This is a genomic window from Paraburkholderia sp. USG1 (assembly GCF_031570135.1).
Taxonomy (GTDB): domain Bacteria; phylum Pseudomonadota; class Gammaproteobacteria; order Burkholderiales; family Burkholderiaceae; genus Paraburkholderia; species Paraburkholderia dioscoreae.
The window spans coordinates 1-57,671 of the sequence record NZ_JAMWXW010000044.1 but is presented as its reverse complement, the minus strand read 5'-3'; the positions used below and the strand labels follow the sequence as shown (position 1 = coordinate 57,671).

Genomic DNA, 57,671 nt, shown 5'->3' with positions numbered 1-57,671 from the left:
CATCGAATGTCCATAATGAATATCTCCGATGCTCGCATGCGGCTACCTATTCGCGACCAGACATTCCGGTGCTCACACCTGATAAGGCCATGGAGGCCATCATGGAGCACTGAGGCAACCTGCGCAAGGCGGCTCGCGCGCTGGGGACCACGACACATTCCGTATGTGAGGCCCTCAGAGAGGGTCGTCCACAAGACAGGCAGCTTGTTCCGGGGCTCACGATTCTGACCTGACGCTTGACTTCTTCTGGCACTCGATACGCTGGTTTCACCTACGTCAATAAAGGAGAAACCAGCATGCTGATTCAAACAGTCTTCGGGCTGATGGTCGCGTTGTTCTACGCGTATGTAAGCTTCAACGATAAGCTTTTGCCCGATGCAGACCCTTCGAAAGGGCGGACGCCCTCTTCCCGGGACCGCGGGGAGGAGGGCGAGAGGCAGGTGTCGGCCGAGTTGCGGTGGCACCTCGCGCGCCTGTGTGGCGACGACTGGTTGGTACTGGACGGTCTTATCCTGATTCACGCGCCGGGAAGCACGTTTCCGACCGCTGAAATAGATCATCTGGCGATCACGCCCTTCGGAATTTTCGTGATCGAAACGAAGCATTGGACCGGTGTCGTGACACGTGGCGAAACCGATGAGACGCTGACGCTGACGACGGTTGATGGTCAGCGGCTCGTGCGCACGTCGCCACTCCGGCAGAACGCGGCAAAGGTGCGGTTTCTGCGCGACTTGCTCCCACCTCGCCTGTGGATCGTTGAAGGACTAGGTGTCTTTTCGCATGAAGCGGCAATGGTAGCTCCCACGCTTCCAGCGGCGCTGCTCGAGCGTAGCGAACTTTACCGGCATCTGAGGGTACGTCAACAGCAGTTTGCGCGCACCGGGACGGGGCGCCTGCCCATTCGCACGATCGCCAACGTGATCCTGCAACATGCAGACACGCGTCCGGAAGCTCTAGCTGAGCACCGGGAACGCATACAGGAGGCCCGCGCCCGCGGACAAGGCTGAGCCGGACCTAACGCTGCTGACATGGGGAGGGATAAGCCGCGCTCGCCGCTTCTCCTTCCCCACCATCATCCATTTAGGCGACCTGAACCGTACAATACTCACATACGGCCAGACATTCGCGACCGCAAACACCCCCATTAAACAATTGCGAGCGTATTTCGCCAGAACGACGTCGCCGGCACAATCGCAATCAGACACAGTAACCAGAGATTGGCCGACGTCAGCGAGCCCCGCCGGGTCTCACGCGCAGTCCGCGTGCCCACGCCTAGCGCATCAGCCGCATACAACCAGCATATGCAGATGACGCTGTCAGGAATCCCTGACGACATCTGGCAAATAAACTTCTTCCAGTCGATCGAGAAGCACGTCTCGACGACACCGGACACACGAAGAACAGCACCGGATGCCACGCGGACATGCCGCGATTGCGCGCGACCGGCATGATCGACAGTTCGGTACTCCTGAGCGATGCCGCCACACCGGGCAGTCGCTCACGCGACTGCTGGAGGAACTCGCGTGGACGACTCCGCTGCCATCTTTGCGCAAGCCTTTGCGCCGTAGGTCAACGTCCGTCCAGTCCCCTCCACGATGGCCGCAGCAGCGCTCACGCACTTTCTGCGGCATACGGCGCGCCTCGCCCTCAATCTGACCGCTTTGACAAGACTCACTGCCGCCGGCATTTTTTCAGACGGTCGGGACGCGTGTTACGGGCGCCCGGCCATGGACACCCGGTAGGTGGCGACGTCGAGATTCGTTGCTTACTGTGGCTGCACGCTCGACCGGGCTACGGTTTTCCGGGCTCGATGCCAAATTGCAGTTCTTCATATTCCGTGCGACGGTCTAACGACCGAGCTGTCTTGATTTCTCATTGATCTCGGCAAGATGAAATCACCGAAAGCGATTTCATTGATCCATGCACTCCAAAACACTGTATTGCCGCGGTCCCGGCGTGAGCGAGGGTTGCGCGGAACGCAGAGGCGGTCATAAGGACGTTCGCAACAACCCTCCCGATGGCGTTCGCCACAACATCCGCAATTCTGGGCGCGTCGCAGCTTTACCGGCTGGCCGGGTTTTCACTCGAGATCGTGGTGCGTCAGGCTGTGGGTTGCTTTATCCGGCTTCGAGCCAGTCGGAGGGCGCCCTCCGATGAAGCCGAAAGCAGCGATTGCGCATGAACAACATCGATTGAAGCGGCCCGCGGCGCTCGCTGACGTGGAAATAGCGCATCTCGAAACGGTGGTCCGTTACTTCGTCAACACTCGCGCGGACGATGCTTCGGAATACTTCGGCCCAGGATATTGGCTCGCTCGCATCGCAGACATCGGTGAGCAGTTTTATCTCGTTCCTGCTCAGCAGCGACGTCTCACCGCGTTGCGGACAATGCTTGTGGGTGCAGCACCGTCAAAACCGGCCGCGTGTCCGCATAAGTGCCGCGTATGCAGCCATTGACATCCGATAGCCCCCTCAGGTGTCCGATTCGCAACTTCGGCAATCACGCGGGGCAAGATCATCGCAGATCTTGCAGATATCAGCCTTGAATCTGTCGGAGGTGATCGACGCGGTCCCCAACCGCACCCGCTCTCCACGGCTACCGGTACATGATTGCCTGCGACCGGCTGCAACATGAATTCCGGAGGGAATTCTGCCGGCTTGTCCAGGCTGCGGTTACCAGGACTTATGATTGGCTTACTCTGGAAGGATCCCGTGCCGCCCTAAACTCAATGTCTCCGTGTGGCGGACATATCGGTGGGTTTGAGAGGTGGATACGCTCCGCAAACACGTGGAACTTAGACAGCAAGCATTTGCCGGTGGTCATCAATCGCTGGTCCACGCAGCAGCGGACATGTGAAGATGTGGCCGACAGAATCGAGCATTGTTCTTGGTGGTTGAAACGAAGCATTGGACTGGTGTGGTCCCACACGGTGAGTCCGGCGATGCGGTCACGCTTACGCCGGTTTTCGGGCAGCGGTTCATACACGCCTCGCCAATAAAGCGGAGCGCGGCGAAGCTTCGGTTTCTGCGCAATCTCCTTTCGCCGGGGCTGTGGGCCGTCGAAGGGCTTGGTCCCTTTTCCATGAAGCGGTAGCGTTGGCTACCATGCTTGCAGCGGCATTACCTGAGCGTAGCGAACTGTATCGACACCTGCGGGTGCGCCAGCAATAGTTTATGCGCATCGGGATGGGGCGCCCGCTTATTCGCACGATCGCCGACGTGGTCCTGCAACACGCAGGCACGCGCCCCGAAGCCCTCGTTGATTACCGGCGACTCATACAGGAAGCTCGCGCGCGCAGACAAGGCTGAGCCGACCTAATGCTGCCGATATGGGGAGGAGTGGGCGGCGCTCACCGCCGCCCCTTCCTCACCACCATCCACTTAGGCGACTTGAACCGCACAATGCTCACATACAGCCAGACATACGCCACCGCAAACACCACCACAAAACAAAACAAATGCAGCGTATGCCGCCAGAACAAAGTCGCCGGCACAACCGCAATCAGACACAGTAACCAGAGATAAGGCGATGTCAGCGAGTTCCGCCGGGTCAACTCCCGCGCAGTCCGCGCACCCACCGCCCAGCGCATCAGCCGCTTATAAACCAGCATATGCAGATGCACGCCGTCGGGAATCCCTGGCGACATCCCGCGAATAAACTTCTTCCGGTAGATCGAGAAGCAGGTCTCGAAGATCGGGTACATGAAAAGCAGCACCGGATACCATGCCGACACATCGCGATTGCGCATCACCAGCATGATCGACAGTTCGGCCAGCATGAAGCCGATGAAATAAGCGCCGCCGTCGCCGAGAAAGATCAGCCCCGCCGGGAAATTCCAGATGAAGAAGCCGAGCACCGCACCCATCATCATGAACGAAGCGGACAGCACGATCGGATCGGACACCTGGAACGCCACGTAGGCGAGCGAGGCGAACATCATGAACGCGACCATCGAGGCGAGGCCATTGAAGCCGTCGATGATATTGATCGCGTTGGCGAGCGCGGCAACCGCCAGCACCGTCACCGCGCAGGAGATCACTGCATACGAGAGCAGGAAGTCGAGCGGCGGCACGCTGATGCGCGTCACGGCGATATTCAGGAGGAAATAGGCGAGCGCGGCGGCCGCCATCGTGCAGACGAGCCTCGCGAGCGGCGACACGCGCTTGGTCAGATCTTCGACCAGCCCCGAGCCGAAGGCCGGCATGCCGCACGCAATCAGCCCGAGAATGCCGCCTGACACGGCCGGGTAGGCGTGATGCAACTGCACGGCGGAGACGATCAGTCCGAGCAGAATCCCGGCCCCGCCGATGCGCGGAACCGGATGCGCATGGAATTTCTGCACGCCGGACAGATCGGTGTCGGTGGAGAATTTTTCATGCAGATGCGCATAGCGCACGATCAACAATGTGATCAGCAGTGAAACGAGGAAGCCGAGCGCAAAACTGAGCATGAAAGTGGGCCTGAGCGAAGACGCCGAATTATACAAACGAAACGCCCGGGGTCCGGAAAAGCGGCGGCCCAGCGCGACTGCGCGAAGATCCCAGATAGTGAGGCGCAAAATGCCCGCAAACGCCCGCCAGTCATGGATTCCACCTATTTAGCAGGCGCCGCGCGACCTCGTTAACCTGGATGCGGCGAAGTGTAAGTCACGCGCAAGAAAGACGGCACGCGCACCTGCCAACCCGTTTTTCGCCGCCGATCGGCAAGACGTTCCGGAGACCCAATGCTAAACAACATCACAATTCGTGGCGGCCTGACGCTGGTGGTCAGCGTATTTGTCGTCTTGCTGCTGACAGTGATCGGTGTCGGCTATGGCGCGCTCAAGCTCGCCAACAGCAGTCTCGACGACACGCAGCGTAGCGCGGCCGCGCTGGCTCATCTGAAGGCGAGCTCGGAGAAGCTGCTGCAGGTTCAACTGGCGCTAGGTTCGTATCAGACGCTCTTTAGCGTCGGCACGCAGACCGACGACCTGTTGCCGGCCGCGAACAAGGTGCTGGTCGAATCGAACAAGGACTTCGGCAATTACATGACCGGCCCGTTTGCCAACGAGAGCGAGCAGAAACTCGCGCAGAGCGTGGAGCAGGCGCGCAGCGCGCTGCTCGACAAGGCCATCGAACCGGAATTCAAGGCGCTCGCCGATTTCGATTTCAATACCTTCCGCAACATTCAGGGCGAGACGGCCAACGGCTTTTACGCCGTCTATTCGAAAGCGATCGACGCGCTCCAGCGGTCGCAGGTGGACAGCCAGCATCGGCAAGCCGAAACAGCGGCGCAGCGTTTCCAGATCGCGACACTGCTGTTTGCGGCCATCGGCGCGGTTGCGATCGTGATCGGCGTGGCGGCGCGCATCGGTTTGTCGGCGGCGCTGATCAAACCCGTCAACGCGACAGTCAAGCACTTCGAGCGGATCGCCGCTGGCGACCTGACGGGTGCCATCAAGATCAGATCGCGGAACGAGATGGGCCAGTTGCTGACAGCGTTGACCCGGATGCGCGAAGGCCTCGTCGAGACCGTCTCTAAAGTGCGCGGCAGCACGACGGCGATCACGCAGGGAGCGAACGAGATCGCCTCCGGCAATGCGGATTTTTCTTCGCGCACGGAGCAGCAGGCGGCCGCGCTTCAGCAGACCGCCGCGAGCATGGAGCAATTGTCCGCGACGGTGAAGCAGAATGCGGACAATGCCAAGCAGGCCAACCGGCTCGCTCACGGCGCGCTCGACACGGTTACGCGCGGCGGCACGGTGGTCTCGCGGGTTACCGAAACGATGGATGGGATCAGCGAGTCGTCGCGCAAGGTAACGGAAATCATCGGCATGATCGAAGGCATTGCGTTTCAGACCAACATCCTGGCGTTGAACGCGGCGGTCGAAGCAGCTCGCGCCGAGGAGCAGGGACGAGGCTTTGCCGTTGTCGCCTCGGAAGTGCGAAGCCTGGCGCAACGCTCCGGTTGGGCGGCGAAGGAGATCAAGGATTTGATCGGCGACTCGGCCGCTAAAGTAGAACAGGGGTCGACGCTCGTCTCAGACGCACAGAAGACGATTCACGAAGCGATGGATGCGGTCCAACGCGTCACGGGTGTGATGAATGAGATCGAGGCGTCAGCGCTCGAACAGAGCGACGGGATCGAACAGGTGAACAAGGCCGTCTCGCAGATCGATGAAGTCACGCAACACAATGCGGTTCTCGTTGAGGAGGCCGCTGCGGCGGCCAAATCGCTGGAAGAGCATGCGGTTGCGTTGCGGGATGCCGTCGCTGTGTTTCAGGTGGACGATTAGCTTGCCGGCGATATCAGCCCTCGCGCGCATGAGAAGCTCAAACCGCTGCGCGCAGAAGGGCCGATATCCTTGTGGCTTAAGTCTGAGCGGGTGCGGTCATGATAAAAAAACCCGGCCGAGCTTGCCGGGTATTCAATTTTGCGACCGGCGCGCCTGAGAACGAAGATAAGTCTCGTGACAGCCTCACGCGAGGCATCCCTCGGCTGACCTCGAATTCTGCCGCTCTCCGCTACAAAAAAGTACGCATGCTCCGCCCGGCAACGAACGTCCGCCGCAAATAAGCCCTCTCAATTCCGCCGATCGTGCGGGCTATTCCGCCAGTGTCATCGAGGCAACATTCTTTGCCGGATATGCTGCACTGCGAGATCGGAGGCAGCACGATGATTCGTGCAAACTTCGAGCGTGTCCATTGACGCTTCTTTTGGCCGACCGCGCGCGAGAGGGAAACACTCTGTCATTTCCTCCTCGATTCGAGTGGTGGCTTGCCCTACGCAAGCCAGCGACACTGAGGTAATTGAAATGATGACGACATGTCAGCCATACCGCCGTGGTAATCGTCTGTTAGAGGCTCTGCCAACGGATGAGCTGGAGGCGCTGATTCCTCAGCTTGAACTCGTCGAGTTAAGTCCGGGTCAATTGCTATCGAAATCGGGAGAATTGATTCGAACTGTCTATTTTCCTGTCACTGCGATTGTCTCTCTTCTCCAGACCATGGAAAACGGCAGTTCGGTTGAAATCGCCGCGATCGGCAGGGACGGAACGACTGGCGTACCGATCCTGACGGGGGGAGACACCATGGCAGCAAGCGTTCAGGCTCAATGTGGCGGGTTTGCCTACCGAATAAGTGCAAATGCTCTGCGTGAAGCATTGCGTCATTCTTCGACTTTGCGCTCTTTGTTGTTGCTGTATATGCAGGCTCTTTTGACACAGGTCGCGCAAACCGCGGCGTGCAACAGGCTGCATCGACTGGACGAGCAACTGTGCCGCTGGCTGTTGGTCGACATCGACCGCTCGGGCACAAGCGATTTGCATGTCACGCATCAACTGATTGCCGACATGCTTGGTGTGCGCCGTGAAGGTGTGACCGAGGCGACTGGCAAGCTTTGCGACGCCGACCTGATCCATCACAGTCGTGGCCGGGTCAGAATTCTCGATCGGATTGGACTCGAAGCTCGGGCGTGCGAGTGCTACGCGATCGTCAAACGTGAATTCGATCGCCTCTTGCCGCGTATGAGCGCAATGGAGGCCAAGCGTTAAGCGGCGCAATATCAACGTGCTGCGCCAAGTTCACCCGTCAATCAGTGTTGCGCGCCGCCATCGTCGCGGTTATTCCAGGAGGCACGATTCAAGTACGGGCCACCCGGTAAGTCTGCGTGCAGCAGCAGGATCGAGTCCTTACCTCTTGCCGCCTTCCCTTCTCGTGGGGTTCGGCGCGAAACGAGAACATGCGTTACGAGACAAATGTCAGTTCGCGCCGTCGACGTCGATTTTCCTTTCCGGCACTGGCCCTTAGACCAGGCGGAGAGGGCAATGGGTGGCTAGTTGTGCGCGCTCTGCTTGCGCGCATACTCGTATGCCCGTCTGGCTTCTTGCGTTGATCTTCGGCACCCTCTGTCTTCCGGTCGGCGTCGCCATAGTGAACCGCCCCGGATTCTGAACTGACCCCCGAGAGTTGGACACAACCTTGGAGTTTCCGTGAGGAAATTCGATGTAAAGTTTAAGGGGAAGGTGGTTCGCGAGTATTTCGCTGGCAAAGGGGGCTATAAGCTCCTTGCAGCGAAATTCGGTATTGCTGAAAGCATGGTGAGGCGATGGGTGGCGGCATATCGTCACCATGGTAACGCTGGGCTCATCCGGCAGCGTGGTGCTTACACCCTTGAGTTCAAGCTTGAGGTGATGCACCGGGGCGTGGCTGAGAACCTTTCCTGTCGAGAGCTGGCTGCCATTTACAATATCGGCAATCCGCACAGCATCACGATGTGGCAACAACAGAAAGCACGGGGAGAGCTCCGTTCGCTAAAGGGCATGCGCCCGTCGGGACAGGATGTTTCGGTGCCAGCAAAGAAAAAGACCTCGAACCAGTCGTTGGAAGCTCCGCGATCTGAGGAGTCAGACCAACTGCTTCGTGAGAATCAGCAGTTACGCGCGGAGGTCGCGTACCTAAAAAAATTCAATGCCTTGGTTCTAGCAAAGAAGTTGGCGCGGCAGAAAGAGCCAAAATAGTGCTTGAACTGAGGCAGGAATTTCCCTTGACCGATCTTCTCCAGGCTGCGGGGTTGCCACGCAGTACGTACTACTATCGGGCCAAGACGTTGGCCGCCCCAGACCGGCATGGTGGGCTCAAGGCGAAGATTCAGGCTGTCTATGCTGCACATCGCGGCTTGTATGGCTATCGTCGCATCACCTTAACTATCCGCAGTGATGGCGAGCTAGTCAATCACAAGAAGGTGCAGCGCCTCATGAACGAATTGGGAATCAGGTCGAGGGTGCGCCGGAAGAAGTTCCGGTCATACCAAGGCGAGGTCGGCGAGGCCGCTCCGAACCTGCTCAATCGTGAATTCACCGCATCGAGCCCAAACGAGAAGTGGGTTACCGATGTGACCGAGTTCCGGGTCGCGGGGAAAAAGCTGTACCTTTCTCCGGTCATGGACCTCTACAATGGGGAAATTGTTGCCTACGAGTCGAGCCATCGCCCCGACTTCCCGATGGTCATGGGCATGCTCAGGAAAGCTGTCAAGAAATGCAGGAATGCGGCTACACCGATGCTTCATTCAGACCAGGGTTGGCACTATCGCATGCAACCGTACCGAACGGCACTGGCGCGCTACGGAATGAAGCAAAGTATGTCGAGAAAAGGAAATTGCTTCGATACGCGGCCATGGAGAGCTTCTTTGGCACTCTGAAGGCCGAGTACTTCCATCTCACGGACTTCGAAGACGTCGACGCATTAAGGGCAGGCCTGAAGGGCTACATCAACTACTACAACCGGCACCGCATCAAATCGAAACTTGGTGGACTGAGTCCCGTGGAATATCGAATGCGAGGGGGAAAAAATTAACGTTTCAACGTCCAACTCTCGGGGGTCAGTTCAATTCCCGGGGCGGTTCATAGCGTCCGATGCCTAACCCCTAAGCCAGCGATTCATCCGTCCCCAAATTTTCGTGTTGGTCGCGAATCCAGTAAAGTATGATGTTTGGCGACAATGCGCGTCACATCTTCGCGCCTGCGTGTGTGTTCACATGTTGAATCTCGCGCCCGACTGCGTGCGGCGGTCTTTTCGTAAATCGCGAACGAGGTGAATCGTTATTCATTCAATCTCGCCTCAATTGCAAGGGCCAGTTAAATGCTAAGCGTGCTGACACATTTCTTATGCTTTATATTGGGTTTATTCGTCGGCGTTTTTGTATGCGCACTATGTGTCGCACGTTCCAGGACGCCGCGAGACCATCAATAATTCCTTCCTTTGGTCGCGCACCGAGGCTGATCCGGGATCGTGCTGAACACCGAACACCGTATCGTCTCGCCGCTCTGGCGCGGAGCCAGCATTCGAGGTCTGTTGTCTATCCAGGAAATGGCGGCTCTACCATGCCGCTTCAAGGGATTCTCCGTCGCACACAGTATCTGACTCGAACATCGCAGTACGACAGAGAAACCGAATTCGCACTGGGTTTGCGTTTGTGAACTGTTCCAACCACGTTGCGCTTTTGTCAGTCCAGTGCCTCTATCACTGACTGTCAGTCCAGCGTCGACAATCTGATTCTCTGCTGGCCCGGCCATGCTTGGCATACCGTGCGTTCGCGCACAGTATCGCTGGGCGCGGGTGGGTATCGTCGTGGAGATGCGTGAAGAAGGCGAGCGCGCGACTCGTATTGCAACACCCTTCAATTTATTTTCAGCAGGCAGATTGAGCCGCTCTCCGCCAAGCGTTAGAGCTTGGTACGACGCGCCGCGACTGCTTGTTGTCGAGAAACAGTCGGTCGAATGCGTTTGGTGGTGGGGCTTGTGTCATTGGCCGGCAAACCACCGTCAAGTTCAGGGATATAGCAAAGACTGTTTTCTTTCAGTTTCATTGCAGTTTAATCGGTGCCGACCTCAGGTTCTGTTTGTTTGCGAGATTTCGTAAGTGATGTGCGGTCACCAGGGGTTTGCGGTCGTACTGTGTTGATGGTTGTGCGCGCAAGCATCTACGTCTTTATCAACGCAATGTGTAGGTCTGACGCGCTCATCCGCGGGGATACGCCCAACCTCAGCCACTTGGGAACTATCACCGCTGGATAGGCAAGGCCTGCGCCGACTCCATCTTGTCCATGAGATAGCAGCAATGCAAACCCGTTCGGTTGCGGAGCCAGTCAGTCAGCGCTCAGATCACCACATACCGCCTACATCCCGGTCGCTGCCGGCTCTGCGTGCAATTGCGCATATTTATGACCGATGCCGGCACCGGCCGCATGCAAGCAGCGGCTTCTTCAGCCCAATGGAAAATCGCCCGGCTGTCGAGGGACGCAAAGGTGAAATACATCGATCAGGGCAATATCCGCAAGGCGCATGTAGAACGCTTACCCTTCATATTGGCTTCGTACAATCAGTGCCTCGTCCCCTGCTTGCCCCAGTTGAGCTAAGTGGTTCGCCTCGGTTCGAACCCGTTTACTCGCAGTCGCAGCAGTGCTCGCTAATGCATGCCTGGAGACTCACAGGGGCTTGAGAAAAACCGCTATGGAAAGGACGGATAATACTCGCGTGCTGGTGTTCGTATACGCCGGATACATCATGAGGTATCTATACCTCATCGTGGTGATTCCCTTCTACGGGCGCGTACTCGGTTTGACGGAGTACGGTCGCGTGCTGGCGGCAATGTCGTTGATGAACGTCATCTGGATGCTCGTCGCCTACGGTTTTGCCGTGGTCGGTATGCGGGATGTATCGAGAGCCCAGGAACGCTCCGAACACAATGCAATATTTTCGTTGCATGTGAGTGCCCGTGCGCTTCTGGGGGTGCTCGGCGGGGTAGTTGGCGTGGTCGCAACGTTCTGTTCGCCAGTCCTTTCAGAACGCCCGATCATCGGTATTCTCGCGACCTTATTGGGCATCGTGAACGGGTCGAATCCCGCTTGGCTATTTCAGGGGCGCCACCGGTTCCGCACGCCCATCATGCTAGAGGTCATTGGATTCGCGATGAGTCTGGTACTGGTGCTTTCGCTCGTCCACGCCCCTGCGGATTCGTCTTGGGTGTTGGGAAGTTTGCTGATCTCAGGCGTTACATGCTCGGCAATTGCCTATGGACTGACGATTGTCGACATTGGACGACCGCGACTCAGTCTGAGCGGCGTGAATCAGTTGATCCGCGGGTCGACCATGCTGTTCTGTTACTCCACAGGATCGGTCATCCTGGTCTCTCTTTCCACCTATCTTCTAACGCTGCTTTCCACGCCGGCAGAAGTCGGCTATTTCGGCGCGGCAGAGCGGTTTGCCGCGATCGGACTGAGTCTCATGGGGCCGGCCGCGCAGGTTTTCATCCCGACCATTTCACGACAGCTTGCGCAAGGCGACCATGATGGCGCGTCGGCGACAACTCGTCGTGGGGGGGCATTACTGATCGGCTACGGACTCCTCGCCTTGTGTGGCGCGCTGGTGCTATCTCCATTGCTGCTGCCACTGATTCTCGGCGAGGCGTTCGTGCCCAGTGCTCATGTCCTACAGTGCTTTGCATGGATGTTTCCCTTTGCCGCATTCAATCAATTCATTAGCTTTTATGTATTCGTTCCGTTAGAGAAGGATCGCTCGCTTGCGTTTGCAGGGGTGGCCTCCGGGCTCGCCAATCTCGCCGCAGCGCTCTATCTCGGGCCTCGGTATGGCGCGATGGGTATGGCGGTGGCGCGAGTGATCAGTGAGGGGACTTTATCTTTGACGCTGCTCTTTCTTGCCGCCCGATATGGCCTGCTGCTCGACCTGAGTCGAGACTTTGCCCGCGCATTTGGCAAGCTGCGTTTCGCATCTGGGGTCGGCGTGGGGGCCAGAAAAACCGATGAGGAAAGCTGAGGAAGACATACGACGTGCGGCTTGATACCGCGCGGAGCCCATAAAAAATGACGCCACACTCGTGGGTGTGGCGTTGTACATGTATAAGCCTCATCAGAGCAAAGGCAAGCCAGGAGCAGCAGCAACCTGACTAGGGCCCCGGCTGCGGGGCGGCACGCTTCGAGAGATTCAGGGTGAACTTGTACGCAAACCGGCAGGACATACCTCGGTAACGTCCTCAGCATCGAGAATTCTATCGTGGAGGAATTGCTCGAACTGGTTGATGACGGTCTCACGCGCCGTGCGCGAAAAGAGTGCGTGATCGACCCTGTCTAGCACTTTTGTCGTGACGTTGGTCAGCGCGCCAAGTTCGCTGCCGGTGGCCCCGAAATGAATCGTTAACTCTTCGAGTCCGGTGTCGAGCGAGCCATAGATCAGTGACGTCTGAACGCCCTTGTGCTCGAGGCCCGCCATGAGCCGACGGATGGAACCCGTCGAAGTGGCAAAGCCGATACGGCGCTCAAATGGCCCGCTAAGGCGTGCAAGTACGCGCGCACACCGGCGGCGGACGAGTTCGGCGAAGATCGTCATCCCATTGGCCCGGCCCGTGAGCAGCCGTATCCACTTGCGCAGGTCACGGATCGCGCGCCAGTAGACGAGGGTCGATTCGACAGACTGGGCTCCTGGCCGCATAAGCGAGCGGCGCCACATAAAGAACGGCAAATTGACCGACATGCAGCCCACTACGCCGGGATGCGCCAAGGCCGTATGAATGCTGACGTATGCACCCGAGCAAACGCCGAACATGACGACTTTCGGATGCCCGGCCTTCAGCAACCAATCGACACCGGCCTTTGCATCGTTCACGCCGTGACGGGCGTACACAGCGCCGAGCGTCAACGAATCGTCGCGGCGCTGACTATCGCCCAGCCCACCGAGGTCCATGCGCAACGAGGCGATGCCTTGCGCAGCCAATCGACGCGCCATCAGCACAGCCACACGAGCTTCGCCCACCCGATGAGCCCCGCCCGTGTTGACGAACAACACGGCCGGAGCACCTCGGATTGGGCTGCGCGGCCGGCAGTACATACCGACGTAGCGCGCGCTGCCGAATACCACGGGTGTCTCATAGCCCGCCGCGAAATCGATACGCGCGCCGGACGCCGGTGCAAGCGTGTCGGGCGCAGCATGTTTTTGCATCCCATGCGGCAAGCCAAGCCATGTGAGTAACCTGTCAAAAGCTTCCCTGGGAGGCTGGCTGTACCAGGCATCGACCAGGAACTTGTCGTACTGGGGAAAGATCTGCAAGTCCGCGTCGATGCCATCACGGCGAAACCTTTCGAGCAATCGGCTTGTATAAGCGTTGTCGAAGGAATCGTGGATCAGCACGCGCCGCGCGACGGGACCGGACCGTTTTTCGAGGTTTACCGCGGTCAGTTGTTCGAGTGTGTCGGGATAGAGCGTAAAGCCATAAGCGCCCGTGGTGCGTCCGTCGTCATCGGATGGAGCAACCCGCAAGCCATCAGCCGTGCTAAGCCAGCTGTTGTGCTGCATGGCCAGTTCCCGCACGTAGCGCCTGCCACTTATGACGGGTGCAATCATGACCAGGATATCGACGCCGCCCATTTCTTCCGCTGCAATGGCTGCTAGCGTCGCACCCAAGCGCATGCCGCAAAAGATCAGGCGTTCGACACCGGTAGTAGCGCGCAGATACGCAGCCGCCGCCTTGATGCTGTCGATCCATGCCCGAAATATGTCCGGATCTTCTTCATTGCCGCTTGAATCGCCCGTGCCGGGATAGTCGAAGCGTAGCGTGGGAATGCCCGCTCCGGCTGACAGCGAGTCAGCCAGTTCGCGCCAGCCTCGAAAGACGCACAACGCCTCGTAGCCGAAAGGATTGCACAACACCGCGCCTATATTTGCCTGAGAGCTGGCCGGCCGATGAAGCCAGCCCAAGCAACCGTCGAAAGTAACCGGCGTCGTAGTTGGATTACTTGTCATGGTAGTTTGTGGGCGCACGCGGGCGTGACTGACTGTGCGCTGCACTCTTCTCGGGCGCGCACCAAGCCAATCGTATTGACGAGGGAATTGATACTCCGAAACAGGTCGTAGGTAATCAAATCACCCGGCGTATCGATGTCGAATGCATCTTCAATTGCCATCATGACGCGGACCGAGCCAAGCGATGACAAGCCGGCAGCATAGAGATCGTCGTTATCGCCGAGGGTTTCGACTGGGACGTTCAGGCAGCCCGTTTCTGAGAGAATGCGGCGCAAGTCGGCTTTCATCTTTATTTCCAAAGATCGAAACACTGTTCGTAGACTATTCGATGTGCTAATGCTCTTTGCTGCGGTTCGCGTGGATTCTGGAGATTTTTCGACCCTAACCGACGGTCTGGCCGCGCATGTACTCTGCCGCGAGCGCCTTCCTGTCGATTTTGCCATTCACGTTGAGCGGCAGCGTGTCCACGATAACGATCTTTTCAGGCACGGCATAAACGGGCAACTGCTGCCTGCACGACTGCAGAATCTGCGCAGCATCGATAGAAGTATTCGTGACAAACGCAGTGAGACCGATGGCGCGGCCGACCTCGTCCAGCGGCCATGGAACAACGGCGCACAGCGCACCGTGGCTGCAGCCCTGGACGACATGTTCGACTTCTTCCAGTTCGACACGGTTACCGCAAATCTTGACCTGTGTGTCGAGCCGTCCCTGAAACACGATTCCGTGCCGCGCTGACTCGCGCGCGGCGTCCGAGCTCCGATACCAGCGTTGTGCGCGCTGGCCCGGAAACGTCTTCACGACAAATCGACTGTTGCCGGCCTCGCTGGATAGCAGATAGCCGCCTGCAAGTTGCGGGCCGCCGATCAGTAATTCGCCCGTTTGTCCAGGGGCAACGGGTTCGAGGTCGGGATCCACGATCAACAGCTCCATACCCGGTGTCGCCCAACCGAGCGGCACGGAAACTTGTTGCGGATCGTCGAGAAACTCGGCGGTTACCTCGAAGGAAGTGCATGATACGGTGGCTTCAGTCGGCCCGTAGATGTTCCTCAGGCGGCTGTTTGGTGCGGCCCGCATCCATGCCTGTGCCAGCGAACAGGATAGAGGCTCGCCTCCGAACAGGGTGAGGCGTAGACTTGGGAACTCATCGGGCCTCAATTTGCGCAGCTGACGCATGAAGCCTGCGACGGACGGCACGCTATTCCAGTGAGTGATCTCGTGAGTCTTGATGAACCCTGCGTTGTAAACAGGATCCGCCGTTTTGGGCACATACAGGCAGCCGCCGTTGGCCCAGCACACGAACATGTCGTGTATCGACGGATCGAAGCTTAGCTCGCAGAATTGAACGTAGCGTGCATCGGACAATTTCTCGCATTTTTCTTCTAGCTGCAATTGGCTTCGCACATACGCCACGGTGTTCGCGTGTGAGATTGGCACGCCTTTGGGAATACCGGTGGATCCGGAAGTAAAGAGTATGCAGGTCAGGCTGTCCGGTGTGGCGGCCGGTTGCACATATGGCGCGTCCTTCAGCCGTGGCAGCCCATCGGGAACGCCCGGCAGGAGCGAATCTTCGGCGTTCCCGTCGATCAGGAAAATCTGCGGGAACTCGTCGAGCAAAGACCGCAATTCATCGAGCAAGGGTGCGCAGCGGCGATCGACCAGCATCAGAGTTGCACCGGATTGCTCGATGATTGCCGCGACCCGCGCCGCCGGCCACTTCGGTATAAGCGGAATATAGGCCATACCGGCGTCCAGGATACCCAACAAGCCGACGTAGCCGTCGAGACTGCGCGAAGCGAATAGCAAGCAGCGACTGGTGCCTCCGGCCGGTGCCGCCGCGTTGAGTCCTGCCGATACGCGACGCGCGCGCGATGCAATTTCGCCATAGTCGTAGAGGCGCTCGTCGACCCATAGCGCCGGTTTATCGGGCTGCCTGACTGCGGTATCAATGAAGAAGCTATGCAACATTTGAATGCCTCGATCTATCAAAAGTTACGTTGGCTAACCTTCCGACTCTGCGGCTTCCGAACCATGACGGTATCTGGCAGCATTGAAACGGGAGTCAGCCCTAGCATTTCGTTACTTTCGGACGCTATGTGCAGACGATTAACGCGTTTACGTAACATGATTCCACTACGTTGCACTTCTCGCATTGGACTCGTCGCTGCGTTGCCCTTGGCTTCCAGAGGATTGTTAAACAGACAAAATGATGGGCGAATGATGTTCGCGCGACACCCGGCAACACCGGATTTTCAGGAAGCTTAAGTTTCAAAGAGGCGGCCCTCTGTGCGATACCGCCCACAGACTTTGATTTTAGGAGCATGCGCACCGCGCAAAACCTGGAAAACTTGCTGCAGCTTCGATCTAGTGTGTGTTCTAGAAGAAAGCTGGCGAATTTATTTTTCCAAATTCTCCCTCATTTACAACAATTCGCCCGATTTTTCACACGAACTTTCCAACGTTCGGCTCCGCACAGACGCCGGAATTTACTGCAGGGAACATGCAACACATCTATCGCAGACCGTTGGCACCATTGTGGCCTCGAGGCTGTCGTTGTGGCGTATGGATCGTCTTCTTGAGGGCGCTCAGAATTCATTGACGAAAACAGCCGGGAATGCCACTCGTCGAAAGTAACGACCAGCTGACTGAACCCACCCCCGCTGCATAAGTCGACGGAGGAAGCGAACAACGGTATAGCGGCAACGCAGGCAGGCCGGGTGACTGATCCCGCGCGGTGCCCGTCAGATTATCCAGCGAACAATGGGGTCACTATTGCCGACGTTGCTGGAACTGTACGCGAACGTGAAGACACCTGGCGAAAAACGTGCGGCGGCAAGCGACGGCTTTCTGCTCGAGCACAGGGTCGTCACGACGGTTGGAATCGGTCGATTCCTGGGTTGAAACGTGGTTGGATCTGAAATGAAAAATGAACGTGGACAGAACCTGCTGAAACGCGTCGACCTGATATTGGGCGGTGCCTTGTTATACCTGCTGGGGGCGCTTCGGAAAAAGCGACGCCCGCCGATCCAGTGCAAGACGGTAGGGATCTTTGCCTTCGCTGCGATCGGCGACTCAATTCTGTCGTCAATAATTATTTCCGAGTTCCGGAAAGCAGAAAATATCTCCAGAGTGGTTGTATTCGCGTCGCGAAGCAATGCACGCATCTATGACTTATTCGATGGCATCGACGAAGTCGTGATAGTGCCTTTGACCAGCCCTTTGAAGGCGCTCCAGACAATCAGAGAGTACGAAGTGGATGTCTTGATCGATACTTCGCAATGGCCAAGGATTTCAGCGCTATTAGCGGCCTTCGCGAGGGCAAAGTTCACAATTGGATTTAAAACAGCCCATCAATTCCGGCACTACGCATACGACATCAGCGTTGAGCATGGCGACACTCTTCACGAGTTGGAAAATTTCAGACGATTATTGCGTCCGTGTGGAATCGATTCGACGGAATTTCCCAAAGTAACTAAAGAGCTCCGACCCACGGGAGCGCCACTGGTCATGGGTGAAAAATATTTTGTCTTTCACCCTTGGGCCTCCGGGACCCATTTTGAAATGCGCGAATGGCCTTTGGAAAACTGGTGCGATCTTGCCCGGATATTGATAGATAACGGCTACGCCATTGCCATAACAGGTGGTCCGGAAGACGCCACGCGGGCCCAGCGCCTCGTGGACCTGATTGGCAGCCCGAAAGTTGTCAACCTGGCAGCCAAAGTGAGTTGGACAGAGGTGGTTGGAACAGTCAGGCGGGCGCAGTGCATCGTCTGTGTCAATACCGGCGTCATGCATTTGTCTGCCATGCTGGACACCCCTGTCGTCAGTCTGCACGGTCCAACCAATCCGTTTCGCTGGGGACCGGTCAACAAAGATCGTGGAGTCATTGCGGTGTCCAGGGAGGAGGGTGGAATGTTCCTCAACCTCGGATTCGAATATCCAAGAAACGCAAAGAACGTGATGGGAAAAATAAGTGTTGCTACTGTCGCGAATGTTTTGAGTGAAGTCTATTCGATCAACCTAGGCCGCCATGACAAAAAACCCACCGGTGAAGCTCTCGCCTCCTGATTTCGGCTGCGCTCGATTACTTGTCGTGGGCGATGTCATGCTCGACTGGTACTGGCACGGCTCGACCTCCCGCATCTCGCCCGAGGCGCCGGTCCCGGTCGTCCATGTGCAAACTGAAGAGACGCGTGTCGGTGGCGCGGGGAACGTCGCACTGAACGCGGCAGCGCTTGGGGCCCGCGTACGTTTTATCGGCGTGGCCGGACACGACTCGCACGCCGATCGAATAGAAGAGTTGCTGAGCATGGGCGGCGTCGACTGCTTCCTTCAACGTGTCGTGGGCAGCAAGACGATCACCAAGCTCCGCATTCTTTCCCGTCATCAACAGATGATCCGGGCGGACTTCGAAGACCATTTCCCCGAGCGTAACGGTGAGGAGCTGATTGCCGCCTTAGAGCAACGATTGCGCGAGGTTGATGCCGTCGTGCTGTCCGATTACGCCAAAGGGTCACTGCACGATTCAAAGAAGCTGATTTCCGCCGCTCGGCAGGCGGGGAAAGTCGTGGTCGTCGATCCGAAAGGAACGGACTTCGAGCGTTACCGTGGCGCCACCCTCATTACGCCGAACCTGTCCGAATTCGAGGCGGTTGTCGGGTATTGCGAGAGCGACGCCGCCATCGAACGGAAAGCGGCCGCTCTCTGCGATGCGTATGACCTCGAAGCCGTGCTCATCACCCGTAGCGAGAAGGGCATGACTTTGATCGGGCGCAATCGTGCTCCATTGCATTTGACGACGCGCGCTCGCGAGGTATTCGATGTGACGGGGGCTGGGGACACCGTCGTTGCCACAGTGAGCGCCGCGCTAGGTGCCGGCCTGTCGCTGGAGGAGGCAGTCGTGCTTTCCAATGTCGCAGCGGGCATCGTCGTCGCGAAGTTGGGAACAGCAACGGTTCGTCATTCTGAGCTTGAGGAGGCACTGCGGCACGAATTGCATTCTTCGCGACGAAGAAACCTTCTCACGCGAATCTCTTTGCTGCCTTGGCGAACGAAACGTCGTGCGGATAAGCAGAGTGCCGTGAGTACCTGATTCGGCGACTCCGTGTGCGCGGCACGTCAAAAACTGCGCAGCGTGTGCGGGCGCATCGTGCCGTTTGTCAGCCCCTTTTCGACGGTCGATTGATCAGCGTAGTGGAGCAATACCCGATGAAACAGTTTGTTGGAAAGATCGACGAGGAGTGCATAGATACGGCAGTGGAGGGTGCGCGGCCGGCAGACGCAAGCCCGGCACAGTGCTGCCAGTGGCCGGGCCCGTCCGGTGGATTTGCAATCAATGGCAAGTTCGTGTCGCAACGCATCACGGGAGTGCAACGTGTCGGCTATGAACTTGCGACGGCGTTCCAACGCCTATTTTCGGAAAATGCGGAACCCCCTTTGTTGATTCCCGTCAACTCACGGACTGACGTGATCCTGCGAAAGACAAAGAGAGTCGGGCGCTGGTTCAAAGGATCTCTATGGGAGCAACTGGCGCTGCCATTCGCGGTTGGCGATCGAACGCTTCTCAGCCTTTGCAATATGGGCCCATTGTTTGGTCGTCGACAACTCGTGATGATGCATGACGTGGCGATCTACGATCTGCCGGGAAACTACTCCTGGAAATATCGTCTTTGGTACCGCTTCGCATTTTCTATCCTGAAGCGGACCGCCGTACACATCGTGACTGTGTCGGAATTCTCCAAAATGCGGATCATGGAGCGTCTTGGCGTTGATGCATCACGTGTCTCGGTCATCTGGAATGGCGTTGACCATTTTGAAAAAATCATACCCGAGACCGCAATTCTCTCTCGGTTGAGTCTACGGAACGACGGCTACGTACTCGCTGTCGGCAACCTGTCTCTAGGGAAGAACCTTCCGCGCATACTCGCCGCAATGGAGCGTCTTAGCGATCGACCTGACTGGAAATTTGTGGTGGTTGGCGGACGCGATGTGCGCGTCTTCAGTTCACAAGCAAAGCCCAACGATAACTTGTCGAAAAACATCATCGCAACGGGATTTATATCGGACGGTGAGTTGAAGGCGCTGTACGAAAATGCAGCGTGTTTTCTGTTTCCGTCACTATACGAGGGATTTGGATTGCCGCCGCTTGAAGCGATGTCTTGCGGGTGTCCTGTCATCGTATCGCGCGAAGCTTCACTTCCGGAGGTGTGCGGCAATGCCGCAATGTACTGCGATGCTCATTCGCTCGACGACATCGTCGATAAAGTGCGGCAGATGATGGACGACGCGGCGTTGCGCGAAACCTGGCGTGAACGTGGAAGGGCGCATGCCAGGAACTTCCGGTGGGACCGGTCCGCGCGTCAGTTGCTTGATGTCCTTGAGCGTGAGCTCGCAGGCGGTGTGGAGCGCTTGAATGAAACGGAGTCTGCACCATCGCGCGTTTAGGTGTTGCACATCAATGCGAATTCGACGAAAAAAAGCGGCCGTGAAGCCCTGCCGATCCAGTTGATGCCTGTGCGTCCGGGGTTCTACTTACGTGTCGCGAAACGCACCGTGGCCCGGCTCCACTAGATGATTATGCTGGAACGCAGAGGCGTGCTTGCAATCGATTAGCTGGCGCGAGAGTCGCCCAGATCTCGGAGTTAGTTTGGATTCCAGATCTAAGCGGAAGTCCGGAAAAACCCTCGGCTTATTCCTTCCAGCAGTAATCCAATCCATTCTCAATCCAGTTCGACAAGATGACACTGCACGTGTCCGTCGCGGTTACGTCCATTCCCGAACTCTATATGTGTCGGGACGGCTTGATTGAACCGGGCACACCCCCGTGTGGATCGGCTCACCTCCCTCCCTTGTGTAGAATCCGCCGCGCGACACCGTCGCTTCGCTTTCGGATGATTCACACTTCCATCAAGCATCTCTCGCGATAGCAGATCGCGCGGTGAAGATGTCGCCCACAGAGCCCAGTCACTTTCCTCACTTTCAGACTGTGAGACCACCACGGAGGTCGTGATCGTGCGTCACCAAAAAATATGCTGCCGCGAAGTCGTTATTAAGTAAGCATCCCAAATGGTCGGGTTAACCCGCGCTGCTTAGTTTCGCCGTTGGGCGGGAGAGTACTCGCCAAAAATGACGCGAAAGAGTGTACAAATTTCATTACTCAGACAATTGAAAAGGGTCGTTTCTACACGTTTTGAGGGTGGGCTGGATATCTTCTGTCACCAATTGACATTGGGGAGAGGATAATTTCAATTTTCGTTCGAGAAAAGGATAGATTGTCTTCTGACAATTGGATGCAGGGAGCTCTCGCTTTTTTCGGCAATTTCTGGCGTGTTTCAAGAGTGCAACGTTTTTTTGCGAATATAATTCGTGCACATGGAAGCTTATGCGGAAAGATCTGCCGACCGCATCGACGCCGGTCCATGAAGGATGTAACGCGAGCGCCTGCGCTTCTCTCCGTTAGATGGGACGCGAAGCGCATGAAATGTGTGTGTGCGTCCTGCACGTGTCTTACATGTGTAGGTCGACGAACCGTATCGATGCGACCCCGTATGATCGGGGCGGCTGGAGTACCGTTGTGTGACCGGTGAAGGTGGGGCGCGCAGTGGTTAGAGTTGGTCTCCAAACAAATCGCAGTCATCAATGACTGTGATTGAGTATACACGCGCGCCATTCCTGTACTTCCGGTAATTTTTTGTTGCAGGGTCAAGATTCAAGTGAATTTTTGTATTGTTCATTAGTAGTGCGATTAAATTCACGGATCATTTCGGGGAATCACTTCCGCGTGGATGCGATTTGAAGAGGCACGCTGAGGATTGCGGTCGCTGAATCAGATGGCGTGCGGACATCAACTCATCCCGTACTGGGGCGAAGCGCTTGACGTGCCATGCGTGCAGCTATTGGCATGCGTCAGCACGCCACGGGTGTCGATCGAGATGATGCGGAGCCACGGCGCTGTCGTGTCAATGCAGGATTAACCGGAATTAAAAGAGGGTTCTCTCAGCATGTATATCGACAAGAACAATCGGTTATTCAAGTGGGTCTTCTCGCCGACCATTATCGAAAAGCCTGATCAAGATCGTCCTTAGTACACCGGCGTTTCCAATGTTTGCCAGCGCGTCCTGGCAAATGCGTGCTTCAGCTCGAGTTCGGCAGCCTGAAGACGTTTAGCGAAACGCCTGCCGCAGACTTGCCGCCTACGCGGCGGCAGGAATGCTCAATCCACGCGGGACAAGAGCAGGTCCTGTATCGAATCACTCGATAGCGAGAGCTATGGAGCGTGGCGTCACGCCTGTTGTCGACGGCGACGCCTGATTCATTCGCCACATGCACACGTTCACGCCCATTAACCATAAGGGCCTGCGGGCCACTCTTTTTCTATTTTTGAGAATTTTAAGATGCTGAAGTCTAATCTACCGGCCAAGACATTGGCCGCCCTTCTCGTTTCTTCCGCTTTCCTCGCCGCATGCGGCGGTGGTGGTGGTTCCGATGGCGCCGACGCCACTGCTACGGCGAATAGAATGCGCAGGCCGACTGCGACGTCGTCGACGCCGGCTGCATCGTCACCGGCGGCTGCTTCATCAGCAACCCCGGCATCCAATGTGATCTCGATCACCCAGTCACCGTACAACGCGGACCCTACGGGCAAAACGGACAGCACGAACGCTATCCAAAACGCGCTAACCGTTGCGGCGCAGAATGGAAGCAGCGTGACCATCCCGGCAGGGACGTTTGTCTATTCGAACGTGATCAATGTCAACGGCATTGCTCTTTCGGGCGTCGGCAAGACCTCAATTCTGAAGGCGACTAACGTCAATGGCGAGGCTATCCATCTGACTGGCACCGGTGGGTCGCTGTCCAACTTTGCGGTTACGACTGCCGCCAATAGCCGTTTGAGCGCGTGGGAAACCGCTATGGTCTGGATCGACGCTGCCAAGAACTTCACTGTTCAGGGCCTTACGGTAACTGGCTCGGCCAGCGCCGGCATTTTCAACTCGGGTGGCCAGGGCGGCACGATCCAGAACAACACCGTGCAGAACACGTTGGCCGACGGCATCACGAATACGAACGGGGCCAACGGTACCGTCATTTCCGGCAATCTGGTGAAAGGCACGGGCGACGATGGGATCTCGATCGTCAGCTATGCGAATGCACCTATCGTTCAGAACATCACGGTCAAGAACAATACGGTCGCCGGACAGGTCGGCGGCCGCGGTCTGACAACGGTGGGCGGTAGCAATATCACGTATACCGGCAACGTCGTGGACAACGCCGATTCCTATGCCTCACTGTACATTGCGGCAGAATCGGAATACAACACCTTTGGCGTGAGCAACGTGACCGCCACCGGCAATACGTTTATCCACGGTGGTCCTTCGCAGGGCACCGTCACGGTCTACAATTCTCAGGGTTCGACGTATAACATCACCGGCGTGAACCTGAGTGGCAACCAGATCGTCAGCCCTCCCTTCGTTGCGTTCCAGTTCGTAGGCAACGGCAGCGGCAGCGGTGCGATCCAGAACAGCACCGTGTATTCGGCGCAAGGCTCATCGGCTCTGCAGAACGTAGGTAATTCGAAAGAGAACATTCCTGTCACTGGCACGACCTTCGCTCCGGTTGCGGCTTATACCGCCTCGATCGCGGCTGGCGGCGCCGGCGCAACGCAGTAAGCTGGTTAGTTGACCAACCCCGCCTCGGCGGGGTTTTTTGTTTGTACTGAGTTCGACGCGAAGTTCGTCCTCGATTTATAGATTGCAATCCGAACTGGCTTTTGGCGAAATGGTCGAGCCGCTGAGGTGCGATGAACACCTCGCTGGTTCCAGGCGATCATTTACCCTGGCAATGTAACGACAGCAATCGTAATCAGGCGTTTCGAGTGCCTGATTTTGCAGTCTCATCGTCTCGGTCGTGGCTGCGGATCAATCGTCGGGAGAAGTTCGCGACGGCTGTCGCCGCCGGAAACGATCCTGGAAGCGAGGTCAATCGCGTTTGGTTGCTTCTCGAGCACTCGCGTTGATGTGGGGTAGGAGCGATTCATCGGCGCCGGTTACCCTGAACTCGCCGCTCATGGATGCGCTGACCGGTTGCGCGATCACGCCGCCGTCAAGTTTGTTGGCGCTCGAAACGATCTGGCCCGATGCGCAGTTTCTGCTCTGCAGTGAAATCGGTGAACCCGTTATCGAAGCGAACGCGCTATTGGCGACGCGCAATCGGCAGACGTTCCCTAGCGCACGAAATCCGCCGTAGTTGGCACGCGACACTTTGTTTTCTTCTACCTGCACTCCCGAAACCGAACCCTTCCCAGTATTGATGTCGATGCCGGCGTGCCCCGCGGCTGGCCAGAACTTGCCGGGGTTCGCTGCATTCTCGATGTCGGAAATGGTGTTGTTGCGGATGACGATATTCGTCGCGTTATAGGTACGGTAGCCATCTTCCTGCGCGACCAGGATGCCGGCGGCTTTTTGCACACCCTGCACCGTGTTATCCGATAGCGTCACGTCGGTTCCGCCGACCACCGACAGGCCTCTGCCCCAATAATTGCCGGACAGCTTGTTCCCGTTGACAAGGATGTTCCTGCTCGAGACGCCATCTTTTTCGTAGCTGACGATTGCTATCATGTCGTCGCCGGTGCCGGTCACTGTATTGCCTGACACCAGCACATTCTGCGATCCGCCGGTGATGTGAATCCCGTCGGCGAGCGTCGAGCTGACGGTATTCCCGGCGAGCACGACACCAGTCGCGCCAGACACAAAGATCCCCGCGCTTGCGCCCCCCTCGATTCGGGTGTCGAGAATCTGGATCCCAGTGCCGTGCACTACGACTTTCGCGGATCCCTCGCTTTCGAGTCTTTTATCGCCCGTCCCACGCAGCGTTAGGCCCGCGATTATCGCATTCGCCCCAGTCACATTGAGTGATTGTTCGTCAGGGTTGGTTGCGACGAGTGTCGCGCCATATCCATACACGACCACGCCCTGCGTCCTGACCACGAGAGAGCGACTCACAACGTAAGTACCCGGCGCGATCACCAACCGCCCGCCGATACGAAGTGTGTCGAGCGCAGCCTGAAGTTTGTTGGCTTGATCTTTGCCGTCGGCGGGAGAATGGACTGTCGCGGGGCGGATCATGATCCCGTCTTCTTTCACCTTCGACGCCGGCGACGTAGCCGCTATCTGCGATTGTGCACATGCGAACGTTGGACAAGACGATGCGATCGCAAGAGCCGACAGCATGAGGGCAATTTTCCTGGTCATGCGAGCCTTCTTTTTCGCAACCTGAACGTGTCGGGCCGAAAGGCAATGAACAGACTGACCACAGCGCCTCCTCGGGCATGTCAGGATGGAGACGTTACCGCGGGAGAGGGCAGGGCAGACGTCTTTCTACAGAAACGGAATACAAAGAACAGTACTGCGAGCGCTACGAAGTTTCTGCCGCTGAACAGAATGGGAATACGCAGAATCTCGCACAACGACACCAGCAACACCGAATGTGCGCAGCACCAGAAGCCGTTGCCGCTACGCCAGCCCGAGTAGCTTCTGTTGAACACCCAGCCAATGAAAGCGGCGACGAACAGGGCAAACCAGCCCCATTCGTAGAAATGCACGAAAATGCCGGACGGGTTGTTGAATTCCGGGTCGGCGTTGTTGCTCAGAAAGGCCACGTAATCCGCGTTGAAGTCGCGCCCTGCCTGAAAGAAGTCTCCGAGCAGAGGAAATCTGAAGAACCAGTCGAGGGTGAACACCGGTTGGCCTAAGCCCCAGCCGAGAATCTTCAAAATGCCGGCGCCATTGTTGAGCGCAGTGGAGTAGTACAGCGCAAGGCGCTCGATCGCGAACTCGAAGATGTTGCTGTATATATTGATGTAGTAGCTCTCCCACGAGCGGTTGTATTCGTTCACGATAAAGAATGCGACCAACGGCACGATGGCGCCATAGGGCCCTAGCGCCAGAATTCTGGAAGGTCGTTGCGCGCGGCGGAACTTCAGATACATAACGGCGAGCGGGATTGCAAGCTCGATGAGAGCGAGTCGCTCGGCGAAAATAAAGCTTCTCAGCAACGCAAGTGTGAGGAGAACAAGCAGGTAAATCTTATAGCGGGTGATGCCTCGCTCCGGCTGCTTGAACACATAGAAGTACAGAGGAACGTAAGCGACGGCTACCTGTGTCAGAGTGCTGATGCCGGCGATTCGGCCTTTCACCTCGATCAGGTCGTAAGCGTTCGCGCCGCCGTTAAAGAACGACAGGATGAGCGCTGGCTGGGAGAGCACGCCGCTCATCATGGTCAGATAACCAACCAGTGCGAGCAGGAAGAGTACATCCAGCACCCGTCGCGGGATCTCGACCGGTGCCTGAGCGGCTACTGGGGCCGCCGTTCGACCAAAGTACGACGCCGCTGTGACGATAACGAGGAACAGCGCGCCCGCGAATGCATAGAAACCGTTGAAGTACAGTTGAGCGATGGCTTTCTGATCGCCCAACAAGTCCATCGAAATCAGCGCGTAGAGCGGCAAGATGAAAAACAGCATCAAGCGCGCGGGATCTTCCCACCAGTAACCATTGAATGCGAGTTGTCGACGCGTCGAGAGGCTGACATACTCGCGCGCGGGGCCTGTCCAGCTAAAGGGATCGACCGGATCGCCAATCTTGTTGCGCATCATGTTTCTCCTGAGACCGGCTATCCAATGCGGCACACCACCACCCCGCAAATCAGTTCAACTGGCATCCGGCTGCAATTTGCCGTTTCGGCCGCCTCGTGCCAGCGGATTGGCAATGTAGCGCACCGCGCGATCGCTCACCGAGGCCAACGGAATCAGACAGAGTGCCGTCAGGCAGAACACAGCCAGCTTCTTGCGTATGCTCCAGAATGGATTGGCAAGTACCGTGTGGAAATAGCTCCCGGATTCACGCACAAACCATCGCCATCTGCGTCCAAGCGGTGCGTGGTACAGCCGGGCGGCAAAGTGTGTCTTCTCGACTGAGAAGTCGAAAAATGCCACGGGAAGTGTTTCGCTGAGCCTTTGTTGCACCACATCGCGCAGCATCGACCAGCGGAATTCACCCTTTCTCGCGGCCGCCAACGGATCTTCGGAGTTGGCAAAAGCGAGCTCTGACGTGGATCCGCTCGCCGGGCTCGCGATGTTGGCAGCAGGCCTGTGAACCCGGTATCCGCCCATGGGCAGATCGAGCATCTGTACGTGGCCCAACAGCGCGATGCCGTAGATCGCATAGAAATCCGCGCCGTAGAGATTTTCGGCCGTGACGGGAATGGGAAATATGCGCTTCAGCGCCTCGACCCGATAAGCGTTACCGGAACCGGGGGGCGACGGATAGAGCCAACCTGCGCGGAGCAGCTTGCCGCAGTCGGCGACCGTCATGGATTGGGGCACAGTAACACCGGTCCTTGCGCCTTCGTGAGTCACCACATCCAGCGGAAACTGCACCTTGACGTAGTCTCCGGATTCGAATGCCGCGGTGACGCGCTTGACCGCGTCCGCATAAAGCAGGTCGTCGGCGTCGAGAAAAATCACGTAAGTGCTGTCGACCTGCGCCAGCGCGCGATTGTAGGCCGCCACCTGGCCGCCATTTTCCTGAAAGATCGCACTAATGCGCGCGCCATATGAGCGGATGATGTCGTGTGAATCGTCGGTCGACCCATCGTCGATCACCAGCACGTGAGGCGCGCCGACCGTCTGATCCAGTGCGGAATCGATCGCACTGCGTAGATACTCACCGTAGTTGTAGTTACAGATTACCACTGTCAAATCTGACATGGTCCCCTCGTGGCACTATGGTCCGTAGTCGCTTCACGCTCAGCGCTTTCGCAACAGGTAGTCAAAAACTGCAGGTCCACCCGACATATTTCCGATGAGCTGCTCTCAAGAGGCGCTGCGGCTGTCACCGGCCTGCCCGCCGTACGCGTAACCCGCATATCCCGGATAACCATATCTGCCCGGCAGCGCCTTGTAGTCATTGAGGATCACGCCGCGAATCGGCACGCCCGCCTGTGCCAGTCTGCGAGCGCTCTCCCGGATATCGGGCAGTGTGGTCACGCCGTGGCGAGCTACCATAAAGACCGCACCCGCTGCATGCCCCAGCACCATTGCATCGGAGACCATCAACAGCGGAGGCCCGTCGATCACCACCATGTCGTATTGCAAGCTGGCCTGTCGAATCAGGTCCGCCAATTCGGGGCGTAACAGCATCTCGCTCGGACCGGACTGCACTTCGCCCGTGGACACGAAGTCGAGTCCCGGCGACACGTTGCGCTGCACGACGGCGTCGAAGCTGGCGCTGCCCGCCACGACTTCTGCCAGCCCCTGACCGCGTTTGATCTTGAAGTATTGTTGCAAGCTGCCCTTGCGCAGATCGGCGTCGATCAGCAGCACGCGTTTGTTCGAGGCGCCGGCCAGCGTTGCCAGATTGGCGGAAACGAACGACTTGCCAATGCCGGCAGTTGGCCCGGTGATCAGCACGACCCGATTGCGCGCCTCGGGGAGCCTGAACTGCAGTATGGTGCAGAAACTGCGTAGGCTTTCGATGGTTGGACTGTTGCTGAAGCCGCCGGTGAGCATCAACGCTTCGGCCGGCTTGGTGGGCGCCTCGCGGCGCGAGAAGCCGGGCAGACGGCCGTGCGGTGGCACCGTTGCGTAGACGGGCAAACCGATCGACGCTTCGATTTCCTGAGGATCTTCCACTAGGGCGCTCACGCGCCGACGGAACAGCACGAGTCCCACCCCCACCAGCAAGCCAGAAAGGACCGAACCGCCAATCATGACGCCGACTCGTGGCTGAATCGGCTCTTCCGCTGGCATGGCATTGTCAATTAGCCGAACGTTGCTCGCCTTGCCCGCACCTACGAGCGCGAGTTGCTGACGCGTGTCGAGCATGATCTTGTACAGATCGCTGTCCACCTGCACATCGCGCTTCAGTTTCAGGACTTGCTGTTCGGTGTCCGGCAACTTCGCAGTGTCCTGCTCCACTGCCTTGAGTTCCGCCTGTGCCTCGACCAACTGGCGGTTGACCGCCTGCACCTCGGGATGTCCGTCGGCGTAGCGCGCCATGAGTTCGTCGCGACGCTGCTTCAGGTCAAACACTTTCACCTGAGCCGCCACCGACTGTTGCAGCAGGGCCGCGCCATACTGACTCGTGTCTATTGTGCCGTTCGCCGTGCGATACGCATTAAAATGGGTCTCGGCTTCATCCAGTTGCGACTTGAGCACCGGGAGTTGCGCGTCGAGAAAGTGGATCGACTTTGCCGCTTGCTCAGCTTTGCGCTGCGCGTTCTGGTCGATGTATGCGCGACCGATTTCATTCAGGATCCGACTGTCCTGCTTGGGATCGGTACCGTCGAGCGTTGCGCCGATGATGTTGGACTGTTTGCCTTTCTCCAGAATCGAGACGGTGTTCTGCAACCACTCGGTGGTGCCGCCTTCCGAGTAACGTTTCAGATTGAAGGTCGCTCCCGGCTCCCCGTCCGCGTGCTTGACCAGGAGTTCGATCAAGCCATAACTCGTCTGCTCGCGCAGCAACTGACCGATACGGCCGTGAAGCTGAATCTTCTCCCCGAACAGGGATCCCTTGCCCACCGCCGTATAGGTGCCCCCGGGCTCCAGCGTCAGAGTGAAGTTTTTTTCGAGCAGCCGCTCGGGGACGTTGAAAGTGTCGATGTCGATGCTTTCCGTGCCACTGACATAGCCGCCAACCAGTGGAGTCGAGAGCGCGTCCGAACGCGCAGCAAGCCACCAGCCAATGATTGGAATATAGCGTGGGCCGGCCTCGATATAGAGCTTGAGGTTTTTGACCGCCTGCGATGTGACAAATCGCGATTTCAATACCTCGATCTCGGATGGCACATCGGTTTTGACGTCGAACATAGCCGACGCGTCGGCTAGTGCGCTCTTTTGCAATTCCGGTGTCTGCTCGACCTGAACGAGGATGTCGGAGCGATACACGGGCTGCTTGAACGTCGCGTACCCAATGCCTGCCAGCAGAAACAGCGCCGTAGAGCCGATGATGACCCAGCGTCCGTTATAGAGGGCGCCTAGCGAATAGTTTGACGGCGCTGGCTGCTGAAGCGCCGGCTCGAAGCTCGATGTCGACCAGTTCACGTGGTTCACTGTCATACACTCCTTAACCCCTGGATTTCTCGGTCAGCGCGCAAGCACCGCGCGGAAAAGCAGATATCGTTGCGTGGTGACTTTTCCGCCAAGTCCGCGTGCACTCGTTACCGTCGCCGGAGGTCTACATCTCAGCAGTGCTCTCCAGCGAGAGCGTTCCTCGAACAGTCAACTCGACCACGTGTGGAACTATCATGTGCGCTGTTTATGGATAATTGTCATTTCACTGGGCGATGTCAGTACGCCCCGCCTCCGTCCAGTACCACTTTGAACGTTCTCAACAGAATGCTGATGTCGAGCAGGGTGGAGCGCTCTTTCACGTAAGCGACGTCCAGTGCGACTCTCGTTGCATAGTCAACATCGTTTCGACCGCTTACCTGCCACAGTCCCGTCACCCCGGGTCGAACCGCCAGATAGTAGTGGGCGTCGGCGCCATACCGTTCCAGTTCCTCGGTGATAATGGGACGAGGACCCACGAGACTCATGTCGCCGCGCAGAACGTTCCAGAGCTGAGGCAGCTCATCGAGGCTCGTTTTGCGCAGAAGCCGGCCGACGGGTGTGATGCGCACGTCGTTCTTGAGCTTGAAATCGCAGTTCCATTCCGCCCGTGCTTCGGCATTGGTGGCAAGGAGTTCTGCAAGAACGACATCGGCTTTAGGCACCATCGAACGGAACTTCAAACAATGAAACGACCGGCCGCCTTTTCCAACCCGTCGATGACCAAAGAAAGCTGGGCCGCCGTCGCTCAGTACGAGGCATCCGATCACGAGGAAAATCGGAATTAGCACGATAAGCAACGCTGAAGCACCGACGATGTCGAAGGCGCGCTTCGTGAAGTCGCCTTTCCTGACCGGCGTGTCCGGATCGTTCGCCGCAGACGAGGAGTGCCCCGCAGACGGGCCAGCCGCTGACTCCGTTGACGTTTCCGCGAGAAACGGTTCTTCGCTGCGGCCAAATTCCATGGTGCCATCCATGTGAGAAGCCGAGAAGCCGGGGCCGCCGAGGTCAGCATGCGAATGGCTTGTGTGACGGCTATCGAAAAGTGAAACTTCGTTCGCCACTGATTCCGACATCTTGCCGACTAAAGCCATCGCTGCCTCCAGGAGGTTCGTTGACGGATACACCAGTGTTTGGGTATTTCAAGCCGTACTCATTGGGTTCAGCCAGAAACAATTTAAGTTGCCTTTCCATACGTATGAGGAATCTATTCCGCGCGCCACGTGCCACATACATGGCAAGTGAGGCCCAATTAGTGCCGTACGGTGTAACGATGCGAGATTCGGCGTCAGCCTGCGTCAAGGTATTAAATTCAGAAAGTCTTGGCTGACTGCGAATACGCTAAAAAGTATGTTGTGGTTAATCAATAACGGTCGTTATTGCCCATACTGAAATGCTGGCTGGCAGATGCTTTAATCTTAAAGTGTTGCGAATCGATCAGAGAAAGAAATCGATAAATCAGCCGACGTACGTTGGCTTTCGTCTATTGCGTTTCATAAGCGCCTATTGGGCCGTTAATTGCCATGACATACCGTATCTACTCAGCCGTTTGCCGAGCTTGTGTAGACGTAGCGTATCCGTACGAATATGGCTATACCGTTCGCTACAGCACATAACGCGAGGTTAGAAAAAGCGCGGCTACGGAGCTCCCTGTGGGTGCGGAAAAAGGGTTCGCCATATCTTTGTGTGGGCGCTGTCTGGACGACCGAACAACGCCGCCGCATTTTTGTTTCGTCATTGAGAAAGCAGGCCGTCAGATTCCCTTTAGGATGATGCATGACCTGTACCTTCATATAAATAATAGGGTGCGGAATCTGCGTCGAGTGGATATCGCTGAAACATGAAGGCCGCATTCTGTGAGACAGGTGTGCGCTTAAACGTCAATTTTCCCGGATTGCGATCAAGCTGCGGCAATATCGCGCCTCACGCTATTGTCGGCCGGTAGCGCCGCGTATGCGGTGGCAAGATGGTAGGGCGTGGTTGACGGCATGTCGGCGCGCAACACATTGCCCGCGGCCGTCTTGCACTCGTACCAGCCCTGCGGATGCAGAAAGCGCAGGCGAAAATGCTCGATTTGCCTATACAACGCGCAGCGCGTCGCCTCATCGTCCATGGCGGCGAGCGCGCGCAGATATTCACTTTGCGCCCAGATCCGCTGCGTGGTGTCCTTTATCTTCCCGGTTTCGTACAGTGATGCGTACACGCCGCCTGTGTGCGGATCTACTCCGTGCCGTTGTGCAAAGCTAAACGCGCGCGAGAGCCCCGCGTCGAGCCCGGATCCGTCAAGCAGCGTACCCGCCTGCTTGGCCAGCCAGAGCCATTCGAATTGGTGGCCTGGCTCCAGGCGATTATCGTCGGCGCCCAACGGCAGCTCCGCGATGCAACCCGTCGGCGCATGCATGAAGGTGCATTCGATAGCGTCGGCCAGTTTGCGCAGTCTGGAATCGAACGTGCTGTCCTGGGTCGCCGCGCGTGCGGCAAGCCACGCCTCTGTGAGATGCATAAGCGGATTTTGCACAGGTGTGCCGGTAACCGTCGAAAAATTTCCGTCGAGTGAGGCGTTGAACAACCTGTCTTGCGCGGAGAAACGCGCTTCGATTAGCGCCGACGTGTCGTGGAGAACGTCAAACGCATCACGATTACCGAACCGTACTGCATATTCGGCGCACGCGAAGACCACGAAGGCGTGCGTATAAAGATCTTTGGTGGTATCTAGCGGCGCACCTACTGCATCGACACTATAGAACCAGCCCCCTCGTTGCTTGTCGAGGAAGAAGTGCAGTAGTGCCTCAAACAGCACATTGGCATGAACCTCGTCCCCAGCCTCGGAGAAAATGAACAACTGGCGTGCGCACGCCATGGCGCGATAGCGCTCGACGGGCATCGGGGCATGGCGCGCATCGGCGCTCACAGCCTCGTAGGGCAGATGCATCGCGGTATTGAATCCAGGTCCGCGCCAGATCGGTAGAACAATTTGAGCGAAGTGATCACGTAGCGCGGCGGTAGAAGCGATCGCGAAGGCGGGCATATCCATGCTGCGAATCTCCTTTGAGGTCGCGAAATGGGCGGGCGGCGTCTCGTATGGCAGCAAGGCTGTGATGAGGGGAATCAGAATGGCGCGTGAAGTCCGGACCAGTGTGTCTGGTTGTAGTCTCTCAGTGGTCCATGAGGCAATCCATGCAGCGAGTGCTCAGCTGTTCGTTTTGAGTGGACCGATTGCAGGCGTAGCGTATTCGCACGAATGGCATTACTCCGTTCGGTACAGCACACAAAGCTCGGTTAGCGCACGCGTCGACCTCCGCGTTCGTGTGTATGACGAAAGCGGCGTGCTGCGCAGACGGCCGACGTCGTTGGTAAGGCAGGAAACCGCCAGCACAACGCGTTGCGGGTTCGTTTCGGGATTTGCAGCCAAGCCCGTATCGAGAACTCCATGAGCTTGAGTGTGCGGGTTGAGTCCGCTATTCGCGTGTAGGCTTTCGCACCGAATTCGCTAGAACGGTATTCTGGCGCGAGAACTCAAAAAGAGGGAACGTGGATCCCAATATGTGATGCGTGGCGGCGCTCGATCACGCTCATTCGCCCTATGAGTGCGAGGAGCGCGCGAATAGCCGGGAGGCCGTGTGTCGCTCAATGACTCGCGCCCAGATACGCCGCCTTGACCGAAGGATCGTTGCGCAACTCCGTTGCCGGCCCATGCGCCGCAATCCTGCCGTTCTCCAGCACATAACCATAATCGGCCACATTGAGCGCGGCCGCGGCGAACTGTTCGACCAGCAACATGGTGACGCCCTGGCTTTTCAGATTCCCGATGATCCGAAAGACCTCTTCGACCAGAATAGGCGCGAGTCCCATCGACGGTTCGTCGAGCAAGACCAGCTCCGGGTTCATCATGATCGCGCGCGCCATTGCCAGCATCTGCTGCTCGCCGCCGGAGAGCGTGCCGGCGAGTTGATGGCGCCGCTCCTTGAGCCGCGGAAACATCTCGATTGCGCGCTCCAGATCGGCCTTCACGTCGCCGCGCGGCCGCGCCGAGATCAGGCGAGGGAAGGCGCCCAGCATCAGGTTATCCGTCACGCTCATCGTCGCGAATACGCGCCTGCCTTCCGGCGAATGCGCGAGTCCGAGCCGCGCGATGCGGTGCGACTCCAGCGCGTCGATGCGCTTTGTGTCCGCGCCGACACCCATCGTGATCTCGCCGGCACTCGGCCGGATCATGCCGGAGATCGCTCGCATGGTCGTCGTTTTGCCTGCGCCGTTCGAGCCGATCAGCGTGACGACGGATGCCTTCGGCACGTCGATCGAAATGCCGTGCAGCACTTTGACCTTGCCGTAGCCCGCATGCAGATTTCTGATCGATAACATGTCTGTTCCTGTAAGGGCGCCCGGCGAACTCACGCCGCCTGGCCGGCAGGCTGGCCGCCGAGATAGGCCTCGATGACTTTTTCGTTGGACTGAATATCGGCGGGCTTGCCCTCGGCGATCTTCTGCCCGAAGTCCAGCACCGAGACCCGGTCGCACACGCTCATCACCACGTCCATGTGATGCTCGATCAGCACGACGGTAATACCGTGATCGCGCACCTTGCGAATGATCGCGACCAGTTCCTTGATATCCGGCGCCGTGAGTCCGGCGGCGGGTTCGTCGAGGAGCAACACTTGCGGATCGAGCGCGAGCGCCCGCGCGATTTCGAGCAATCGCTGCTTGCCGTACGGCAGGTTGCGCGCTTCTTCGGCCGCGACGTTTTCCAGGCCGACAAACCGCAGCATGCCGAACGCGCGCTCGCGGGCGGCGCGTTCCTCGCGCTGGTAGCGCGGCGACATCAGTCCGACATCCGCGAGATTCGCGTTGAACGTGTGATGCAGGCCGACCAGCACATTCTCGAGCGCGGTCATTTCGCCGAACAGTTGCACGTTCTGGAACGTGCGCGCAATACCGGACAGCGCGATCTGCGAAGAGGTCTTTCCCGCGAGCGATGTGCCGCGATAGGCGAGCGTGCCCGCGGTCGGCACATAGATGCCGGTCAGCACGTTCATCATCGTGCTCTTGCCGGAGCCGTTCGGCCCGATCAGTCCGTGAATCGTGCCCCGCTGCACGGTCAGATCGACGTTGTTGAGCGCCTTCAGTCCGCTGAACTGCATGAGGATGCCGCGCAGTTCCAGAATGTCTTCGGTGCCCCCGGTTTGCACCGCCTGAATCGCATCGCCGCCGATCGTGGCCGGTTTCGTGGTGTCGACGGTAATCGTGCGAACCCTGCCATGCATCACGATCTTGCGCACGAAGCCGACCACGCCATCCTGCAGGTAGTACACGACGAGCAGGATCATCAAGCCGAATATGGTGAGCCGCCAGTCGGCGAGCGTATCGATCCGGTAGGAAAACGCGGCAAGGCCCACCGTGCCTATAACGGGAATCGCGACCTTGCGCGGCGTGGAGACCTTGCGGGCTAGCGCGACGCCCGCGCCGATCACCACGACCGCGGCCAGCACCGAGGCCACGGTGCGGAACATGTCGATGTCGTCGAGCAGTTTGGGCAGCAGCACGATGATCGCCGAGCCGAGCAGCGCGCCGGTGCGGGTTTTGCGGCCGCCCATGATGATGGCGAGCAGGAACAGAATGGTCAGTTCGAAGTTATAAGTGTTCGGCGAGATGTACTGCTCCGAATACGAATAGAGGCAGCCGGCCAGCCCGGCAAACCCCGCGCTGATCACGAACGCATAGACCTTGTAGCGATACACCGAGACGCCCATGCAGTCCGACGCGATCGGACTATCGCGCAGCGCCTCGAATGCACGGCCCAGATGCGACTTGAGCACGCGATGCACGACGATCAACGAGGCGACCAGTAGCGCCGCGACAAGCCAGTAGTATTCGACTTCGTTCATCGGCCGGCCGCCGAACGAAGGCTTCGGAATCTTCACGCCCATCGGCCCGTTGGTCAGAAAATCCATCTCGTTGATGAGAATCTGGATGATCGTGCCGAACGCGAGCGTCACCATCGCAAGGTAGGGACCGGACACGCGCAGCGCCGGCAGCGCGAGAATCGCGCCGAAGCCCGCGGTGACCAGAATAGCCAGCGGCGCGGTGACGAAAAACGGCATGCCGAGCTTGAAGAACAGCACGCCGGCCGTATAAGCGCCTACGCCGAACAGGCCGGCATGGCCGAGCGACACTTGCCCTGTATAACCGACCACGATGTCGAGGCCGAAGAGCAGGATCGCGTAGATCATGATCGTCTCGAGCAGGTGGATGTAATACGGGTTCCCCGACAGCACGGGAAACACCGCGAGCGCGATCAGCGCCAGTGCGGACGCAATGAGCTTCTTCGGATTCACGGAGGCCCTCACACTTTCTTGATCGAGGTCTTGCCGAACAGGCCGGCAGGTTTCAATGCGAGCACGATCAGCAGCAGCACGAGCCCGGGTACGTCTTTGTAGCCCGTGGAGAGATAGAAGCCGGTCGTCGTCTCCGCAATGCCGAGAATGACGCCGCCCACCACGATCCCCAAACCGCTCGACAGTCCGCCGATAATCGCCACCGCGAACGCCTTGAGGCCGAGCACGGCGCCCATCGTCGCGCCAGTGAGCGTGAGCGGCGCGATCAGCACGCCGGCAAAGGCCGCAGTCAATGAAGACAGTGCATACGAAAACGTGATGACGAGGCCGGTATTGATGCCCATCAGCGCCGCGGCGTCGCGGTCGTTCGCGGTAGCCACCACGGCTTTGCCGAAAATCGTCTTACGGTTGAAGAACTCGACCGCCAGCATCATGACGAGGGCGCCGCCCACCACCAGCAATTCCATCGGCAGCACATTGGCGCCGAATATTTTCAGCGGCGCTTCCGGCAGCGGGGAAGGGAAGCGCAGATCGTCGCGGCCCCAAAGGTTCTCCGCGACGTTCTTGAAGATAATGCCGAGCGCGATGGTCGACATGATCCAGCCGAATTCGGATTTGATCCTGATCGCGGGCCGTACCCCGATCCGTTCGACGAAGGCGCCTTGCAGCAGACCGAACACGCAGACGAGCGGAATCATCAGCCAGTAATTGACGCCGAGCGTGACGAGCGTGAGGCCGACCAGCGCGCCGAGCATCAGCGCGTCGCCCTGGCCGAAGTTCAGCGTGCCGGAGGTGGCGAACGTGAGTTGATAGCCGAATGCGATCACGGCGTAGATCATGCCGAGCGCAATGCCGCTATAGATGAGCTGTAGAAGAATGGCCATCGTCGGGCGCCCTGGAATTCACCGGATATGAAGCAAAGCCGCGCCCGCCTTCAGGCGGGTGCGGCTCCGTAACATGCTGCTGCGCTTATTTCGCGCTCAATTCGCGGAGCTTGCCTGCTTGGTGCGCAGCTGGCTGCCACCCTTGCGATCCGCTTCGTACGCATAGACCACGCGGCCGCCCTTGACTTCGCCGACCACCGGCACGTTGGGGCTGATCGCTTCGTGGTCGTCGTGCGTGAACGGCTTGTCGTAGACCATCACGACGCCTTCCACTTTCGTATTGAGGTTTTCGAGCGCGGCGCGCACTTTCGGGCCGTCGGTCGAGCCGGCCTGCGTGATCGCGGCGGCCAGCAGATAGATCGAGTCGTAGCCTTGCGCGGCGGAAACCGGGGAGTCGATGCGATTGTTCTTCGGCTTGAACTCCTTCAGATACGCGTCGATGAAGGCTTTACGCTTGGGCGTGTTCGCTTCCTGAATGAACGTCTGCGGCATGCGCGCGCCTTCGCCGTTGGTGCTCGCGTTGTCGATGTAGTTCGCCATCGAGAGAGTCCAACTGCCGATCAGCGGCACTTTCCAGCCGAGCTTGGCCATGCCGTTGGCGATTTGAGCGAGTTCCGGTCCGATTCCGTACGTCAGCACCGCTTCCGCGCCGGCCTCTTTGGCCTTGAGCAGCTGCGCGGTCATGTCGACGTCCTTGATATTGAATTTCTCGACGGCGACAGGCTTCACGCCCTTGGCGGCAAGCGCCTTTTCGAGGTCTTCGCGGCCGAGTTGACCGTAGTTGGTCGAGTCGGCGAGGATCGCGACCTTCTTGAAACCGCGTTTGGTCACGGCTTCTTCGACGATCATGGGCGCCTGGATGTGGTCCGCGGCGGCATTGCGGAACACGTAATTGTCCGGCTGGTCGGTGAACTGCTTCGTCACGATGCTACCGGTCGCGACGTTGTTGAAGACGGGAATCTTCGCTTCCTGGAAGAAGCGCTGTGAGGCGAGTGCGACGCCGGTGTTGATGTAGCCGACCACCGCCACGACTTTTTCCTTGTTGATCAGCTCTTGCGCGATCTGCACGCCGCGTTCGTTTTTCGCTTCGTCGTCGCGTTCCACTAGCACGATCTGACGGCCCAGCACGCCGCCGGCCTTGTTGATTTCGGCGGTGGCGAGGCGTACGCCGTCGCGCATGCTCACGCCCATCGAAGACGAGCCGCCGGTGAAAGGTCCGTCAACGCCGATCTTGATCGGATCCGCCGCATAGCCGACATTGGCGAGCGCACAAAGCGCAAGCGCACCCACAACGCTTTTCAAGCGAATTCCCATGACTGTCTCCGTAGCATGTCTTTTCTTGCACGAAGCCTCGAATCAGGCCCGTACGCGCCGATTCGAACGTTCTTAGGAAGCCTGACCGTCAATCGGTGAGCCAGTATAGAAATCGTAAAGTGTTAGTAATATTCGGAATTACCCGCTTGGTGCAATCCCTCAATCGACGGCGGCGGCGCCCCTGCCCGGCGACGCCTTCGCGCCGCCGTCGACTTTGATTCAACTCACGCGAATCCTTGCGGATTGGTGGACTGCCAGCGCCAGTGATCCGCGCACATCCGTTCGATACCGAACTGCGCGCGCCAGCCGATGATCTTCTCGGCCGCGGCCGGGTCGGCGAAACACGAGGCGACGTCACCGGGGCGGCGTGCCACGATTTCATACGGCACCGGCCGTCCGGCGGCTTTCTCGAAGGCCTTGACCACGTCGATCACGCTGTAGCCCTGGCCCGTGCCGAGGTTCACCACGAAACTGGCGTCGCGCGTGACCAGCGCGTCGAGTGCGGCCAGATGCCCGCGCGCCAGATCGACGACGTGGATATAGTCGCGCACGCCGGTGCCGTCGGGCGTGTCGTAGTCGCCGCCGAACACGCGCAGCTTTTCGAGCTTGCCGACCGCGACCTGCGCGACATACGGCATCAGGTTGTTGGGAATGCCGGCGGGATCTTCGCCGATCAGACCGCTCTCATGCGCGCCGACCGGATTGAAGTAGCGCAGCGTGGCAATGCGCCACGACGGATCGGCCACTTCCAGATCGCGCAGCACCTGCTCGGCGATCAGCTTCGACTGGCCGTACGGATTGGTGGCCGACAGCGGGAACGACTCGTCGATCGGCGAGCTCTTCGGCACGCCATAGACGGTCGCCGACGAACTGAACACGACCTGCTTGACGTTCCGGTCGCGCATCACGCCGAGCAAGCTCAGCAGGCTGCCAACGTTGTTGCTGTAATACTCGATCGGCCTGGCCACCGACTCGCCCACCGCCTTCAGCGCGGCAAAGTGAATCGCGCCCGTGATCGGGTGGGCGTCGAAAATACGGTTGAGCGCCGCTTCGTCGCGCGCGTCGGCTTCGTAGAAAGTCACCGCCTTGCCGGTGATTTTTTCCACGCGCCGCAGCGACTCGCGGTTGCTGTTCACGAGATTGTCGATTACCACGACGTCGTAACCGCCGTTCAGCAGTTCGACACAGGTGTGCGAGCCGATAAAGCCCGCGCCGCCCGTTACCAGAATCGTGCCCTTCGTGGTCATGCTGTTGCTCCGTTAAAGTAAAACGCCCGTCATTTTCTGCACCAGGTCCTTATACGTTTCGGCGACCACGCGCTCGTCGAATTCCTCCGCGACTTTCTTCCGGCCGCGTTCAGCCATGGCCCGCCGCTCAGCGCCGCTCATGTCGAGCATGCGCGCCAGCGTGGCCGCGAGGCTTTCTGCATTGCGCACCTCGCACAGCAAGCCGTTGACGCCGTCCGCTACCACCTCGCGGCAGCCCGGCACGTCGGTCGTGACGATCGGCCGGCCCATTGCCGAGGCTTCCATCAGCGTGCGCGGCACGCCTTCGCGATACGACGGCAACACCACGCAATCCGCTTCGGCGATGAAAGGCCGCACGTCATGCGCCTCCCCAAGATACTCGATGATGCCTTCCTGCTCCCACGCCGCCACTTCTTCGCGCGTAATCGCACTGGGATTGTCGACACCCACCGGGCCGAGCAACTGGAACCGCGCATGCGGATAACGTTCGCGCAAACGCCGCGCGGCTTCGACATATTCGCCCACGCCCTTGTCCCACAGCAGCCGCCCGATCAGCACGAAGCGGTAATCGTCCCGCTCGGGCAACGGGGTGAAGGCGAACTGGTCGAGGTCCACGCCTTCGCCATGCAGCAACCTCGCGCGCTCAGGATGCACCAACAAATTCTGTTCGACAAACGCGGCCTGATCGTCGCGATTCAAAAACCATATTTCGCGCGGGAAACGGAAGGCGAAACGATACAGTTTTTTGGCCACCTGAGCGGCGCGGCTCTGCTGGATGAACACGTAGCCCAATCCGGTTGTGACCGCAACCGATTGCACGCCCGCCAGCTTGGCGGCGATCGATCCATAGATATTCGGCTTGATCGTGTAATGGAATACCACGTGCGGGCGGATCGTCCGGTATTGCCGGTAGAGCGCATACAGCGTGCGCAGGTCGTCGCGCGGATTGGTGCCTTTGGAGGCGACCGGCAATTCGATGCAGCGGCAGCCCATCGCGGCGAGCAGTTCGAACGTGCGGTCGCGCGGCGCAAGCACCGTCACGTCGACGCCGCGTCCGACCAGCATGCGGATCAGCCCTTGCCGGTAGGTATAGATTGCCCAGGCGGTGTTACAGACGAGTGTAATGCGCAACGCGGGCGTCGACTTCAGGGCAGGCTTCATGCGGGAACGAACTCGGCGGTGAATGGGGTGGTGAATGATTTAGCGGCTCGCGCGCGTCGTGAGCAGGCTGCGCTTGATCCGTTGCAGCGCGCGGTAAGGCGTCACCAGATGCAGCAGATTTTTGGCGAGGCCTAACCAGTCGTACGGATTGACGACGTTGAAGTAGCGCAGTTGCAGCCGCAGCGTCGAGCTCACCTGGCGGCGCCGTTTAGTGGCGCTGATGCCGCCTTCGTTCAGTTCGTAGTAGAGCCCGAGCTCCGGCAGGTTCGCGCAGTCGTAGCGTTGCATCAGCCGCACGAACAGATCGAGATCCTCGGCGGAGCGGTACTCGGCGCGGTAGTTGCCGACCGCGCGCACGGCGTCGATGCGCAGCATCATCGAAGGATGCGCGAGGCATGAGCGAAAAAAGCGCAAGCGGCGGATCGCATCCGGTTCGGCGGGCGGCGTCAGCATGAAAAGCGGCTTGCCTTCGCGGGTGACGACCTGCGTCCACATGCCGAGGCCCGCCACGCGCGGATGCAATTCCATGAAGAGGCGTTGTTTGGCGAGCCGCTGCGGCACGCTGCGGTCGCCCGTGTCGATGCGCGCCGCATAGCGGAAGCCGCGCTGCGCAAGGGCGTCGATGCCGGTTTGTAACGCGCGTTCAATACCGCCATTCTGCGCCATGCGCAGCACTTCGATCTTCATGTTGGCGATGGCCGGCGCGACGATTGGCGGCGTGCTGCCGTCGTCGACGATCAGCACGTGCACCGGCGCGCTTTCGCTGAACGACGCGAGCGTGAGGTCGACGTCGGCCTGGCCGTTGTAGGCGGGTATCAGCACCGCGACGTCGTCGAGGGTCATGTGCGCGGTGGCGGGTGAGTTCGTCATGGGCGCAATTTGAAACGGATGTAATAAAGATTAACCGACGCCGCTGTCAGATAGCCGGCCGCGAGGCCCACCAGCGCGCCGTAAGCGCCGAGCCGCGGAATCGCCAGCAGATTGACCACGAATGCGACGGCCAACGCGAGCAGCCACTTGGAGAGCAACACGAACCTGGCCTGATATTTCAGCACGATCAGATTGCCGATCGCCTCGATGCCGGCGGGCACGGAGAGCCACACGGCCCAGCGGAAAATCTCGATCGCGCCTTCGAACTGCGGCCCGAACACGCGGCGGATGATCAGGCCGGCCAGCAGATCCAGGATGATCGCGCCGCCCACCATCAGCGCCGCGGTCATGGCGGTGAGCCGCCACATGTTGCGGCGTAGCTGGGCGGCGTCCTGCACGCGGTAGACGAAGGCGGGCGCGATGGTCTGCGCGAGCATCAGCGCGAGCGTGATCCAGTTTTCGTTCAACTGCTGGGCGGCGGAATAGCGCCCGAGGTCGGCGAACGAAATGGCCCGTTCGAGCATGAGCCGGTCCAGTTTCAGGAACAGGTACATACAGATCAGGCCGAGCCAGAACACGGTGCCCGCGCTCGCGAAATGCCGGAAGAGCGCCCGGTCGAGATGCCAGTCGAGCTTGCCGCCATGCCGGCCGATGTAGTAGATCACCAGCACGGCGCCAATCGCCGCTGATTCGAGCGCCCACAGCCAGCCGAAACGCGCGGGCGTGGCCGCCGCGCGCACGAGCAGATAGACCAGGGCGGCTTTCAGCACCGCGGTGCTCATGCTGGTCAGCAACTGCGGCTTGCTGTAGGTCATGCTTTGCAGCCACGCGTTGATCACGCCGACGAACGGCTCGCGAAACAGCATGGTCACGGCGAGGCCGGCGAGCATGGCGCCGACCAGCGGCTCGAAGAAGTGCAGGGCGATGCCGAGCCATGTGAGCAGCAGGGCCGCGACCGACACCGAAATGCGCAGCGCGAAGGCGCTGCCGAGCACGGTGCCGAGTTGCGCCGGCGGCCGGTTGACGATGGTGGGCACGAGGATCTCCGCGCCGCATACCCAGGTGATGGGCGAGAGCACCAGCAGCAGCGTGTTGGCGTATTGCCATTTGCCGAAGACGTCCGGCCCGAAGTAGCGCGCCAGCATGCCGCTGATCGCGATCGCCACGCCGATCTGCGTGAGCCGCTCCAGCCCGAGCCACACGATATTCGTGAAGGCGCGCGTGACGTCCGGATTGGCGAAGCGCTTGAGCGTCAGCATCCGGTGGATGCCCGGCGGTCCGCTCGTGCCGCTTGTGCCGACGGCGCCGATAGCACGCGCGACCCGAACGCCCCGAGCGGCGCAGTGCGCACGTTTGCCCACCCAGCCGAGTGTATCGGCAACTTTACAATTGGAGGGCGTCTAAGCATTAGAATGGCGTTATAAGGCTGGTCCGAAAAGCGCAATTATAAGTTGGAACCGGATCGCTTCCGGCAAGGGCGCATCGCTGGGTTTTACCGATTCATCATCGGTGCGCCGGTCAAAATTTTCCATTGCACGCAAGTGAGCCAACATGATCTCCAAGTCTATTTTCAAGGCATATGACATTCGCGGTGTAATCGGCAAGACGCTCGACGCCGACGCAGCGCGTTCAATCGGCCGCGCGTTCGGCAGCGAGGTGCGAGCGCAAGGCGGCGACGCCGTGGTGGTCGCACGCGACGGCCGCCTCTCCGGTCCCGAGCTGATCCAGGCACTGTCCGACGGTCTGCGCGCGGCCGGTGTCGACGTGGTCAACGTGGGCATGGTGCCCACCCCGGTCGGCTATTTCGCGGCCAGCGTGCCATTGAAGCTCGAAGGCGGCGAGCGCCGCGTCGATTCGTGCATCGTCGTGACGGGTAGTCATAATCCGCCGGACTACAACGGCTTCAAGATGGTCCTGCGCGGCGCGGCCATTTACGGCGAGCAGATTCTCGCGCTGCATCAGCGCATCGTCGACGAGAACTTCTCTGAAGGCAGCGGCACGTACACCGAGTACGACATTGCCGACGCCTATCTCGATCGCATCGCGAGCGACATCAAGCTCGCGCGCCCCATCAAGATCGTGGTCGACACCGGCAACGGCGTGGCCGGCGGCCTCGCCCCCAAGCTGTTCAAAAAGCTCGGCTGTGAACTGGTCGAACTGTTCACCGAGATCGACGGCAACTTTCCGAACCATCACCCGGACCCGGCTCATCCGGAAAACCTGCAGGACGTGATCCGCGCGTTGAAGGAAACGGACGCCGAAATCGGCTTCGCTTTCGACGGCGACGGCGACCGCCTGGGCGTAGTCACCAAAGACGGCCAGATCATCTATCCGGACCGCCAGCTCATGCTGTTCGCGGAAGAAGTGCTGTCGCGCAACAAGGGCGCGCAGATCATTTACGACGTGAAGTGCACGCGCAATCTCGCCAAGTGGGTGAAGGACAAGGGCGGCGAGCCGCTCATGTGGAAGACCGGCCACTCGCTCGTCAAGGCCAAGCTGCGCGAAACCGGCGCACCGCTCGCCGGCGAAATGAGCGGCCACGTGTTCTTCAAGGACCGCTGGTACGGTTTCGACGACGGCCTGTACACGGGCGCGCGTCTGCTCGAAATCCTCACGCGCGTGGCGGATCCGAGCAAGCTGCTGAACTCGCTGCCGAACTCGAACTCCACGCCTGAACTGCAACTGAAGCTCGAAGAAGGCGAGAACTTCGAACTGATCGCGCGCCTGCAGCAGAACGCAAAGTTCACCGGCGCGGACGACGTCGTGAAGATCGACGGCCTGCGTGTCGAATATCCGGACGGCTTCGGTCTCGCGCGTTCGTCGAACACCACGCCGGTGGTCGTGATGCGTTTCGAAGCCGATAACGACGCGGCGCTCAAGCGCATCCAGGAAGACTTCCGCCGCGTGATCCTCGCGGAGAAGGCTGACGCGAAGCTGCCGTTCTGAACGCTGAAGCGGCGGCGCGGTTCGGTTTGAACCGCGGTCCGCCGTCGAACGCGGCGCGGGTTTCTTTTACCGCGCCGCGTTTTTCATGCGATTCACATGCAACGCGCTAGAATTGCCGTCCCCCTGAGAAAACGCCGGGCCGCCCCAGGTTTTTCTCGTCCCTTGCTCGGGGGCCTGGCGTGAAACGACAGGTTCGGGGCTCTCTCAACGCATCTTCGGGCCGGACAGCCGGTTTTCCCACTCTTGAGCGTGCAAAAGATATTGATCGTGAGGGTGTCGTCGTTGGGCGACGTCGTTCACAACATGCCGGTGATCGCCGACATCCGACGCCGTCATCCCGAGGCTCAGATCGACTGGCTCGTCGAAGAGAGCTTCGTGGGGCTGGTGCAACTCGTGAGCGGCGTGCGCCGGGCGATTCCCGTGTCCCTGCGGCGCTGGCGCAAGCGCATTCTGTCGCTGGACAACTGGCGCGAGATCGGCGCATTCCGCCGCGCGCTCGCCGCCGAAAACTACGATCTCGTGATCGACTGCCAGGGGCTCATCAAGACCGCATGGGTCGCGAGCATGGCGCGCGGGCCGCTGGTCGGCCTCGCGAACCGTACCGACGGCGCGGGCTTCGAATGGCCGGTGCGCTTCTTTTACGACAAGCGCGTGCCGATCGAGCCGCGCACCCACGTGGTGGAACGCACGCGCCAACTGGTGGCCGCGGCGCTGAACGACCCGCCGCCGCAACCCACCGACCACATCGACTTCGGCATCGACACCGGGCGGGCCGCGCTGGCTTTGTCCGAGGCGAATCTGAACCTGCCGGTGCCGTATGTGGTGTTCGTGCACGCCACCTCGCGCGCCGACAAGCAGTGGCCGGACACCGCGTGGATCGAGTTGGGGCAGTCATTGGTGCGGCGCGGCGCGTCGATCGTGCTGCCGTGGGGCAGTGAGGCGGAACGCGTCACCAGCGAGCGGCTCGCCAAGGAATTCGGCGCGGCGGCCATCGTGCCGCCGAAGCTCTCGTTGCCGGCCGTGGTCGGGCTGATCGAAGGCGCGGCCGCGACCGTCGGAGTTGACACAGGTCTGGTTCACATCGCCGCGGCGCTGAAGCGCCCGACCATCGAGTTGTACAATTTCGCCACCGCGTGGCGTACCGGCGGCTACTGGTCGCCGAACGTTGTCAATCTCGGCACGGCCGGACAGCCGCCCACGCTGCAACAGGTGAAGTCGGCACTCGCGGGCTTCGGCCTGCTGTGACACGTCCGGGGCGCTTCGCCTTGCGCTCCAACCGTTTTCAAGGGCGACCATGAACGAAACCCAGATCATCGAAGTAGCGAACGCCGACTGGCAGGGGCGCAACCTGTCCGTGCCGCGCGAGACGCTGCTCGCCGGCGTCGAACGCGGCAAAGTGCTGTATTTCCCGAATCTGCGCTTCCCGATCGAAGGCGGCGAACAGGCGCTGCTCGACCCCGCGCTCGCCGATCCGAATCGCAAGAACATCAGCCTCGAACCGAATGGCGGCGCGTTGCACGGCGTGGCCGGCGACGCCGTCACGCAAACCGCGGTACGCGCGTTGATCGCGCGTTATCAGGCCAACGCGCGCACGCTGGTCGACGGGCTCTTTCCCGAATACAACGGCCGGCTGCGTGTGGCGCCGACCAGCCTGCGGCTGCATCAGGTGGAAACGCGCGAGACCTCGTGGCGCAAAGACGATAGCCGCCTGCACGTGGACGCCTTTCCTTCGCGCCCGAACTACGGCGAGCGCATTCTGCGCGTATTCACCAACGTCAATCCGCATGGCGCGCCGCGCGTGTGGCGTGTCGGCGAACCGTTCGAGGACATGGCCAAACGCTTCCTGCCGCGCATCAAGCCGCAAATGCCGGGCTCGGCCTGGCTGCTGAACCTGCTGCACGTGACCAAATCGCCGCGCAGCGAATACGATCATCTGATGCTGCATCTGCACGACGGCATGAAGGCCGACCTCGACTACCAGAAGTCGAGTCCGCAGGAGACCATACCGTTTCCGCCCGGCAGTGTCTGGGTGTGTTTCTCGGATCAGACCTCGCACGCGGTGATGTCCGGCCAGTTCATGCTGGAGCAGACCTTTTTCCTGCCGGTCAAGGCGATGGTGCAGCCCGAATGCGCGCCGCTCGGGATTCTCGAACGCCTCAAGGGCAGGGCGCTGGTTTGAGCGCCGCAGGCCGTTTTGCGGTTTCGTTCGGCGCGTCGGCTTCTCCGTTCAGGCACGCGGAGTGCCGATGCTGAGGACCGTCTATCACGCGCTCTGGTGGATCATCGCGCCGCTGGCCGTCCTGCGCCTCATGATCCGCTCGCGCAAAGAGCGCGGCTATCGCGAGCATATCGGCGAGCGTTTCGGATACTCGCGCGGCCGGCTGCCCGAAGACAACGCGCCGCTGATCTGGGTGCACGCGGTGTCGGTGGGGGAGACGCGCGCCGCGCAACCGCTGATCGAAGCGTTGATGAAGGCGCGTCCCGACGCACGCATTCTGTTGACCCACATGACGCCGAGCGGGCGCGCCACCGGCGAGCAGATTTTCGGCGACCGTGTTTTGCGCAGCTATCTGCCGTACGACATGCCGCATGCGGTGCGGCGGTTTTTGCGGGCATGGCGGCCATCGCTCGGTCTGGTGATGGAAACCGAAGTGTGGCCGACGCTGATCGACGAATGCCATCGCGCGGACGTGCCGCTGGTGCTGACCAATGCGCGGATGTCGGCGCGCTCGTATAAGCGTGCGGCGAAGTTCGGCAGTGCGACCAAAGACGTGTTCGGCGGCTTTGCGCGCGTGCTGGCGCAGAGTCCGTCGGATGCCGAGCGGCTGACCGCGCTCGGCGCGCGCAACGCGGCGGTGCTCGGCAATCTGAAATTCGACATGACCACGCCGCCGGAACTGGCCGCGCGCGGGCATGCGTGGCGCGCGGCGATCGGTACGCGTCCGGTATGGGTCGCGGCCAGCACGCGCGAGGGCGAAGAGGAACTGGTGCTGCAGGCGTTCGCGGCGCTCGGCATCGACGACGCGCTGCTGATTCTGGTGCCGCGTCACCCGCAACGTTTCAACGAAGTCGCGGGGCTGGTCGAGAAAGCCGGGCTGCGGCTCGAGCGGCGTTCGGCCTGGGCGCCGGACGCGAAGGTGGCGTCGGCGGCGGCGACCGCGAGTGGCGGTTTGCCGGCTTTGCCTGGGGGCGTGAACGTGCTGCTGGGCGATTCAATGGGCGAGTTGGGCGCTTACTATGCGGCTTCGGATCTGGCGTTCATCGGCGGCAGTTTGCTGCCGTTGGGCGGGCAGAATCTGATCGAAGCGTGCGCGGTCGGTGTGCCGGTGCTGATCGGACCGCACGTGTTCAACTTCACGCAGGCCACCGCGGATGCCGTGGCGGCGGGCGCCGCGGTTCAGGTGCAGGATCCGGCCGATCTGGCGCAGGCATTGCGCGAATTGTTCGGCGACAAGGCCAGAAGGCTGGCCATGAGCGGCGCGGCTTCGGCGTTCGCCGCGCGTCACCGCGGCGCGACCGCGCGAACCGTGGATGTGTTGATGGCGTTGTTGCCGGAGGTGGAGTGAGGGCGGGGTGCAAAAGGCGTCATTGCACCCGGGCCTCAAACCTTCAATAACCCCTTCTTCTCGATAAACTTCACCACCACGTCCAACCCGTCGAGCGCCTTCAGATTGCACATCACGAAGGGCCGCTCGCCGCGCATCTTCTTCGCGTCCGACGCCATCACGTCGAGATTCGCACCGACCATTGGAGCCAGGTCCGTCTTGTTGATCACCAGCAGATCGGACTTCGTAATGCCGGGGCCGCCCTTGCGCGGAATCTTCTCGCCACCCGCCACGTCGATCACGTAGATCGTCAGGTCCGACAGTTCCGGACTGAATGTCGCCGCGAGGTTGTCGCCGCCCGATTCGATGAACACGATATCCGCGTCCGGAAAACGCGTGAGCATACGGTCGACGGCTTCGAGGTTGATCGACGCGTCCTCGCGGATCGCCGTGTGCGGACAGCCGCCCGTTTCGACGCCCATGATCCGTTCGGCCGGCAACGCGCCCGCCACCGTCAGCAGCCGCTGGTCTTCTTTCGTATAGATGTCGTTGGTAATGGCGACGAGGTCGTACTGTTCGCGCATCGCCTTGCACAGCATTTCGAGCAGCGTGGTCTTGCCCGAACCGACCGGGCCGCCGACGCCCACGCGCAGCGGCGGCAGCTTTTTCGTGCGGACGGTCGAGTGGGCGGGATGATGAGGTGCGTTCATGATGGATCGTGTTATGAGCGAAAGAGCCGCGAATACTGCGACTCGTGGCGCGCCGACAGAATGCCGAGTTGCGGCGCGAAGGTGTTGATGTTTTCCGGCGATGTAGCGAGAGCCCGCGTTACCGCGGCGTCGATCGGCTCGCGCAGCGCGACGATGATGCGTTGACCGGCGAGTTGTCCCAGCGGCACGGCCTTGAGCGCGGCGGCCGCCTGGTTTTCCACCCAGCTGAAGGCGTAGGCGGCGAGGGTGGCGTCGACGGCTGCGGCGTGGGCGTAGGCGGCGAACGCAAACGCGGTGGGTTGAGCGAGCGGCGTTATCGAGGCGAGCGTTGCGCGCCGGTCGGCATCGCCCCATTCGAGCGATACGCACAATTGCCGCAACGACCAGCCCATCTGCTCGGTTTCGCGGCGCAATTCCGCGGATTCACGGCTTGCCAGGAATTCGCTGTTGGCAACGCGCAAGCCCTCCGCCTCATGCGTGCGCCAGCGTTCCATCTGATGCGCGAGGAATGGCAGTTCGCCGTGCGCGAGCACGTCGGTCAAGCCGCTGGCAATCCACTCGCGGGCGGAATCGGCATCGGTGATCAGTTGCGCTTCGATCGCGGCTTCGAGACCCTGCGAGTAGCTGAATGCGCCGATCGGCAGCGCCGGCGACGCAAGGTGCAGCAGCGCCGTCAGTTCAGCGATGCGCATGATGGTGGTGATGCCCGTGGCCGCACGATTCGTCGTGGACGTGATCGCCGTGGTCGTGGTCATGCCCGTGCGAATGCTCCTGCGCCGCGTGACTATGTCCATGCTCATGCTCATGGTCATGCGAATGCCCATGATGCTCGCCGAACACCTGCTGCGCTAACGCATAGTCTTCGGCGAAGGTTTCGTCGTGACCGTGCTTATGCCCGCCGCCATACGCGCCCGATTCCGGTTGAAACGGCATCGAGACCTGATCGACCGTCGCGCCGATGCGCTTGAGCATATCGGCCAGCACCGGATCGAATTCGAGCTTCAGATAATCGGCGCCGACTTCCACCGGCGTGTGGCGATTGCCGAGGTGATAGGCGGCGCGAGTCAACGTCAACGCATCTTTCGCGCGCACGTAGAGCACCGCTTCCGGCGCGGCGACCACCCGCACGAGTCCGCCGTCGTCCGCAACCAGCACGTCGCCGTCGCGCAGCACGGTGCCGCGCGGCAATAGCAGCGCGACGTCTTCGCCGCTGTCGAGCGTGGCCGCGAGCCGGCTCTTGCGCCGGTCGTCGAACGCCAGCGTCAAGGTCGGTGCGCGCTTTACCAGCACGGGCGCGAGCTTCAGATGCGGTGCAATCAGTTTGTCGATGGTGCGCATGGTCAGAACAGGAAGTAGCGTTGCGCCATCGGCAGCACGGTGGCCGGTTCGCAGGTCAGCAACTGACCGTCGGCAATTACCTGATAGGTTTCCGGATCGACGCTGATCGCCGGACGCCACGCGTTGTGGATCATGTCTGCCTTCGAGATGTTGCGGCAGTTCCTGACCGCCACGATACGCTTGTTCAGGCCGTAGCGTTCGGCGACGCCCGCATCGGCGGCCATCTGCGAGACGAAGGTGAGCGACGTGCGGCCCAATGCGCCGCCGCGTGTCGCGAACATCTCGCGATAGTGCACCGGCTGCGGTGTGGGGATCGATGCGTTGGGGTCGCCCATCTGCGCCATCGCGATCATGCCGCCCTTCAGGATCAGCGACGGTTTGATGCCGAAGAACGCCGGCTCCCAGAACACCAGATCGGCCCACTTGCCCGGCTCGATCGAACCGACCTCATGCGCGATACCGTGCGTGATCGCCGGATTGATCGTGTACTTGGCGACATAGCGCTTCGCACGGAAGTTGTCGTGCCGCGCGTTGTCTTCGGGCAGCGCGCCGCGTTGTACCTTCATCTTGTGCGCGGTCTGCCACGTGCGGATGATCACTTCGCCCACACGTCCCATCGCCTGCGAATCCGACGACAGCATCGATAGCGCGCCGAGGTCGTGCAGGATGTCTTCGGCGGCGATGGTTTCGCGGCGAATGCGCGATTCGGCGAACGCAATGTCTTCCGCAATCGACGGATCCAGGTGGTGGCACACCATCAGCATGTCGAGATGTTCTTCGAGCGTGTTGACGGTGTACGGGCGCGTCGGATTGGTCGACGAGGGCAGCACGTTCGCCTCGCCGCACACCTTGATGATGTCCGGTGCGTGGCCGCCGCCCGCGCCTTCCGTGTGATACGTGTGGATCGTGCGGCCCTTGAACGCGGCCACGGTCGTTTCGACGAAACCCGCTTCGTTGAGCGTGTCCGTGTGGATCGCGACCTGGGTGTCGGTATCGTCGGCAACGGAAAGGCAGTTGTCGATCGCGGCCGGTGTCGTGCCCCAGTCCTCATGCAGCTTGAGGCCGATCGCGCCTGCGGCGATCTGCTCCAGCGCCGGTTGCGGCTGGCTCACGTTGCCTTTGCCGAGAAAGCCGAGATTCATCGGATAGCCGTCGGCCGCTTGCAGCATGCGTTCGAGATGCCACGGACCGGGCGTGCAGGTGGTCGCGTTCGTGCCCGTGGCAGGACCGGTGCCACCGCCGAGCATCGTGGTCACGCCGCTCGCAAGCGCTTCTTCGATCTGCTGTGGGCTGATGAAGTGAATGTGCGTATCGATGCCGCCCGCCGTGACGATCAGGCCTTCGCCCGCGATCACTTCGGTGGAGGCGCCGATCGCGATCGTCACGTTCGGCTGGATGTCGGGATTGCCCGCTTTGCCGATTGCGGCGATACGGCCGTTCTTGATGCCGATATCGGCCTTGACGATGCCCCAGTGATCGAGGATCACGGCATTCGTCACGACGGTATCGACCACGTCGGCATGCACGCGTTGCGACTGACCCATACCGTCGCGAATCACTTTGCCGCCGCCGAATTTCACTTCTTCGCCGTAGGTGGTGAAGTCGCGCTCGACTTCGATCAGCAATTCGGTGTCGGCGAGGCGCACGCGGTCGCCGGTGGTGGGGCCGAACATTTCCGCGTATGCGCGGCGGCCAATGCGTAAGGTCATGGTGTGGATCCGGAAATGAACAGGGCGATCTGGGCGCGTGCGGAGACGGAGAGGCGCCTCACAGTTTGCCCATCACCTTGCCGTTGAAGCCGTAGACGACGCGCTCGCCCGCCAGTGCGACCAGCTCGACGGTGCGTTCCTGACCGGGCTCGAAGCGCACGGCGGTGCCCGCCGCGATGTTCAGCCGGAAGCCGCGCGCGGCGGCGCGATCGAACGCGAGGGCGTCGTTCACTTCGTAGAAGTGGTAGTGCGAGCCAATCTGCACCGGCCGGTCGCCGGTGTTCGACACGACCACCGTCACGGTGGCGCGGCCTGCGTTGAGCTCGTGTTCGCCGTCGTCGATGAGGAGTTCGCCGGGAATCATCTGGGCCTGCCTTATGGTGATTTCTGCGATTTCTGTGATCAGGGAATCGGATGGTGAACCGTAACGAGCTTGGTGCCGTCGGGGAAGGTGGCTTCGACCTGGATATCGGGAATCATCTCCGGCACGCCTTCCATGACGTCGTCGCGGGTGAGCAGCGTGGTGCCGTAGTGCATCACCTCGGCGACGGTCTTGCCGTCGCGGGCCGCTTCCATCAGCGCGGCGGTGATGAAGGCGATCGCTTCCGGGTAGTTCAGTTTGAGGCCGCGCGCGCGGCGCCGTTCGGCAAGCAGCGCGGCGGTGAAGATCAGCAGCTTGTCCTTCTCGCGAGGTGTCAGCTTCATCGAATGTGTGCGTAGGGTTGCGACGGTCGTTGCGGCGGTCCCGTGCGGGACCGGCTGCGACAATGATAGGCGCTGCGCGTCATGGCCGCGATCGCGTGCTACGCACGGGATGAGTCCATGACGAGTGCAATGCCGGATAAGCCAGTCACGGTATCAACTTCGCCTAACGGCACGCTTACAGATCAGCCGGTAGCGGCGCGCCGAACCACTTCTTCGACATGGTATTGAGCGTGCCGTCCTGCTTCGCTTGCGCGATGGCGGCGTTCACTTTCTGCTGCAGACGCGGCTCGTTCTTGTTCATGCCGACGAAGCACGGCGAATTCTTGATGACGAACTTCGGTTCTGGCCGGCGCGGGGGATTCTTCGCGAGGATCGCGGCCGCGACGATATTGCCCGCGGCGATCAACTGCACCTGGCCCGACAGAAACGCCGCGATGGTCGCGTTGTTGTCCTCGAAGCGCTTGATGGTCGCGTTCGGCGCCATTTGCGTGAGACCGATTTCCTCGAGTGCGCCGCGGGTTGCGCCGACCGTCTTGCCGGTCAGGTCGGCGGGGCCGCTGACCTTGATATCGGCGGGACCGAACACGCCCTGATAGTACGGCGCATAAGCGGTCGAAAAATCGATCACCTTCTCGCGATCCGGGGTCTTGCCGAGCGACGAGATCACCAGATCGACCTTGCCCGTTTGCAGATACGGAATACGGTTGGCGCTATTGACCGGCACGAGTTCGAGCTTCACATTCATCGACTTCGCGAGCAGCGCGGCGGTATCGATGTCGTAGCCTTGCGGCTTCATGTCCGCGCCGACCGAACCGAACGGCGGATAGTCTTCCGGCACGGCGACTTTCAGCACACCGGCCTTGGCAATGTTATCGAGTGTGTCCGCGTGAGCGACGGGCGTGGTGATGGCGAGGACGGGCGAGAGCAGCAGTGCGGCGAGCCAGGCGCGACGCGCGGGGCGAAGAGTGGATCGTGTCATGTTTGTTCTGTGAGCGGAGGTGGCGCAGAGCCGGTCGGCTGCCGTCAGGGTGCGGCAGCATCGTGTGAAATGGCGACGCAAGGTGTGTGCCATGACGGTGCAGCATGGGCCTGCCGGGCGTTGGAACATGGGGCGCACGCAATTGAAGCGGCGCGATGCGCCATCTTGGTGCGCGCTTCGTCTTACGACGGTGAAAGCCGCTACTGCGTATGCCTGACACCGGCCGGGCCCTCCTCAGTGATCAACGTCATGCACGCGATTTGACGGTCTTGCCGGGAGTCCGAGCCGCGAGATCCGAAACCTTTGTGTCTTCGCAGCGCACTGCCGTCGGTTCCTCGAAGCCTGCCCACGCGGCGATTCCCGCGCGCTTTGTGATCAGATGGGTCGCTATCGGTACTGTCAAACCGGCCGCAATACCGAGCACAACGTGGACGACTGGCCGACTGATACCGAACGCCAGCAACGCGTTCCAGGTCGCGGCGATTGCCAGCACATGCAGCAGGTAGACGGGCTTCCACAACGAGCAAAGCGAGACGATCCAGCGCGAGCTTCGCCATGTTGCCAGGCACGTCCCAATCGAAATGGCCGCTGCGATACCCAGAAAACTGAGGGGCAACGAGTAGATGTTCAGATAGTCGCCAAAAGGCTGCGCTATTGTCGCGGCGGCTGTAAAAGCGATTCCAGTGGCCAACGCGACGCGAAAGCCAGGAGCCGCGCGCTCACTCTGCCTGTCCCATCGGGAGGCGAACAGCATGCCGGACAGAAAGAAGACAAGGCCCCAGCACGTCATCGTGACGACGCCCCAATGACTGCGCGTCGCGACTATGGCGCCAGCAACCACCAGCGCGGAAATCACGCAGCGATTTGCTACGGTCAACGCACTTGCGGACGTTGTGGGCCGTGGCCACACTGCGATGCACGAAATGATCTGGCAGATGAAAAGCGCGTAGAGAAACCAGAATTGTCCAACGGGTGCCCATGCCAGACGAGTCAATTCGATCTGTTGGAGGGAATAGCCTCTATATTCGGCCACGACCCACTGCACCCCTATCTGCAATATCGACCAAAGCAGATATGGATAGAGAACGGTCAGGGCGGCCGATTTCAGCAAGTGGGTGCGTGAGCGCTGCAAACACGCCACCGTACTCAGGCCAAACAGGAAGAAGAGTGTGGGATATCCAAGCGTGCTGGCGGCGTACAGAAGAATCTTCATGAGACGGGCCACATGCCCGTCTTGCAGAAAACCGGCATCTACGACTCGGCGAATGGCCTCCGCGCAAACGATCGCCATGATGGAAATCGCCTGATCGCCTCTAATGCGCTCTTCTTTCACCATTGCCTCGTTCCGGTTCCTGTTTCCATGCGATGTGGCCGGCTCTTCACGAAGTGCTAAAGCTGCACGTCGAAAATCACGCACCAGTTGTCGAGACGCATCGATTCGCGTCCATCGTTAAACCGGATCGCATCGCCTTGCGAATCCCGGAGATTGCCACGCGGACCATAACGGCTGCCCGCAACGCCAACACCATTGAATGCATATTCGACATGCGTACCGGCAGGGATAGGCGATTGGGCGGTAATTCTCACCTCGTCGGGGCCGGTGATCGATACCGACTGTATGGGCAGCAAGTTGCCGGATGGCAGACGCAGTGAAAAACCATAGTCCGAGTTGCCCGCAACCTGCGTTGTATCCCATCTGAGAGGCGGGGCGGGGACATTGAAGCGCAGCGTGGCCGTTGCGCCCGCGCGCTGCCAGGCCAGCGGTTCGAGAGGCTTCCACGTCTCCTGGTCGATCAGAATCCTCTTCAGCACGAGTCCGTAGTAGGCGCCCATCCATTCGGTGCTGCGATTGCCGGTATGCCCACCGTCCACGTAGCGAAAGAGATACATTGGCACCGCCAGATGAATGTGCGGATCTTCGTGGCTCGCCTGTAGGAGCGCAAGCGCGATATGCGGATACCGCTGATCAAAATGGCGATTCGTGGCCACTTGATACGTGATCATCTCGACGTCCTGCTTCTGTCCCGTGAGCGCCTTTGCGTCCCGATCGACGTCGGCCCGCAGCGTTTTCAGCCTGGTGATATAAGCCGGAATGGGTGTATTGACGGAATCATCGGCTTCCCCTTGAGTCCATGTAATTGCGCCCACGCCATACGTTTTGCCCTGGGCGTCCGCGAGCCGTTTTCCCTGAGCGATGTCGCGCAGCAGCCGTGTGTAATAGCGGCCGGGCTGCGACAACGTCGCGATATCCATAGAGCCTTCTCCCGGTGCCGATCCGACGAACTGATAGGGGAGCTTCGTATGGTTTTGCAGGTTTTCCTGCTCGATCAACTGCATGGCCATATTCAGCGTCCCGCTGGTTGGCGTCTCGGCCTTGTCACCCCATTGAGTCTCGATTAGCGGTACGAACTGTCTGTACGCCACGTCGACGCCATCGCTTTGCCCACCGTCCTGAGCCCGCACGCCGCCGTTGAAGCGCAACGACGAATAACGCTGATGGGTAGACAAAACGGGTTTGTTAAAAAACCCCTGGCTAAGCGATTGACCATAGGTAATGACGTGCGTGATCTCCCAGGGTGCGGCACCGTGAGGAATCCATGCCGAATAGGCCGGCTCGACGCGCCCATCGCTGGAACCTGCCTGCGTTGAGTCGAAGATAGTCGTCGTAGACTGCGTGCTTGCCGCTAATACTTTCCGCACTGCCCAGCCGCCGGCTGAAGAAGCGAGAATGAAACGGATCTGGCGCCCAGGTCGCCCATTGGCATTTTGCACGACCGCGCTCGCCTGGTTGCCGTCGATTTGCATGCTGTAGGTTTCCGGCAGCGCCGTCAGACGGTCACAGGCAGTTGCTGTCGACACATGCAGAAGCTGCTGAACCAGACCTTTCACGTCAGAGAGTGCGAGAGCCCCGGCGCTGCACGTTGTGCGGCGATATCGCCACAGCGGATCAAACTGATCTCTCCAGGTGTCAATTGCGTTTTCGACACCGCGATCTTCTGAGGAAAAAGTAATGCGATCATTATGCTGCGAACACGCGCAGCAAACGCTTATTAGCAGGACAAGGTATACGAAACGCATTGAGTGATCCTTAGCGTTCATCTGCGCTGGACGATTGTAAGGGGAATTGCCGCCTGCCTTATGTGCGACCTCGCACGCAGGAGTTGGGATAGACGGCGCTGACGAAGAGCGGATTATCGAATACGGCCGCGAATACAAAGACCGCAACGGCGCGCGCAGCGCCGCCGGAAGAATGACTGCCTTGTCACTGGGGCTGAATGTGCGAGAACACGGATTCCAGATGTGCCACTACCGTGGCTGTGCGGGGCCCCGCTTAAGAATTAGCGGTGTGAGCCGCTTTCTTTGCTTACTTTCTTTGCGGCCGCAAAGAAAGTGAGTGCCGCCCCGCACAGCAATGCTCTCAACTTAAGCCCCACTCCCTCAAGCAAGTTTGTACGTAAGATGGAAGTGAGGCTTGGCTTTTCTGGGTGGTCTTGGATACGAGCGTGAGGGCTGTATCCGGCATCGGGTCCGGTGGA

Annotated in this window: 42 protein-coding genes and 2 pseudogenes (1 of these 44 running past the window's edge); 14 read left to right on the top strand and 30 right to left on the bottom strand. The window is 59.7% G+C overall.

Annotation, left to right across the window (positions count from 1 at the left end):
- Together NE850_RS36175 and NE850_RS36170 are read left to right on the top strand one after the other, a co-directional pair.
- A protein-coding gene (locus NE850_RS36175; RefSeq protein ID WP_310700152.1) for a hypothetical protein crosses the window boundary here: on the top strand, positions 1-113 show its final stretch. 376 nt of this gene lie to the left of the window's left edge; 113 of the gene's 489 nt are visible here — the last part of the coding sequence; its start codon lies beyond the left edge, outside the window; its stop codon occupies positions 111-113.
- Between the two features lie 183 nt (positions 114-296).
- Positions 297-1,007 (top strand): nuclease-related domain-containing protein, encoded by a 711-nt coding sequence (locus tag NE850_RS36170; protein WP_310700151.1) that lies wholly within the window; start codon positions 297-299, stop codon positions 1,005-1,007.
- Positions 1,008-1,052: 45 nt separating this feature from the next.
- Here NE850_RS36170 and NE850_RS36165 read toward each other — a convergent pair.
- A pseudogene (locus tag NE850_RS36165) lies at positions 1,053-1,461 on the bottom strand (glycosyl transferase); the annotation flags it as partial.
- Between the two features lie 1,888 nt (positions 1,462-3,349).
- The gene (locus NE850_RS36160; RefSeq protein WP_310700150.1) at positions 3,350-4,450 is read right to left on the bottom strand and encodes a glycosyltransferase; all 1,101 of its coding nucleotides are present in this window, start codon (positions 4,448-4,450) and stop codon (positions 3,350-3,352) included.
- Between the two features lie 273 nt (positions 4,451-4,723).
- On the opposite strand from NE850_RS36160, the gene NE850_RS36155 reads away from it, so the two are divergent.
- The 3 genes and pseudogenes from NE850_RS36155 to NE850_RS36145 all read left to right on the top strand — a co-directional run bounded on the left by NE850_RS36155 (position 4,724) and on the right by NE850_RS36145 (position 9,332).
- Entirely contained in the window at positions 4,724-6,274 is a 1,551-nt protein-coding gene (locus tag NE850_RS36155; protein WP_310700149.1) for a methyl-accepting chemotaxis protein, read from the top strand.
- Positions 6,275-6,796: 522 nt separating this feature from the next.
- Positions 6,797-7,531, top strand: coding sequence for a Crp/Fnr family transcriptional regulator (locus tag NE850_RS36150; RefSeq protein WP_310700156.1), 735 nt, complete (start codon positions 6,797-6,799; stop codon positions 7,529-7,531).
- Positions 7,532-7,969: 438 nt separating this feature from the next.
- Positions 7,970-9,332, top strand: a pseudogene (locus NE850_RS36145) (IS3 family transposase).
- Between the two features lie 868 nt (positions 9,333-10,200).
- On the opposite strand, the gene NE850_RS36140 reads toward NE850_RS36145, so the two are convergent.
- Complete coding sequence (locus NE850_RS36140) at positions 10,201-10,344, bottom strand: hypothetical protein (RefSeq protein ID WP_310700148.1); 144 nt, start codon at positions 10,342-10,344, stop codon at positions 10,201-10,203.
- Positions 10,345-10,987: 643 nt separating this feature from the next.
- Between NE850_RS36140 and NE850_RS36135 the strand changes: the two genes are divergently transcribed.
- Positions 10,988-12,310, top strand: a complete 1,323-nt coding sequence (locus tag NE850_RS36135) for a lipopolysaccharide biosynthesis protein (protein ID WP_310700147.1) — start codon at positions 10,988-10,990, stop codon at positions 12,308-12,310.
- 168 nt (positions 12,311-12,478) lie between these two features.
- On the opposite strand, the gene NE850_RS36130 is transcribed toward NE850_RS36135, so the two are convergent.
- The 3 genes from NE850_RS36130 to NE850_RS36120 all read right to left on the bottom strand — a co-directional run bounded on the left by NE850_RS36130 (position 12,479) and on the right by NE850_RS36120 (position 16,258).
- The gene (locus NE850_RS36130) at positions 12,479-14,335 is read right to left on the bottom strand and encodes a serine aminopeptidase domain-containing protein (RefSeq protein WP_310700146.1); all 1,857 of its coding nucleotides are present in this window, start codon (positions 14,333-14,335) and stop codon (positions 12,479-12,481) included.
- Positions 14,287-14,577: an acyl carrier protein gene (locus NE850_RS36125; protein WP_310700145.1), complete on the bottom strand. Its 291-nt coding sequence runs from the start codon at positions 14,575-14,577 to the stop codon at positions 14,287-14,289. Before NE850_RS36125 ends, NE850_RS36130 begins: the two co-directional genes overlap by 49 nt.
- Before the next feature lie 94 nt (positions 14,578-14,671).
- Entirely contained in the window at positions 14,672-16,258 is a 1,587-nt protein-coding gene (locus tag NE850_RS36120; RefSeq protein ID WP_310700144.1) for an amino acid adenylation domain-containing protein, read from the bottom strand.
- 951 nt (positions 16,259-17,209) lie between these two features.
- On the opposite strand from NE850_RS36120, the gene NE850_RS36115 reads away from it, so the two are divergent.
- The 4 genes from NE850_RS36115 (at position 17,210) to NE850_RS36100 (ending at position 23,955) form a co-directional block, all read left to right on the top strand.
- Positions 17,210-18,358 (top strand): glycosyltransferase family 9 protein, encoded by a 1,149-nt coding sequence (locus tag NE850_RS36115; RefSeq protein WP_310700143.1) that lies wholly within the window; start codon positions 17,210-17,212, stop codon positions 18,356-18,358.
- Positions 18,321-19,382 (top strand): D-glycero-beta-D-manno-heptose-7-phosphate kinase, encoded by a 1,062-nt coding sequence (gene rfaE1, locus NE850_RS36110; protein WP_310700142.1) that lies wholly within the window; start codon positions 18,321-18,323, stop codon positions 19,380-19,382. Before NE850_RS36115 ends, rfaE1 begins: the two co-directional genes overlap by 38 nt.
- Positions 19,383-19,498: 116 nt before the next feature.
- Positions 19,499-20,734, top strand: coding sequence for a glycosyltransferase family 1 protein (locus NE850_RS36105; RefSeq protein ID WP_310700141.1), 1,236 nt, complete (start codon positions 19,499-19,501; stop codon positions 20,732-20,734).
- A 1,949-nt stretch (positions 20,735-22,683) separates the two neighbouring features.
- Entirely contained in the window at positions 22,684-23,955 is a 1,272-nt protein-coding gene (locus NE850_RS36100) for a right-handed parallel beta-helix repeat-containing protein (protein WP_310700140.1), read from the top strand.
- 309 nt (positions 23,956-24,264) lie between these two features.
- Here NE850_RS36100 and NE850_RS36095 read toward each other — a convergent pair whose 3' ends face one another.
- From NE850_RS36095 to NE850_RS36030, 14 genes are all read right to left on the bottom strand, one after another.
- Positions 24,265-25,536, bottom strand: coding sequence for a right-handed parallel beta-helix repeat-containing protein (locus NE850_RS36095; RefSeq protein ID WP_310700139.1), 1,272 nt, complete (start codon positions 25,534-25,536; stop codon positions 24,265-24,267).
- Positions 25,537-25,616: 80 nt separating this feature from the next.
- On the bottom strand, positions 25,617-26,939 hold the full coding sequence (locus NE850_RS36090) for an oligosaccharide repeat unit polymerase (protein WP_310700138.1): 1,323 nt from the start codon (positions 26,937-26,939) through the stop codon (positions 25,617-25,619).
- A gap of 54 nt (positions 26,940-26,993) precedes the next feature.
- Positions 26,994-28,052: a glycosyltransferase family 2 protein gene (locus NE850_RS36085; RefSeq protein WP_310700137.1), complete on the bottom strand. Its 1,059-nt coding sequence runs from the start codon at positions 28,050-28,052 to the stop codon at positions 26,994-26,996.
- Between the two features lie 105 nt (positions 28,053-28,157).
- On the bottom strand, positions 28,158-30,404 hold the full coding sequence (locus NE850_RS36080; RefSeq protein ID WP_310700136.1) for a polysaccharide biosynthesis tyrosine autokinase: 2,247 nt from the start codon (positions 30,402-30,404) through the stop codon (positions 28,158-28,160).
- Positions 30,405-30,634: 230 nt separating this feature from the next.
- A complete protein-coding gene (locus NE850_RS36075) occupies positions 30,635-31,489 on the bottom strand; it encodes a sugar transferase (protein ID WP_310700135.1) in 855 nt (284 codons plus the stop codon).
- Between the two features lie 806 nt (positions 31,490-32,295).
- On the bottom strand, positions 32,296-33,429 hold the full coding sequence (locus NE850_RS36070) for an AGE family epimerase/isomerase (RefSeq protein WP_310700134.1): 1,134 nt from the start codon (positions 33,427-33,429) through the stop codon (positions 32,296-32,298).
- Positions 33,430-34,022: 593 nt separating this feature from the next.
- The gene (locus tag NE850_RS36065; protein WP_310700133.1) at positions 34,023-34,757 is read right to left on the bottom strand and encodes an ABC transporter ATP-binding protein; all 735 of its coding nucleotides are present in this window, start codon (positions 34,755-34,757) and stop codon (positions 34,023-34,025) included.
- Positions 34,758-34,786: 29 nt separating this feature from the next.
- Complete coding sequence (locus NE850_RS36060) at positions 34,787-36,727, bottom strand: branched-chain amino acid ABC transporter ATP-binding protein/permease (RefSeq protein ID WP_310700132.1); 1,941 nt, start codon at positions 36,725-36,727, stop codon at positions 34,787-34,789.
- 8 nt (positions 36,728-36,735) lie between these two features.
- Positions 36,736-37,611, bottom strand: coding sequence for a branched-chain amino acid ABC transporter permease (locus NE850_RS36055; RefSeq protein WP_007176005.1), 876 nt, complete (start codon positions 37,609-37,611; stop codon positions 36,736-36,738).
- Between the two features lie 96 nt (positions 37,612-37,707).
- Entirely contained in the window at positions 37,708-38,925 is a 1,218-nt protein-coding gene (locus tag NE850_RS36050) for an ABC transporter substrate-binding protein (RefSeq protein WP_310700131.1), read from the bottom strand.
- A gap of 224 nt (positions 38,926-39,149) precedes the next feature.
- Positions 39,150-40,172 (bottom strand): UDP-glucose 4-epimerase GalE, encoded by a 1,023-nt coding sequence (gene galE / locus NE850_RS36045; RefSeq protein ID WP_310700130.1) that lies wholly within the window; start codon positions 40,170-40,172, stop codon positions 39,150-39,152.
- Positions 40,173-40,184: 12 nt separating this feature from the next.
- Positions 40,185-41,333, bottom strand: a complete 1,149-nt coding sequence (locus NE850_RS36040) for a glycosyltransferase family 4 protein (RefSeq protein ID WP_310700129.1) — start codon at positions 41,331-41,333, stop codon at positions 40,185-40,187.
- Positions 41,334-41,372: 39 nt separating this feature from the next.
- Entirely contained in the window at positions 41,373-42,203 is an 831-nt protein-coding gene (locus tag NE850_RS36035; protein ID WP_310700128.1) for a glycosyltransferase, read from the bottom strand.
- Positions 42,200-43,462 carry an oligosaccharide flippase family protein gene (locus NE850_RS36030; protein ID WP_310700127.1) on the bottom strand — a complete coding sequence of 421 codons (1,263 nt, stop codon included), beginning with the start codon at positions 43,460-43,462 and terminating at the stop codon, positions 42,200-42,202. The genes NE850_RS36035 and NE850_RS36030 overlap by 4 nt, the downstream gene beginning before the upstream one ends.
- A gap of 292 nt (positions 43,463-43,754) precedes the next feature.
- On the opposite strand from NE850_RS36030, the gene NE850_RS36025 reads away from it, so the two are divergent.
- From NE850_RS36025 to waaA, 4 genes are all read left to right on the top strand, one after another.
- On the top strand, positions 43,755-45,149 hold the full coding sequence (locus NE850_RS36025; protein WP_165184830.1) for a phosphomannomutase/phosphoglucomutase: 1,395 nt from the start codon (positions 43,755-43,757) through the stop codon (positions 45,147-45,149).
- Positions 45,150-45,392: 243 nt separating this feature from the next.
- Complete coding sequence (gene waaC / locus NE850_RS36020; RefSeq protein WP_310700126.1) at positions 45,393-46,394, top strand: lipopolysaccharide heptosyltransferase I; 1,002 nt, start codon at positions 45,393-45,395, stop codon at positions 46,392-46,394.
- A 49-nt stretch (positions 46,395-46,443) separates the two neighbouring features.
- On the top strand, positions 46,444-47,328 hold the full coding sequence (locus tag NE850_RS36015; protein WP_310700125.1) for a Kdo hydroxylase family protein: 885 nt from the start codon (positions 46,444-46,446) through the stop codon (positions 47,326-47,328).
- Between the two features lie 67 nt (positions 47,329-47,395).
- Positions 47,396-48,715: a lipid IV(A) 3-deoxy-D-manno-octulosonic acid transferase gene (gene waaA / locus NE850_RS36010; RefSeq protein ID WP_310700124.1), complete on the top strand. Its 1,320-nt coding sequence runs from the start codon at positions 47,396-47,398 to the stop codon at positions 48,713-48,715.
- Between the two features lie 35 nt (positions 48,716-48,750).
- Here waaA and ureG read toward each other — a convergent pair whose 3' ends face one another.
- The 10 genes from ureG to NE850_RS35960 all read right to left on the bottom strand — a co-directional run.
- Positions 48,751-49,404 (bottom strand): urease accessory protein UreG, encoded by a 654-nt coding sequence (ureG, locus tag NE850_RS36005; protein WP_165184842.1) that lies wholly within the window; start codon positions 49,402-49,404, stop codon positions 48,751-48,753.
- A gap of 11 nt (positions 49,405-49,415) precedes the next feature.
- Complete coding sequence (locus tag NE850_RS36000; RefSeq protein ID WP_310700155.1) at positions 49,416-50,096, bottom strand: urease accessory UreF family protein; 681 nt, start codon at positions 50,094-50,096, stop codon at positions 49,416-49,418.
- Positions 50,083-50,742, bottom strand: a complete 660-nt coding sequence (ureE, locus tag NE850_RS35995; protein WP_165184845.1) for an urease accessory protein UreE — start codon at positions 50,740-50,742, stop codon at positions 50,083-50,085. Before ureE ends, NE850_RS36000 begins: the two co-directional genes overlap by 14 nt.
- A 2-nt stretch (positions 50,743-50,744) precedes the next feature.
- The gene (gene ureC, locus NE850_RS35990; protein WP_165184848.1) at positions 50,745-52,451 is read right to left on the bottom strand and encodes an urease subunit alpha; all 1,707 of its coding nucleotides are present in this window, start codon (positions 52,449-52,451) and stop codon (positions 50,745-50,747) included.
- A 58-nt stretch (positions 52,452-52,509) separates the two neighbouring features.
- On the bottom strand, positions 52,510-52,815 hold the full coding sequence (locus NE850_RS35985; RefSeq protein ID WP_165184851.1) for an urease subunit beta: 306 nt from the start codon (positions 52,813-52,815) through the stop codon (positions 52,510-52,512).
- 38 nt (positions 52,816-52,853) lie between these two features.
- Positions 52,854-53,156 carry an urease subunit gamma gene (gene ureA / locus NE850_RS35980; protein ID WP_011487082.1) on the bottom strand — a complete coding sequence of 101 codons (303 nt, stop codon included), beginning with the start codon at positions 53,154-53,156 and terminating at the stop codon, positions 52,854-52,856.
- 175 nt (positions 53,157-53,331) lie between these two features.
- Positions 53,332-54,135, bottom strand: a complete 804-nt coding sequence (locus NE850_RS35975) for a transporter substrate-binding domain-containing protein (protein WP_310700123.1) — start codon at positions 54,133-54,135, stop codon at positions 53,332-53,334.
- Between the two features lie 247 nt (positions 54,136-54,382).
- Positions 54,383-55,471: an acyltransferase gene (locus NE850_RS35970; protein WP_310700122.1), complete on the bottom strand. Its 1,089-nt coding sequence runs from the start codon at positions 55,469-55,471 to the stop codon at positions 54,383-54,385.
- Positions 55,472-55,524: 53 nt separating this feature from the next.
- Positions 55,525-57,213 carry a hypothetical protein gene (locus NE850_RS35965; RefSeq protein WP_310700121.1) on the bottom strand — a complete coding sequence of 563 codons (1,689 nt, stop codon included), beginning with the start codon at positions 57,211-57,213 and terminating at the stop codon, positions 55,525-55,527.
- Positions 57,214-57,473: 260 nt separating this feature from the next.
- Positions 57,474-57,671, bottom strand: a 198-nt coding sequence (locus NE850_RS35960) for a hypothetical protein (protein WP_310700120.1), incomplete at its 5' end; no start/stop codon positions are given.

What these genes read in the sequence shown, in the direction of transcription:
- NE850_RS36170 (WP_310700151.1), top strand. Translation starts at nt 297, where the DNA reads ATGCTGATTCAAACAGTCTTCGGGCTGATGGTCGCGTTGTTCTACGCG.
- NE850_RS36160 (WP_310700150.1), bottom strand. Translation starts at nt 4,450, where the DNA reads ATGCTCAGTTTTGCGCTCGGCTTCCTCGTTTCACTGCTGATCACATTG.
- NE850_RS36155 (WP_310700149.1), top strand. Translation starts at nt 4,724, where the DNA reads ATGCTAAACAACATCACAATTCGTGGCGGCCTGACGCTGGTGGTCAGC.
- NE850_RS36150 (WP_310700156.1), top strand. Translation starts at nt 6,797, where the DNA reads ATGACGACATGTCAGCCATACCGCCGTGGTAATCGTCTGTTAGAGGCT.
- NE850_RS36140 (WP_310700148.1), bottom strand. Translation starts at nt 10,344, where the DNA reads ATGAAACTGAAAGAAAACAGTCTTTGCTATATCCCTGAACTTGACGGT.
- NE850_RS36135 (WP_310700147.1), top strand. Translation starts at nt 10,988, where the DNA reads ATGGAAAGGACGGATAATACTCGCGTGCTGGTGTTCGTATACGCCGGA.
- NE850_RS36125 (WP_310700145.1), bottom strand. Translation starts at nt 14,577, where the DNA reads ATGAAAGCCGACTTGCGCCGCATTCTCTCAGAAACGGGCTGCCTGAAC.
- NE850_RS36120 (WP_310700144.1), bottom strand. Translation starts at nt 16,258, where the DNA reads ATGTTGCATAGCTTCTTCATTGATACCGCAGTCAGGCAGCCCGATAAA.
- NE850_RS36115 (WP_310700143.1), top strand. Translation starts at nt 17,210, where the DNA reads ATGAAAAATGAACGTGGACAGAACCTGCTGAAACGCGTCGACCTGATA.
- rfaE1 (WP_310700142.1), top strand. Translation starts at nt 18,321, where the DNA reads ATGACAAAAAACCCACCGGTGAAGCTCTCGCCTCCTGATTTCGGCTGC.
- NE850_RS36105 (WP_310700141.1), top strand. Translation starts at nt 19,499, where the DNA reads ATGAAACAGTTTGTTGGAAAGATCGACGAGGAGTGCATAGATACGGCA.
- NE850_RS36100 (WP_310700140.1), top strand. Translation starts at nt 22,684, where the DNA reads ATGCTGAAGTCTAATCTACCGGCCAAGACATTGGCCGCCCTTCTCGTT.
- NE850_RS36095 (WP_310700139.1), bottom strand. Translation starts at nt 25,536, where the DNA reads ATGACCAGGAAAATTGCCCTCATGCTGTCGGCTCTTGCGATCGCATCG.
- NE850_RS36090 (WP_310700138.1), bottom strand. Translation starts at nt 26,939, where the DNA reads ATGATGCGCAACAAGATTGGCGATCCGGTCGATCCCTTTAGCTGGACA.
- NE850_RS36085 (WP_310700137.1), bottom strand. Translation starts at nt 28,052, where the DNA reads ATGTCAGATTTGACAGTGGTAATCTGTAACTACAACTACGGTGAGTAT.
- NE850_RS36080 (WP_310700136.1), bottom strand. Translation starts at nt 30,404, where the DNA reads ATGACAGTGAACCACGTGAACTGGTCGACATCGAGCTTCGAGCCGGCG.
- NE850_RS36075 (WP_310700135.1), bottom strand. Translation starts at nt 31,489, where the DNA reads ATGGCTTTAGTCGGCAAGATGTCGGAATCAGTGGCGAACGAAGTTTCA.
- NE850_RS36070 (WP_310700134.1), bottom strand. Translation starts at nt 33,429, where the DNA reads ATGGATATGCCCGCCTTCGCGATCGCTTCTACCGCCGCGCTACGTGAT.
- NE850_RS36065 (WP_310700133.1), bottom strand. Translation starts at nt 34,757, where the DNA reads ATGTTATCGATCAGAAATCTGCATGCGGGCTACGGCAAGGTCAAAGTG.
- NE850_RS36055 (WP_007176005.1), bottom strand. Translation starts at nt 37,611, where the DNA reads ATGGCCATTCTTCTACAGCTCATCTATAGCGGCATTGCGCTCGGCATG.
- NE850_RS36050 (WP_310700131.1), bottom strand. Translation starts at nt 38,925, where the DNA reads ATGGGAATTCGCTTGAAAAGCGTTGTGGGTGCGCTTGCGCTTTGTGCG.
- galE (WP_310700130.1), bottom strand. Translation starts at nt 40,172, where the DNA reads ATGACCACGAAGGGCACGATTCTGGTAACGGGCGGCGCGGGCTTTATC.
- NE850_RS36040 (WP_310700129.1), bottom strand. Translation starts at nt 41,333, where the DNA reads ATGAAGCCTGCCCTGAAGTCGACGCCCGCGTTGCGCATTACACTCGTC.
- NE850_RS36035 (WP_310700128.1), bottom strand. Translation starts at nt 42,203, where the DNA reads ATGACGAACTCACCCGCCACCGCGCACATGACCCTCGACGACGTCGCG.
- NE850_RS36030 (WP_310700127.1), bottom strand. Translation starts at nt 43,462, where the DNA reads ATGCTGACGCTCAAGCGCTTCGCCAATCCGGACGTCACGCGCGCCTTC.
- NE850_RS36025 (WP_165184830.1), top strand. Translation starts at nt 43,755, where the DNA reads ATGATCTCCAAGTCTATTTTCAAGGCATATGACATTCGCGGTGTAATC.
- NE850_RS36015 (WP_310700125.1), top strand. Translation starts at nt 46,444, where the DNA reads ATGAACGAAACCCAGATCATCGAAGTAGCGAACGCCGACTGGCAGGGG.
- waaA (WP_310700124.1), top strand. Translation starts at nt 47,396, where the DNA reads ATGCTGAGGACCGTCTATCACGCGCTCTGGTGGATCATCGCGCCGCTG.
- ureG (WP_165184842.1), bottom strand. Translation starts at nt 49,404, where the DNA reads ATGAACGCACCTCATCATCCCGCCCACTCGACCGTCCGCACGAAAAAG.
- NE850_RS36000 (WP_310700155.1), bottom strand. Translation starts at nt 50,096, where the DNA reads ATGCGCATCGCTGAACTGACGGCGCTGCTGCACCTTGCGTCGCCGGCG.
- ureE (WP_165184845.1), bottom strand. Translation starts at nt 50,742, where the DNA reads ATGCGCACCATCGACAAACTGATTGCACCGCATCTGAAGCTCGCGCCC.
- ureC (WP_165184848.1), bottom strand. Translation starts at nt 52,451, where the DNA reads ATGACCTTACGCATTGGCCGCCGCGCATACGCGGAAATGTTCGGCCCC.
- NE850_RS35985 (WP_165184851.1), bottom strand. Translation starts at nt 52,815, where the DNA reads ATGATTCCCGGCGAACTCCTCATCGACGACGGCGAACACGAGCTCAAC.
- ureA (WP_011487082.1), bottom strand. Translation starts at nt 53,156, where the DNA reads ATGAAGCTGACACCTCGCGAGAAGGACAAGCTGCTGATCTTCACCGCC.
- NE850_RS35975 (WP_310700123.1), bottom strand. Translation starts at nt 54,135, where the DNA reads ATGACACGATCCACTCTTCGCCCCGCGCGTCGCGCCTGGCTCGCCGCA.
- NE850_RS35970 (WP_310700122.1), bottom strand. Translation starts at nt 55,471, where the DNA reads ATGGTGAAAGAAGAGCGCATTAGAGGCGATCAGGCGATTTCCATCATG.
- NE850_RS35965 (WP_310700121.1), bottom strand. Translation starts at nt 57,213, where the DNA reads ATGCGTTTCGTATACCTTGTCCTGCTAATAAGCGTTTGCTGCGCGTGT.